The organism is Streptomyces pyxinae (assembly GCF_024756275.1).
GTDB classification, from domain to species: domain Bacteria; phylum Actinomycetota; class Actinomycetes; order Streptomycetales; family Streptomycetaceae; genus Streptomyces; species Streptomyces pyxinae.
In genome coordinates, this window is sequence record NZ_JANUGQ010000003.1 from 230,343 (window position 1) to 288,013 (window position 57,671).

Genomic DNA, 57,671 nt, shown 5'->3' on the forward strand with positions numbered 1-57,671 from the left:
CTCCTTGCGCAGCCCCGAGTCGATCGCGGCCTGCCGGACCTTGTCGATGCCGATGTCCATGCCGAGCTGCACGAAGGGCGAGTTGGCGGAGTGGATCATCGCCTCGCGGAGGCTGATGTTCTTGTAGTCCTCCTGGCCGTCATTGGTCTGGAGCCACTCGTTGCCGTTCTCGTCCTTCCAGACACTGCCGTCGTACCGGCGGATCTTCAGCTTGTTCTGGCCGTTGTAGAAGGCCCGGTCCGGGTCGACGATACGGCGTTCCGACGGCCCCTGCTCCGAGCCGAGGGCCGGGTTGCGCACTCCGTCCCGCATCGCCGCGGCCAGCACGAAGGGCTTGAAGGTCGAGCCCACCTGGGCACCGGTCTGGTCCGCGTTGTTGGTGAAGTGCTTGGTGGCGTCCGCGCCGCCGTAGATGGCGGTGATGGCGCCGTTCTCGGGGTTGACCGAGGCGCCGCCGAACTGGACGTGGGTGTCGGTCTTCGGACGCTTCTGCGGATCGATGTTGGCGTCGTAGACCTTCTTGACCGCCGCCTGCAGCTGTTCGACGTTCTTCTTGTCGAACGTCGTGTGGATCTCGTAGCCGCCCTGGGCGAGCTGCTTGGCGGTGATGCCCTGCTCGTTGTTGTTGATGAAGTACGCCTTGGCCAGGTCGACCAGGTAACCGGTCTGACCGCTGAGCTGGGCGCCCTTCTTCGGCGGCACCACCTTCGGGAAGGCCGTGAATCCGGCGCGCTTGGCCGCGTCCAGGTGGCCGTCCTTGACCATCTCGTCGAGGATCCACTTCCACCGCTTGGTGGCCCGGTCCGCGTTGGCCTGCGGGGTCGCGGTGGGGTCGATCTCGGTGGCGCCGGCCGGGTCGTAGTAGGTCGCGCCCTTCAGCAGCGACGCGAGGAAGGCGCACTCGCTGGCGTTCAGGTCCTTGGCGTCCTTGTTGAAGTACGTGCGCGCCGCCGCCTGGAGCCCGTACGCGCCCCGGCCGTAGTACGAGGTGTTGAGGTACCCCGCCATGGTCTTTTCCTTGGACCCCTTCGTGCCCACCTTCAGGGCGATGAAGAGTTCCTTGGCCTTGCGGCTGAGCGTCTGGCTCTGGTCGTCCAGCATCGCGTTCTTCACGTACTGCTGGGTGATGGTCGAACCACCCTGGGTCTGGCCGCCCATGGCCATGTTGACCACCGCCCGGCCGATGCCCGACGGGTCGACGCCCCAGTCCGTCTCGAACGACTTGTTCTCGGCGGACATGACGGCGTACCGCATCTCCGCCGGGATGGCGTCATAGGCCAGGATCTGCCGGTTGATCTCGCCGCCGGTGGCGGCCATCTGGGAGCCGTCGGCCCAGTAGTAGACGTTGTTCTGCGCCTTGGCGATCTTCGCGGGATCGGGGATTTCCACCCAGGCGTACGCCACCGTCGCCGCCCCCATGAGCAGCGCGGCGAAGCCGAGGAAGACCCCGGTCACCAGCTTCCAGGAGGGCGTCCAGCGGCGCCAGCCGTGCTTCCCGGATCTCGGGTAGTCGATGATCCGCTTCTTGCCGGGTCCGTCACCGGGCCCGCCGCCGTGCCCCGCGCCACCGCGCCGGCCGCCTCCGTGCCCGCCCGCACCACCGGCCGCTCCGGCGCGCCGCCCACCGCCCCGCTGGGCGGCGCGCCGGGCCTCGGCGCGGCCCCCGTAGGGGCGCTCCTCGCCGTAAGGTCCTGCGGGGGACCCCGAATTGACTCCCCGCGCCTGCTCCGCCCGGTGCCCCGGGGACTGCTGGGCGGCGCGCCTGGCCGCGGCTCGTCCGCCGCCCTGGGGCTGCGGCGGTTTGCGACGGTGCTCGCTCATCGAACGACTACTCCTCGGGCAGGCGAGTACGCCTGGAAGCGGCAGCTGGGTTCCGGTCCCCCGAACTTCGGTACGGACGCGCCCCCCGGAGAGCTCATCCGCCATGCACACACGGCATCCAGAACAAGGACGCCCCCCGGCGCCGCGCGGTTCCCACTGGTGTACATGCCGCACAGACTACGCACGCACAAAACCCGCTCCGCACCCAAGTTCACCCCAAATCAGGCAAGTCGGTGTGGCGAATTACCGATGTGACCCCGTTCACCCCGGCCTCACTTGTCGCGACCGGAGTGCCGCCCTATCGTGCTGATGTATCGGACCGATACATCAGCACGGCATACGTCGTGGCGGCGAAGGCGGAGGCATATGAGCAGGCGCTCGGGCATCCTCGAATTCGCCGTACTCGGTCTGCTCCGTGAGGCCCCCATGCACGGGTACGAGCTCCGCAAGCGGCTCAACACCTCGCTGGGAATCTTCCGGGCCTTCAGCTACGGGACCCTCTACCCCTGCCTCAAGACACTGGTCGCGAACGGCTGGCTGGCCGAGGAACCAGGCAGCGCCCCGGAAGACGCCCTCGCCGCCTCCCTCTCCGGGCGACGCGCCAAGATCGTCTACCGGCTGACCCCGGCGGGGAAGGAGCACTTCGAGGAACTCCTCTCCCACACCGGCCCCGACACCTGGGAGGACGAGCACTTCGCGGCACGTTTCGCCTTCTTCGGACAGACGGAGCGCGAGGTGCGGATGCGGGTGCTGGAGGGCCGGCGGAGCCGTCTGGAGGAGCGTCTGGAGAAGATGCGCGCTTCCCTGGCACGGACCCGGGAGCGTCTGGACGACTACACGCTTGAGCTGCAGCGGCACGGCATGGAGTCCGTGGAGCGCGAGGTGCGCTGGCTGAACGAGCTCATCGAGAGCGAACGCGCGGGACGGGACCGCCTGCGGTCCGGCCCCGAGAGTTCCGCTCAGCAGGACCACACCACGGGAGAAGCGGGCGGCCTGCCCCGGCACGGGGGCAGTACCCGGCCGGATCCGTCCGACGACACCACCAAGTGAGGCCCCGCCCGTGCGGGGCCTCGTCGAGAACACACAGGGAGCAACCGGAATGGGTTCGGTTCGCGTAGCCATCGTCGGCGTGGGCAACTGCGCCGCCTCGCTCGTGCAGGGCGTCGAGTACTACAAGGACGCCGACCCGGCGAGCAAGGTGCCGGGTCTGATGCATGTCCAGTTCGGCGACTACCACGTCCGGGACGTCGAGTTCGTGGCCGCCTTCGACGTGGACGCGAAGAAGGTGGGCCTGGACCTCGCGGACGCCATCGGCGCCAGCGAGAACAACACCATCAAGATCTGCGACGTGCCGAACACCGGGGTGACCGTTCAGCGCGGTCACACCCTCGACGGTCTCGGCAAGTACTACCGCCAGACCATCGAGGAGTCGGCCGAGGCCCCGGTCGACATCGTCCATGTCCTCAAGGACAAGCAGGTGGACGTGCTGGTCTGCTACCTGCCGGTGGGTTCCGAGGACGCCGCCAAGTACTACGCACAGTGCGCCATCGACGCCAAGGTCGGCTTCGTCAACGCCCTCCCGGTCTTCATCGCCGGCACCAAGGAGTGGGCCGACAAGTTCACCGAGGCCGGTGTCCCGATCGTCGGTGACGACATCAAGTCCCAGGTCGGTGCCACCATCACCCACCGCGTCATGGCGAAGCTGTTCGAGGACCGGGGCGTCATCCTGGACCGCACCATGCAGCTGAACGTCGGCGGCAACATGGACTTCAAGAACATGCTGGAGCGGGAGCGGCTGGAGTCCAAGAAGATCTCCAAGACGCAGGCCGTCACCTCCCAGATCCCCGACCGGGATCTGGGTGAGAACAACGTCCACATCGGCCCGTCCGACTATGTGGCCTGGCTGGACGACCGCAAGTGGGCCTATGTCCGCCTGGAGGGCCGTGCCTTCGGCGACGTCCCGCTGAACCTGGAGTACAAGCTCGAGGTCTGGGACTCCCCGAACTCCGCGGGCGTCATCATCGACGCGCTGCGCGCCGCGAAGATCGCCAAGGACCGGGGCATCGGCGGCCCGATCCTCTCCGCCTCCTCGTACTTCATGAAGTCGCCGCCGGTGCAGTACTTCGACGACGAGGCTCGCCAGAACGTCGAGAAGTTCATCAACGGCGAGGTCGAGCGCTGACCGCTCACCCCCCGGTCCGATCGGACCCGATGAGTCCCCGCGGCACCCGCCGCGGGGACTCATCGCGTGTGTGACCCTTGCTGCCATGCCCGTCGTACGTGATCCGCGCGTACTCCTGCGCCTGAGGGACTTCCGCCGGCTGCTCGCCGTCCGGCTGCTCTCCCAGTGCGCGGACGGCGTCTACCAGGTGGCGCTGGCCGCGCATGTGGTCTTCTCGCCCGAGCGGCAGGCGTCCCCGGGCGCGATCGCCTCCGCGATGGCGGTGCTCCTGCTGCCGTACTCCCTCGTCGGCCCGTTCGCCGGGGTGCTGCTGGACCGCTGGCCCCGGCGCCAGGTGCTCCTGCTCGGCAATCTGCTGCGCGCCCTGCTCGCCGGTGTCACCGCTGTACTGCTCGTCGCCACGGTGCCGGAGTGGCTCTTCTACGTCTCCGCGCTCTGCGTCACGGCCGTCAACCGGTTCGTACTGGCCGGTCTTTCGGCGGCGCTGCCCCGGGTGGTGGACGAGGACCGGCTCGTCGTGGCCAATTCCCTCACCCCCACCGCCGGGACGCTCGCCGCCGCCGCGGGCGGCGGACTGGCCTTCCTGGTCCGCCTGACCTCGGTCGGCTCCGATGCCGCCGTCGTGCTGCTGGGTGCCGCCCTCTACCTCGGCGCGGCACTGGCCTCGCTGCGCCTGGGCCGCGCGCTGCTCGGGCCACCGCCGGAACTGATCCGGTCCCGGCCGTGGGCGGCGGTGCGGACGACCGCCCGGGGCCTGGCGGAAGGGGTACGGCACCTGGCCGAGCGGCGAGCGGCGGCCGGGGCACTGGCCGCGATGACGGTGACGCGCTTCTGCTACGGCGCCCTCACCGTGCTGGTACTGATGCTCTGCCGGTACGCCTGGTCGGCGACCGAGTCCGAGGGGCTGGCGCTGCTGGGGCTGGCGGTGGCCGCCTCGGGGGCGGGCTACTTCGCGGCCGCCCTGCTGTCGCCCTGGGCGGTCGGGCGGCTGGGGACGGCCCGCTGGATGACGGTCTGTGCCGCCGCGGCCGCGGTGCTGGCGGCAGGGCTGGGGCTCACCTTCGCGCCCGGACCGCTGCTGGCCGCCGCCTTTCTGCTGGGGCTGGTCACCCAGTCGATGAAGATCGCGACCGACACGGTGGTGCAGACCTCGGTGGAGGACGCGCACCGGGGCCGGGTGTTCTCGCTCTATGACGTGCTCTTCAACGCGGCCTTTGTCGCCGCCGCCGGACTGGCCGCTCTGCTGCTGCCACCGGACGGCCGGTCGGTGTCCCTGGTCGCCGTGGTGGCCGTCCTCTACGCGGCTGTCGCCGTGGCCCTGCGGCGGTGTTTCACGTGAAACACCGCGCGCCCCAGGGCGGTCTCCCGCACGGACCGCGTCGGCGGCCGCCGGGATCCGCCGCTGGTGGTGTTTCACGTGAAACACCACCAGCCCTCCCGGCTCACTCCTGGCCGGCCCACCACTCCTTGAGCGCGGCGACGGCCGCCCCGTGCTCCAGCGGCCCGTTCTCCAGCCGCAGGTCGAGCAGGAAGGCGTACGCCCGCCCCACGGCCGGGCCCGGGCGGATGCCCAGGGCCTCCTGGATCTGGTTGCCGTCGAGGTCGGGCCGGATGGCGTCCAGCTCCTCCTGCTGCTGGAGCTGGGCGATCCGCTCCTCCAGGCCGTCATAGGTCCGCGACAGCGCGGCGGCCTTCCGCTTGTTCCTGGTGGTGCAGTCGGAGCGGGTCAGCTTGTGCAGCCGGGAGAGCAGGGGACCGGCGTCCCGTACATAGCGACGGACCGCCGAGTCGGTCCACTCCCCGGCGCCGTAGCCGTGGAAGCGCAGATGCAGCTCCACCAGGCGCGAGACATCCTTGATCAGCTCATTGGAGTACTTGAGAGCGGTCATCCGCTTCTTGGTCATCTTCGCCCCCACCACCTCGTGGTGGTGGAAGGAGACCCGGCCGTCCGGCTCGAACCTGCGGGTCCGCGGCTTGCCGATGTCATGGAGCAGGGCGGCCAGCCGCAGCGTGAGGTCGGGACCGTCCTCCTCCAGGTCGATGGCCTGGTCCAGCACGGTCAGCGAGTGCTCGTAGACGTCCTTGTGCCGGTGGTGCTCGTCGCTCTCCAGCTTCAGGGCCGGCAGCTCCGGCAGCATCCGCTCGGCGAGACCGGTGCCGACCAGCAGCCCGAGCCCCTTGCGGGGGTGTGTGGACAGCAGCAGTTTGTTGAGCTCGTCCCGCACCCGCTCGGCGGAGACGATCTCGATCCGGTCGGCCATCCCCTTCATCGCGTCCAGGACCTCGGGCGCCACCTCGAAGTCGAGCTGAGCGGCGAACCGGGCGGCACGCATCATGCGTAGCGGATCGTCGGAGAAGGACTCCTCGGGCGTGCCCGGGGTGCGCAGGGTCCGCGCGGCCAGATCGTCCAGACCGCCGTACGGATCGATGAACTCCTTCTCGGGCAGGGCGACGGCCATCGCGTTGACCGTGAAGTCGCGCCGCACCAGATCCTGCTCGATGGAGTCGCCGTAGCTGACCTCGGGCTTGCGCGAGGTCCGGTCGTACGCCTCCGACCGGTAGGTGGTGATCTCCACCTGGAAGTTCTGCACGGCGTCCCCGACCCGGGCGCTCTTCTGCGATCCGACCGTGCCGAAGGCGATGCCCACGTCCCAGACCGAGTCCGCCCAGGGGCGGACGATCTTCAGTACATCCTCGGGCCGGGCGTCGGTGGTGAAGTCGAGGTCGTTGCCGAGTCTGCCGAGCAGTGCGTCCCGTACCGAGCCGCCGACCAGCGCCAGCCGGAATCCGGCATCCTGGAAACGGCGGGCGAGCTCGTCCGCGACGGGCGAGACACGCAGCAGTTCACTGACGGCGCGCTGCTGCGCCCGGCTCAGAGCGATCGGGTGTTCTTCGTTGGCGTTCGGCACAACAGAAAAGGGTACGTGCCGCCACCCGGCCGGACGTCCCCGTTTCCCCCCGTGCCCCGCCGATCCCCCGAAGCGGTCCCCGGCACTTCGCCACAGCGCCCATCGTTACCATGCGTGGACGCAGGAACCGACATCCACCAACGGCAACAGACGACGAGGGACGGGCGAGCGCGTGGCCGAGGCGGCAGACTTCCAGGGCATCCGCCCCTCCCCTGCCCGCCGCTGGCTGCGGCGTACGGCCGCCGTGCTGGCGGGGGTCCTGCTGCCGGCCGGACTGCTCCAGGGGCCGGCGCTCGCGGAACCCCAGGACGGCAAGGCCCGGGGCGCCTCCACCGTCCATGTGTCGCTCGACACAGTCACCCCCGCCGCCCCCGTCGAGGGCGACACCCTGACCCTCTCCGGCACCGTGACCAACGAGGGCAAGGAGACCGTCAGCAACGCGCAGATGGATGTCCGGGTCGGCGACGGGCCCACCGGCCGGGGCGCCATCGACCGGGCCGCGGGACGGACCGGTGGCTTCACCGAGAGCGGGGACGGCAAGCCGCTGGGCGGCCCCTACACGCTGAAGATCCCCCAGCTGCCCTCCGGGATCACCCGGGACTTCAGCCTCTCCGTCCCGGTCGACAAGCTGGAGCTCGACGGGGACGGCGTCCGGCAGCTCGCGGTCTCGCTCTCCGGGCGCACCCCGAGCGAACCGTACGACCAGGTGCTGGGCATCGGGCGCACCCTCCTGCCGTGGCAGCCCGAAACCACCGAGAAGAAGACCGGCCTCACCTATCTCTGGCCGCTCATCTCCTCGACCCATCTCTCCGCCGAGACCGGCCCGGACGACCAGCAGACCCCGGTCTTCGAGAACGACGACCTCGCCGCCGAGCTGGCCCCCGGCGGACGGCTCCAGCAGCTGGTCTCGCTCGGCGCCGGCCTGCCGGTCACCTGGGTCGTCGACCCCGACCTGCTCGCCACCGTCGAGGCGATGACCCGCGACTACCAGATCAAGGACGGCTCTACCCGGGTGCCGGGCACCCACCAGGCGGTGGCCAAGCAGTGGCTCAACGAGCTGGAGAAGGCGGTGAAGGACCGGGAGATCGTCGCTCTGCCGTACGGCGACCCGGACCTCGCCTCGCTCGCTCACCGCGGCCGGGACGTGTCCGGCTCGCTCAGCCATCTCCAGCCCGCGACCGAGGTGGCCGGAGCCACCGTCGAGACGATCCTCCACGTCAAGCCGTCCACCGACTTCGCCTGGCCGGTGGACGGGGCGATCGATCCGTCGATCGTGGACGTCGCCACCTCGGCCGGCGCCGACAAGGTGATCGCCCGCAGCGACAGCGTCCGGGACGATCTGCCGTACGCGCCCAACGCCGCCCGGCCCATCGGGGGCGGCACCACCGCTGTCGTCGCGGACGCGGCCCTCTCCACCGCCTTCACCGGTGATCTGACCCGGGCCTCCGACGCCACCCGGGCCGTCCAGCGGTTCCTCGCCCAGACGCTGGCCATCACCCAGCAGCAGCCGGGCAAGCAGCGCGACATCGTCGTCGCCCCGCAGCGCACCCCGACCACCAGCCAGGCCCAGGCGATGGCGAGCGCTCTGCGCACCCTCGAGGCCCAGCGCTGGACCCAGCCTCTCGACCTGAGCACGGCGGCCCTCGCCAAGCCCGACCCCGGCGCCACCACCGAGGTGCCGGGACCGGCCGACTACCCGCGCGAGCTGCGCCGGCAGGAACTGCCCGTCCAGGCGTTCCAGGACATGCGCGCCACCCAGGACGACCTGGACAACTTCACGGTCATCCTCACCTTCGCCTACCGGGTGACCACCCCGTTCGGCAACGCGATCAACCGGGAGATGTCAGCCTCCTGGCGCGGCCGGCCGGAGCCCGCGCGCGCCTACCGGGCGGAGGTCCTGCGGCACCTCCGGGGCCTCACCACCGAGGTGCAGCTGATCGAGAAGTCCGACCTCACGCTCTCCGGACGCAGCGCCACCATCCCGGTGACCGTGCAGAACAAGCTGCTCCAGGGCATCGACCATCTGGTGCTGAGGCTGGAGTCCAGCAAGCCGACCCGGCTCGGGCTCAACGGCGGCGCGCCCATGGCCGAGCAGCAGATCCAGGTCGACGGCGGACACAGCCAGTCGGTGAAGTTCACCGCGTCCGCCAACGCCAACGGGCCGGTGCGGATGAAGGCGCAGCTGTACACCCAGGACGGCAGGCCGTACGGCAAGCCCATGGAGTTCACCGTCAAGGTCTCCGAGATCACCCCGACCGTGATGCTGGTGATCGCCGGCGGTGTCTTGCTGCTCGTGCTCGCCGGCATCAGGATGTACACCCACCGCAAGCGTGCGGCCGCCCGCCGGCCCGCGGAGGCAGACGCACCGGAGCCGGGCTCCCCGGAAGCCGGTGCGGAGGCGGCGGACGAGCGGGCCGGCGGTACGGAGGCGACCGGGGTGACCGAGGGAGCCGGCGACGGATCGTCCGTGCGGCCCGACCCCTCGGGCCGCACGGACGACGGAAGCCCGGACAGCACCGGCGCCCCGGTGTCCGACGGCCCGGAGCAGCCGAGTGACCCGGCGGCAAACACCGGACGGGAAAACGCCGACCCGTCCGGCACGGGTGAGAAAGTGGACCGTTGAGCGATGTCGTGGCCGGTCGGCCGGGGACGATGAGGTGGGGCAGGAATGAACGCGCCGTACGACGGTGACCGCGGCCAGGACGCGGGCGGCGGCAGCGCGCCTTATGGCGGGCCGCCCCCCGGCGCGGGGCAGTCTTCGCCCCAGGAGCCGCCCGCTCCGGACCCCTATGTCCAGCACGCCTATGAGCAGGATCCCTACCGGCAGCAGGACCTCTCCACCCAGGACCCGGTGGGGGAGGCCCTCTACGACCGCGCCGCGCACCCGCCGCCCCCGCCGGGCACCTGGCCGGAGCCCCAGCCGCTCTACCAGCAGCCGGCCGCCCCGCAGTACGCCCCGGACCCCCGGGTCTGGGCGCAGACCCCGCCGCCCGAGCCCGAGGGCCCGTCCCGCCGTCTGCCGTACGGGGACGACGCCCGGACCGTGCAGTTCACGGGCGTCGACGAGCTGGTCACCCGGGCGAGCCAGCAGCGCCCGGAACCGGACGCCTTCGCTCATCTGTACCAGGACCAGCGCGGCCACCAGCCGGCCCCGGCGCCCTCCCCGGAGCCGGAGCCCGCACCCGCCGCCGCGCCCACGCCACCGAAGTCGGGCGGCCGGGTCTCGGGGCTGCTGAAGTCCAGCGCCGTGATGGCTGCGGGCACCCTGGTCTCCCGGCTCACCGGCTTCCTGCGCACGCTGGTCGTCACCGGCGCGCTAGGCGCCGCCTTGCTCGGTGACACCTACACCGTCGCCTACACCCTGCCCACGATGATCTACATCCTCACCGTGGGCGGTGGACTGAACTCGGTCTTCGTGCCGCAGCTGGTGCGCTCGATGAAGAGCGACGCGGACGGCGGCGAGGCCTACGCCAACCGGCTGCTCACCCTCGTCATGGTGGCGCTGGGTGTCATCGTGCTGCTCGCTGTCTTCGCCGCACCCCTGCTGATCAGTGCCTTGTCCCCGACGATCGCCGGGGACCCGGCGGCGAACGGCGTCGCCGTCACCTTCGCCCGCTACTGCCTGCCGACCATCTTCTTCATGGGCGTGCACGTGGTCATGGGGCAGATCCTCAATGCCCGCGGCAAGTTCGGCGCGATGATGTGGACCCCGGTCCTCAACAACATCGTGGTGATCGTCACCTTCGGCCTGTTCATCTGGGTCTACGGTTCCTCGGCCCAGTCCGGCATGAAGGTGACGACCATCCCCGACGAGGGTGTGCGGCTGCTCGGCGCCGGCACCCTGCTCGGCCTGGTCGTCCAGGCGCTGGCGATGATCCCCTACCTCCGTGAGGCGGGGTTCCGGTTCCGTCCGCGCTTCGACTGGAAGGGCCATGGACTCGGCAAGACGGTCAAGCTGGCCAAGTGGACCGTGCTCTTCGTCCTCGCCAACCAGGCGGGCGTGGTGGTCGTCACCCAGCTGGCCACGGCGGCGGGCAAGGCGTCCGGCAAGGACGGCGCGGGCTTCCTGGCCTACTCCAACGCCCAGCTCATCTGGGGCATGCCGCAGGCGATCATCACCGTCTCGGTGATGGCCGCGCTGCTGCCCCGGATCTCCCGCGCCGCGCACGACAACGACCCGGGTGCCGTCCGTGACGACATCTCGCAGGGCCTGCGGAACTCGGCCGTCGCCATCGTCCCCGTCTCCTTCGCCTTCCTGGCTCTCGGTGTGCCGATGTGCACCCTGCTCTACGCCTCGGCCGGCCAGGAGGCCGCGCGGGGCATGGGCTACATGCTGATGGCCTTCGGCCTGGGTCTGATCCCCTACTCGGTGCAGTACGTGGTGCTGCGCGGTTTCTACGCCTACGAGGACACCCGGACGCCCTTCTACAACACGGTCATCGTGGCGGCCGTCAACGCGGCGGCGTCCGCCCTCTGCTACGTCCTGCTGCCGGCCCAGTGGGCCGTCACCGGGATGGCCGCCTCCTACGGTCTGGCCTACGCGGTGGGGGTGGGCATCGCCTGGCGCCGGCTGCGCAACCGGCTCGGCGGCGACCTGGACGGCTCCCTCGTCGTACGCACCTACGCCCGGCTCTGCATGGCCTCGCTGCCCGCCGCGCTGCTGGGCGGCACCGCCGGGTTCGCCGTCCTGGCGGCGCTCGGCGAGGGCGCGGCTGGTTCACTGATCGCGCTGATCACCGGAGGGATCGTGCTCGTGGGTGTCTTCTACGGCGCGGCCCGGAAGATGCGGATCGAGGAGATCAACGCGATGGTCGGCATGGTCCGCGGCCGGCTCGGCCGCTGACCGGACGAGCCATCGCACAACCATCGCCGGTCGTCGTGTGTCGTGCATAGCACGGGACTGTGGGCACAATTGGCGTGGCTGTGGAACACGGCGCAATGGATGGGGAGGCAGGAACGACGGTGGCGGAACGTAGCACGGCTGCCGTCGACGTGGCCGACAACAGCGGTGACGAGCCGCTGTCCGCCAAGGCGGAGCAGGCCGCGAACGACGGGGTGGCGGAAACACAGGGAGCCGGTGAACGGTCCGAGCGGGCCGGTGGGTCCGACCGGGACCACGCCGATGCGTCCGGTTCGCGGGAACCCGCCGTGACCGCGTCGCCCGAGCTGCACAGCGGCCACAAGCTCGCCAGACGATACCGGCTGGAGGAGTGCCTCACCCGTCTGGACGGCTTCAGCAGCTGGCGCGCCGTCGACGAGAAGCTGCGCCGCGCGGTCGGAGTGCACGTCCTCCCCGCCGACCACCCGAGGGCCCGGTCGGTGCTCGCGGCGGCGCGCTCCTCGGCGCTCCTCGGCGACCCCCGGTTCGTGCAGGTGCTGGACGCCGTCGAGGACAACGACCTCGTCTACGTGGTGCACGAGTGGCTACCGGACGCCACCGAACTCACCGCCCTGCTCGCGGCCGGCCCGCTGGAACCGCACGACGCCTACCAACTCGTCAGCCAGGTCTCCCAGGCGATGGCGGCCGCCCACCGGGAGGGCCTGGCCCACCTGTGTCTGACCCCCGGGACCGTTCTGCGCAGTTCCACCGGCCAGTACCGGATCCGCGGCCTCGCCGTGAACGCCGCCCTGCGCGGGGTCACCGCCGAGCGTCCGCAGCAGGCCGACACCGAGGCCATCGGCGCCCTGCTGTACGCCGCGCTCACCCAGCGCTGGCCCTATGAGACCCATGCGCACGGCCTTTCCGGGCTGCCCAAGGGCGTCGGGCTCATTCCGCCGGACCAGGTGCGCGCGGGAGTGCACCGGGGTCTCTCGGAGCTGGCGATGCGCGCCCTGGTCAACGACGGGGCGACCGCCTCCCGCCAGGAACCGCCCTGCGCCACCCCTGACGAGCTCTCCAAGGCCGTGGCGGCGATGCCGCGCATCCGTCCGCCGGAGCCCGAGTTCCCGCCGCCGCCGGAGTACCCGCGCACCACCTTCCCGCAGGGCGGATACGGCCGGCCGCCCGGCCGTCCCGGTCCGGCGGCCCCGCAGCCCGTGCCGGTCCCGCCGCCACCGTTGCAGAGCCGTACCGGGCGGGCCCTGAAATGGGCCGTCTCGGCGCTCCTCATCGCGGCGCTGGGGCTGGGCAGCTGGCAGGTGGCCGACAAGCTGCTCTCCAAGGAGAAGTCGGCCGAGGAGCCGAAGAACACCGCGCCCTCGATCGTCGCGGGCGGCGGTGAGAAGCACAGTCCCGCGCCGCTCGCTCCACTGGCCGTCCAGGACGCCCGGGAGTACGCGCCGGACGGCTCCCCACAGGACGCCGAGGACGCGTCCAAGTCCCACGACGGTGACGCCTCCACCTACTGGCGCACCAACAGCTTCAACGACGGTCCGGAGTTCGCCCCCTCGGTGAAGTCGGGGGTGGGCATCGTCTACGACCTCGGCGCCGAGAAGGATGTCGCTGCCGCCTCGATAGCGCTGCGGCACGGTGGGCCCCACACGACGGCGGCGATCTACGCCACCGATGGGCTCTCCCCCTCGGGACCGGTGAGCTCCATGGAGAAGATCGCCGGTGGACGCACCGGGAGCTCGTCGCTGGTGCTCACCGCCAAGAAGCCGGTCAAGACCCGGTACGTCCTGCTGTGGCTGACCGCCCTGCCGTACTCCGCCCAGGACGGGTACAGCGGCGCGGGGTACAAGCAGGGCATCACCGACGTCAGGTTCACCGGCTGACCCGGATCGCCGCGGGAGGGGGGCTCACCGATGGACGACGGCACACGCGCCGGCAGTGGCGACCAGGAGCTCCTGGCCCGCCATGTCGCGGGTGACCCGGATGCCTTCGGTGAGCTCGTGCGACGCCACCGCGACCGTCTCTGGGCGGTGGCGCTGCGCACCCTCGGAGACCGTGAGGAGGCCGCCGACGCGGTCCAGGACGCCCTGGTCTCGGCGTTCCGGGCGGCCCATACCTTCCGCGGCCAGTCGGCCGTGACCACCTGGTTGCACCGGATCACCGTCAATGCCTGTCTGGACCGGGCGCGCAAGGCCGTCGTCCGCCGCACCTCCCCGGTCGACGACACGGAGCGGCTGGACCAGTTGCTCGAGCCCCATGAGTCGGCCGAGGCACCGGCCGAGCGCCAGGACCTGCACCGACAGCTGATCGCCGCCCTGGGCCGGCTCCCGGCGGAGCAGCGCGCCGCCCTGGTCCTGGTGGACATGCAGGGCTACCCGGTGGCCGAGGCGGCCCGGATGCTCGATGTGCCGCCGGGGACGGTCAAGAGCCGCTGTGCCCGGGGCCGGGCCCGGCTGCTGCCCATGCTCACTCATCTGCGCGGCGACTCCATGGGTAACGTCGGTGAGGACGGGGGAAGGAACCGGACGCCGGGGACAACCGTCCCACCGGTGTCGGGACCGAAGGAGGCAGGGCCGAGTGATCCTGCTGCTGCGAAGGGCGGAGGTGGGCGCGCGTGACATCCACGGCCGACACGGCACAGCACCCGGACGTCTCTGAGATCTCCGATCTCACCGAAGGGCTCCTTCCACCGGGCCGCACCGCCGATGTGCGCCGCCATCTCGGCGGCTGCGAGCTGTGCGCCGATGTCCGCACCTCGCTGGAGGAAATCCGCGGACTCCTGGGCACCCTGCCCGGCCCGAGCCGGATGCCGGCCGATGTCGCCGGCCGCATCGATGCCGCCCTGGCCGCCGAGGCACTGCTCGAATCCACCGCGCCGCCGGAGGGCCCTGGCGCCAATGTTTCACGTGAAACAACCGGGCCCACCGGCGAGCCGTCCCCGGCCGCCCGGTCCGCCGACCGTCCGGCCGGCCGGCCTCGCACCGACACCAACGGGCCGGGGCGTACCCGCCGCACCCGGGGCCGGCGCCGGGCGGCGATCCTGGGAACTGTCCTCGGTGTGGCCGCCGCCGGTGTGGGTGTGCTGCTGTTCCAGCCGAGCGACCCCGCCGGTGAGAAATCCACCGCGGCCCGGCCGAGCGAAGCCTCCACCGGTGCTCCAGCCGCCTTCTCCGGCGCCCCCCTCGACCGTCGCGTCCGGGAGTTGCTCACCGAGACGCCGGCACACGAGAACCGGGGGCTCAAGACGCCGCACCGAGCACCGTCGGAGCACAATGACACCGGCCCCCATGTCATGCGCACCGAGGAGGCGGGGCTCCCGTCCTGTGTCCGGGCGGGGACACACCGCGACACCGCACCGCTGGCCGCCGAGGCAGGCACCTACCAGGGACACGCGGCCTATCTGGTACTGCTTCCCCGCCCCGGGGACACCACCCGGGTCGATGCCCTGGTGCTGGACGCCTCCTGCACCGCTTCCCCGGACGGGGCCCCGGCCCGGGTACTGAGGACCGAGTCGTATCCCCGCCCGTAGGGCCGAACGAGCGCTCCGTGAGCCGGCGGCCACCGTGTCCGGCCGAGGTCGGACGAGTGCGTGCGCCACGGGCCACCGTACGACCGCGCATCCGGCCCGCCGCCGGTCTCGCTCCTCCGGCGGTCGCCCCTTGGCCGGAGCGGGGGGCCGGGAATGCCGACCCCGTAGGATCCGTTGGGTGGGGTAAGAGTCCCTGACCCCGCCCCATGGACAGTAGGCAGTCCGCAGAGACGAGGAAAACCCGTGAGCGACGTCCGTAACGTGATCATCATCGGTTCCGGGCCCGCCGGCTATACGGCTGCGCTCTACACCGCGCGTGCCTCCCTGAAGCCGCTGGTCTTCGAAGGCGCCGTCACCGCCGGTGGCGCCCTGATGAACACGACCGACGTGGAGAACTTCCCCGGTTTCCGCGACGGCATCATGGGACCCGACCTGATGGACAACATGCGGGCCCAGGCTGAGCGGTTCGGCGCCGAGCTCCTCCCGGACGACGTGGTCGCCGTCGACCTCACCGGCGACATCAAGACCGTGACCGACACCGCCGGTACGGTGCACCGTGCCAAGGCCGTCATCGTCACGACCGGCTCCCAGCACCGCAAGCTCGGCCTCCCGAACGAGGACGCCCTCTCCGGACGCGGCGTCTCCTGGTGCGCCACCTGTGACGGTTTCTTCTTCAAGGACCAGGACATCGCCGTGGTCGGCGGCGGTGACACCGCGATGGAGGAGGCCACTTTCCTCTCCCGGTTCGCCAAGTCGGTCACCATCGTGCACCGCCGTGACACCCTCCGTGCCTCCAAGGCCATGCAGGAGCGTGCCTTCGCCGACCCGAAGATCTCCTTCGCGTGGGACAGCGAGGTCGCCGAGATTCACGGCGAGCAGAAGCTCACTGGTCTCACCCTCCGCAACACCAAGTCGGGGGAGACCACCCCGCTCGCGGTGACCGGTCTCTTCATCGCCGTCGGCCATGACCCCCGCACCGAGCTGTTCAAGGGCCAGCTGGACCTGGACGACGAGGGCTATCTGAAGGTCGAGGCCCCGTCCACCCACACCAACCTCACCGGTGTCTTCGGCGCCGGCGATGTGGTGGACCACACCTACCGCCAGGCCATCACCGCGGCCGGTACCGGTTGCTCCGCCGCGCTGGACGCCGAGCGCTTCCTGGCGGCTCTCGGTGACACCGAGAAGGCCGCGGAGCCGGAGAAGACTCCTGCCGTCTGATTACCCCCCGCCCCACCCCCACCCCTCTCCCCGAGCAAATAAGGAGGCCGCCGTGGCCGGCGCCCTGCAGAACGTGACCGACGACTCCTTCGAGGAGGTCGTCCTCAACAGCAAGAAGCCCGTTCTGGTGGACTTCTGGGCTGCCTGGTGCGGTCCCTGCCGCCAGATCGCCCCGTCGCTGGAGGCCATCGCCGCTGAGCATGGCGATCAGATCGAGGTGGTCAAGCTCAACATCGACGAGAACCCCGCCACGGCGGCCAAGTACGGCGTCATGTCCATCCCGACGCTCAACGTCTACCAGGGCGGCGAGGTCGCCAAGACCATCGTCGGTGCCAAGCCGAAGGCCGCCATTGTCCGCGACCTGGAGCCCTTCCTCGGGGACCCGGCCGCCAAGGCCTGACAACGGCGTTTCGCCGGGCCGACTGCCCGGCGAAGTGGTGGAGATGTTTCACGTGAAACCGTGAAACCAAAAAGCCGGGAATTCGGAACGGCCCATCCCGCTCGGGGTGGGCCGTTCCGCATGCCGACGCGGGACCCCTCCCTCCTAGAGCGGCCGGAGCGCGGGCTCCTTCTGAACGGCGCCCAGCAACCGGTCCAGGGCCAGCTCGACGTCTTCCTTCCAGGAAAGGGTGGTGCGGAGCTCCAGCCGCAGCCGTGGATAGACGGGGTGCGGGCGGACCGTCTTGAACCCCACCGAGAGCAGATGGTCTGCGGGCAGCAGACATGCGGGCTCCTTCCAGCGGGCGTCCCCGAACGCCTCCACCGCTCTGAAGCCCCGGCGCAGCAGGTCCTTCGCCACCGTCTGCACCATCACCCGCCCCAGTCCCTGCCCCTGGTAGCCGGGCATGATCAGGGCGGTGATCAGCTGAACGGCGTCCGGGGAGACCGGGCTGGTCGGAAAGGCGGTGGAGCGGGGCACATAGGCGGGTGGAGCGTAGAGAACGAAGCCCACCGGTGTGTCGTCCACATAGACGACCCGGCCACAGGAGCCCCAGTCCAGGAGAACGGCCGAAATCCACGCCTCCTTCTCCAGCCCGGGTGTGCCCGCCTTTACCGCGGCTTCTCCGCTGACCGGGTCAAGCTCCCAGAAGACACAGGAGCGGCACCGCTGGGGGAGGTCCGGAAGGTTGTCCAGCGTGAGCGGTACGAGCCGACGCCCCATGAAGGCTGCTCCTCACTTCCCTCGCCCGCTGCCTCGCGAGCGGCCGCCAGTGTGCTCCTCTCGCGCAGCAGGCTTCCGACAAAGCCACCCAGGGCTCCGAGCCCCAGGCCCGCCGTGACCCATTGGCTGCGGCTCACCTCTCGCATGCCTGGCTCTCCCTCCGCGGTGATCAGGCGGATGCGCATACCGATACGCATCGTAGCGATCGGGCGATGACACGCATACGGGAAGACGCCACAGGGCGGACCACCGCCGGTGTGCACCGGACACGCGATCCGCCCTGAGACTTCCCCGGGCCGGGGCCTGCAAGCGCGAGCGGACCGACCGGTGGGTACGGGTGGTGCCGGAACCCGGCCGCCGGGGTACGGCGCTCGGCCTCACCCGTCCCCGTACGCCTCGTCCGCTCGTGCGTCACCCGCTCCGCGAGCCGGAGGTCGCCCGTTCTACGAGCCGTCCTGCCGGTCGGAGTCCGGCTCCAGCACCCGGCCCTCGCCGGGGGCCAGGGTGGTGAGAATCCGCTCCAGGTCCTCCATGGAGGCGAACTCGACCACGATCTTGCCCTTCTTCTGGCCCAGGTCGACCTTCACCCGGGTCTCGAAGCGGTCGGAGAGCCGGGAAGCCAGACCAGTCAGGGCCGGGGAGACCCGGGAACCGGCCCGGGGCCCCCGGGACTTGGCCGGGGCCTCCGGCTCCGAACCCATCAGGGTGACAAGCTCCTCCACCGAGCGGACCGACAGCCCCTCGGCAACGATCCGCTGTGCCAGCTGCTCCTGAGCCTCCGGGTCCGCCACTGGCAACAGGGCCCGGGCGTGGCCGGCGGAGAGGACTCCGGCGGCGACCCTGCGCCGGACCGGCAGCGGAAGCCGCAGCAACCGGAGGGTGTTGGAGACCTGGGAACGCGAGCGACCGATCCGATCGGCCAGCTCGTCATGGGTGCAGTGGAATTCCTCCAGGAGCTGCTGGTAGGCGGCGGCCTCCTCCAGCGGATTCAGCTGGGCCCGGTGCAGGTTTTCCAGCAGGGCGTCGAGGAGCAGCCGGTCGTCGTCCGTGGCCCGGACGATGGCCGGGATCCGCTCGAGTCCCGCCTCCCGGCAGGCCCGCCACCGCCGCTCGCCCATGATCAGCTCATACCGCTCGGGGGCGACCTGCCGGACGACGACCGGCTGGAGCAGGCCGACCTCCTGAATGGAGACGACCAGCTCGGCCAGCGCCTCCTCGGTGAAGACCTCACGCGGCTGGCGCGGGTTGGGGGTGATCGCGCCGAGCGGCAGCTCCGCGAAGTACGCCCCGGCCGGCGACCCGGCCTCCGCCTCCACCGGCTCCCGCTCCTCCTGCCGCTCCTGGGAGGGCAGGCTCGCTCTCGTGCCCCGCGGATTCGTCACCGTGGCGACCGGAGCTCCACGCCCCGTCAGCGCAGCGGCCGGACCGGGGGAGGCGCCCTTCGGCACCGATGCGACCGGTCGCTCCTGGGGCGCGTCGGGGATCAGCGCCCCCAAACCGCGGCCCAGTCCCCTACGTCGCTCGCTCACTGAATCCCCTCCGACATGCTGTGCTGGTTGTTCGGGTCACCGGGGCGGCCGCCCTGGTGACCGTGGTGGACGTCGTAGTGGATACCGGCGCCACGCAGGGCGATCTCACGCGCCGCCTCCAGATAGGAAAGGGCGCCACTGGATCCCGGATCGTAGGTCAATACCGTCTGCCCATAGCTCGGCGCCTCGGAGATCCGGACCGAGCGCGGGATGCTGGTACGCAGCACCTCGCCACCGAAGTGACTGCGCACCTCCTCGGCCACCTGTGAGGCCAGCCGGGTACGGCCGTCGTACATGGTGAGCAGGATCGTGGAGACATGGAGATGGGTGTTGAGGTGCCCCCGCACCAGCTCCACATTGCGCAGCAGCTGGCCGAGGCCCTCCAGCGCGTAGTACTCGCACTGGATCGGGATGAGTACCTCGGCGCCCGCCACCAGAGCGTTGACGGTCAGCAGCCCCAGCGACGGCGGGCAGTCGATGAGGATGTAGTCCAGCGGCTGCTCATACGCCTGGATGGCACGCTGGAGCCGACTCTCCCGCGCCACCAGCGACACCAGCTCGATCTCCGCACCGGCGAGATCAATGGTGGCCGGGGCGCAGAAGAGGCCCTCGACGTCCGGGACGGGCTGAACCACGTCGGAGAGCGGTTTGCCCTCCACCAGGACGTCATAGATCGAGGGGACCTCGGCATGGTGGTCGATACCGAGGGCGGTGGAGGCGTTGCCCTGCGGGTCGAGGTCGATGACCAGGACACGGGCGCCGTGCAGCGCCAGCGAGGCGGCGAGATTGACCGTGGTGGTCGTCTTGCCGACTCCGCCCTTCTGGTTGGCGACGACCATGATCCGGGTCTGTTCCGGCCGAGGAAGACCGGCGCCGGCCCGGCCCAGCGCCTCCACGGCCAGCTGGGCGGCCCGGCCGACGGGCGCGCCGACGGGATCGGCACCACCCGCGGGGCCGGCGCCGCCGTCGGTCAAGGGCGGTGTTTCACGTGAAACATCATCCCCGGGTGATTCGGTGCGGGGGCCGGGGACCGGGTCGGTCATCGGTCCCGCGATGTTGGCGTCGGACCGCAAGGATTCACTCTCCTCGGCTTCAGGCTCGCGATGGACAGAGCCTGCCATGCTTTTGGGGTCACGAACCAGCGAGGCCCGGGCTTCTGTGGATGAATCCCCCTCTGTGGACAATCCGGTGACCCGTGGGGGTTCCCGACGATCGCGCGATGACCCGGCCGGACGCCCCCGGCTGATGATTCCGTGGAGCAGTGAGCGATGTTTCACGTGAAACACGATGCCTGCGGCCCCTGGCCCATAGGGGGCGACACTCCGCGAGGCGCCCCCTCATGGAGGTGCGGCAGAGACGAGCCCTGCGCGGGCTCAGCTCCCGGAAGATCCCCCGGAGGGCCCGTGAAGCCCTCGGGCCCCACGGGATCAGCCATCCGTCAGCGGTGGCGGCGCGAGGGCCGTGCCGCCTTGGCCCGCTTGGCCGCGAAGCGCACCCCGCCGGGGCTCTCGCCCACCTCGGCCCGCACCACCGTGGACATCGGGTCGACCAGCCCCTCACCGACCTGGAGAACGGAGGTGTTCACCACACCCAGCCTGCCGAGCGCCGCCCGGGCGCCTCGCAGCTCCTCCTCGGCGGTGTCCCCCTTGAGCGCCAGCATTTCCCCGTACGGCCGGAGGAGAGGGACACCCCAGCCGGCCAGCCGGTCCAGCGGCGCCACGGCCCGCGCGGTCACCACATGCACCGGCGGCACCTTGCCGAGCATCTCCTCGGCGCGGCCTCGCACCACGGTCACATGGTCGAGGCCCAACAGCTCGACGACCTCCTGGAGAAAGTTGGTGCGGCGCAGCAGCGGTTCCAGCAGGGTGATCCGAAGATCCGGGCGGACCAGCGCCAGCGGGATGCCCGGCAGCCCCGCGCCGGAGCCGACATCGCAGACCGTGACGCCCTCCGGGACGACCTCCGAGAGCACCGCGCAGTTCAGCAAGTGGCGCTCCCAGAGCCGGGGAACTTCACGCGGTCCGATCAGACCGCGCTTGACCCCGGCGTCCGCCAGAAGCTCGGCATACCGGACGGCCTCCGGGAAGAACTCACCGAATACCGTCCGTGCTGCCTCGGGGGCCTGGGGAAGCTCTTCTGCCTCCGTCACGGGAACACGTCCTTCCGTACCGCTTTGCGGGACTGAGTGGCCGACCGGTCGAGGCCGGTCCTTCTCCGGTCGATCCTGCCGGGACCACGGCCTCCGTTCGACCGGAAAGAACGGAGGCATCCGATGAAACCCCTCGCCCGCCGATGTCGCCATGGACGACCGCCGGCCCGGCCCCGGTGGCGCCCGGAGGACCGGACACGCCCCTGGAGACCGGGAGCGGACCCGACCCCCGGCCTCGGACCTGGAGCCGGCCTCGCGACGGGTTCGGGGAGGCCCGGGTTCCCCAGGTGCACCGGACGACTCCGCAGTGGAGCCGCGGGAAGGGTTCGGCCGGCACCGCCGGGGACCGGGGGACCGACAGACGCCGGCCCCGTCTGCGCACAGACGGGGCCGGGCGGGGAACGCGATCAGGCAGGCAGCACAACGACGAAGCGCTGCGGCTCCTCGCCCTCGGACTCGCTGCGCAGGCCGGCGGCGGCGACCGCGTCGTGCACCACCTTGCGCTCGAACGGGGTCATCGGCTTCAGTCGCACCGGCTCCCCCGAGGACCTGACCTCGTCCACCGCCTTGGCGCCCAGCTCGGCGAGCTCGGCGCGCTTCCTGGCCCGGAATCCGGCGATGTCCAGCATCAGCCGGCTGCGCTCACCGGTCTCCCGGTGCACGGCCAGCCGGGTCAGCTCCTGGAGCGCCTCCAGCACCTCGCCGTCCCGGCCGACGAGCTTCTGAAGATCGCGGCCCGCCGCGTCGCTGACGATCGAGACGGCAGCCCGATCGGCCTCGACGTCCATGTCGATGTCGCCGTCGAGATCGGCGATGTCGAGGAGGCCCTCAAGGTAGTCGGCCGCGATCTCACCCTCCTGCTCCAGGCGGGTCAGGGTGTCGACACCCTCGGCGGCAGAGGTGGTGCCTTCCGTCACGGATGGACTCCTTCTTACTTCTTGGACGACGGGTGCTTGGGCCGCTGCGGGCCCTTGCGCTGTCCGGACTTGGCCTGGCGAGCGGAGCGGGGCGCGGAGTCGCCGCCGGAACCGGCCCCGGCGCGCTCCTCCGCGGCGGTGTCCCCGGCGTCTCCGTCCTTCTTCTCCAGCGACGTCCTGGCGGCCGTGGTGCCGCCGGTCTGCCGCTGAGCCTTGCTCTGCCGCCTTGGCTGCTGACGGCGGCCCGCTGCGGCGTCCTCCGCCTCGGCGGTGGCCGGGTCGGCCTTGGCGACGCTGCCGTCCGCCTGGGCCGAGAAGCCCGCCTTGGCGAGCCCGGTGATGAAGCGCCGCTCGTTCTCGTTGCGGTCCGGCCCCTTGGCGACGACGGCCTGGACGACATTGCGCCGACGCCGGCCGCGTACTTCCCCATGCGTGCTGACGCTCTTGAGCAGGCGCTGGAGGTAGTGGTCCTGGGCCTTGCTGCCCGGCGTCGGGTTCTGGTTGATCACGAACATCTGCTGGCCCATGGTCCAGACGTTGGTGGTCAGCCAGTAGACGAGGACACCGACCGGGAAGTTGATGCCCATCACAGCGAAGATCAGCGGGAAGATGTACATCAGCATCTTCTGCTGCTGCATGTACGGGGTCTTCACCGTCAGGTCGACGTTCTTCATCATCAGCTGGCGCTGCGTGTAGAACTGCGAGGCCGACATCATCACGATCATGACCGCCGTGACGATGCGCACGCTGTTCAGCGAGGCGTCGAGCGCCGCGACCTTCTCGGGGCTGTCCATGAACTTCGCGGCGAGCGGGGCCCCGAAGATGTGCGCCTGCCGGGCGCTGTCGAGCAGCGACTGGTTGATGACGCCGATGGTCTTGCCCGAAGCGATGCTGGAGAGCACGTGGTACAGGGCGAAGAAGAACGGCGACTGCGCCAGGATGGGAAGACACGAGGAGAGCGGGTTGGTGCCCGTCTCCTTGTAGAGCTTCATCATCTCTTCGGACTGACGCTGGCGGTCGTTCTTGTAGCGCTCCTGGATCGCCTTCATCTTGGGCTGGAGCGCCTGCATGTTCCGGGTCGACTTGATCTGCTTCACGAAGAGCGGGATCAGACAGACCCGGATCAGCACCACCAGGGACACGATCGACAGACCCCAGGCCCAGCCCGTGTCGGGTCCGAAGAGAGCTCCGTACAGCTTGTGGAACTGGACGATGACCCACGAGACGGGTGTGGTGATGAAGCTGAACAGACTGGCAATCGTGTCCACTAATCAGGCTCCTTGAGCATTGGGCGAGGTCTCTGCGGCCGGGCTCGTCTCGGCGGAGTGCCCGCCCTTGCCGCCGCGCAGCTTGGCGCGCAGCAGTTCGTGCCAGCGCGGACGCCTGCGGGGCGGGACGTGGTCCACACCGCCGGGCGACCACGGGTTGCACCGCAGGATGCGCCAGGCGGTGAGAGCGCTGCCCTTCACGGCGCCGTGCCGGTCGATGGCCGTAAATCCGTAGTGGGAACACGACGGGTAGTACCGGCAGACGGGCCCGAGCAGCGGGCTGATCGTCCACTGGTACAGCTTGATGAGAGCCAGCAGCGGGTACTTCATCGCGCGCCCCCTCCCAGCAACCGCTGCAGGGCGGCGTCCAGGTCTCGGGCCAGCTGTGCGGTTTCGGCGTCACCCGCTCCGGGCAGCGCCCGCACTACCACCAGGCTACCGGGGGGCAGCTCGGAGAGCCGGTCCCGCATCAGATGGCGCAGTCTGCGCTTCACCTGGTTGCGGACGACGGCACCACCGACGGCCTTGCTGACAACGAAACCCGCACGCGTCGGGGAAGCGCTCTCCCCAGGCGCGTGCGGGTCCGTTGCACCGCTTCGTAGGTGGACGACGAGGCGCGGGCGCCCGGCCCGGCGTCCTCGGCGTACCGCGGTCGCGAAGTCCTCGCGCCGCCTCAGCCGATTCTCGGAAGGCAGCACGTCACGACCTGTTCGCGATCAGGCGGACAGGCGTGCGCGACCCTTGCCACGGCGGGACGCGAGAATCGCGCGGCCGGCACGGGTACGCATGCGCAGGCGGAAACCGTGGGTCTTCGCGCGACGACGGTTGTTCGGCTGGAAGGTGCGCTTGCTCACTCGGGGGCTCCAGAAATGATTTCAGTGGTGGCGGGACATCGCCTGGCTGTCACCGTGCGCCCACGAGTAGCTCGCAATACGCCCGAGTGCACCGCTTCTACTCACGACACGGAAAACCGCTGGTCGTGACCTTTGCCCATCGGAGGCAGGCGGCAGCAGCCATCGACAACTCGACCTGGTTACGGTACGCGCGGCTACGCCATCCGGTCAAACCCGCTCCCCGCCGGGGCCCACTATGCACAGCCTGTGGACAACAACTTGAACCGTGCGCGGCGGCCCGACTACCGTGGCTGAACTCGGATTCCTTTCCTTCCCGCCTGCCGGATCCAACCCGTACCGTCCCAAGAAGCACACATTCGTGGGACCTGTGAGAGAGCGTGCCGCGTGGCTGACGTACCTGCCGATCTTGCCGCAGTGTGGCCACGAGTCCTGGACCAGCTCCTCGGGGAGGGCCAGCAGGGCATCGAGCCGAAGGACAAGCAGTGGATCGAGCGCTGCCAGCCGCTCGCCCTGGTCGCCGACACCGCGCTGCTCGCCGTCCCCAACGAATGGGGCAAGCGCGTGCTGGAGGGCCGGCTCGCTCCGCTGATCAGCGAGACTCTCAGCCGCGAGTGCGGCCGGCCCATCCGGATCGCGATCACCGTGGACGACTCGGCGGGTGAGCCGCCGGCCCCGCCCGCCCCGCCGTCCCGTCCGCAGCAGCCGCGCTACGACGACCCGCCACGCCCCTCCGACGGGGACGGCTACGGCTCGTACGACTCCTACGGGCACCGCTCCCTGCCGGACGACGGCCTGCCGGTGGCCCGCCCCGCCTACCCCGACTACCAGCAGCAGCGTCCCGATCCCGGCGTCTGGCCGCGCGTGCAGGAGGACCTCTCCTGGCAGCAGCCACGGCTCGGCGGGTTCCAGGAGCGCGAGCCCTACGGCTCCTCCCGCCAGGAGCAGCCGCACCGCGACTACCGCGGTCCGGGCTCCGGCTCAGGGGAGCACCTGCCCTCCTACGAACCGCACGCGCCGCGCGAGCAGCACGACCCGCACGACCGCGGCCGCGCCGAGCGCCGCGAGCTGCCCGAACCCGGCGCGCACCGGCCGGGCGGCCCGGGGCACGGCACCGGGCCGGGCTCCGGCGGAGGCGCGCCGGGGACGCCGGGCGCACCGGGCGAACAGCACGCCCGGCTCAACCCGAAGTACCTCTTCGACACCTTCGTCATCGGCTCGTCGAACCGGTTCGCCCACGCGGCCGCCGTCGCCGTCGCCGAGGCACCGGCCAAGGCGTACAACCCGCTCTTCATCTATGGGGAGTCCGGGCTCGGCAAGACCCATCTGCTGCACGCGATCGGTCATTACGCGCGCAGCCTCTATCCGGGCACCCGGGTGCGGTACGTGAGCTCCGAGGAGTTCACCAACGAGTTCATCAACTCGATCCGCGACGGCAAGGGCGACACCTTCCGCAAGCGCTACCGGGACGTGGACATCCTGCTCGTCGACGACATCCAGTTCCTGGCGAGCAAGGAGTCGACGCAGGAGGAGTTCTTCCACACCTTCAACACCCTGCACAACGCCAACAAGCAGATCGTCCTCTCCTCCGACCGGCCGCCCAAGCAGCTGATGACCCTGGAGGACCGGCTGCGCAACCGGTTCGAGTGGGGGCTCACCACCGATGTGCAGCCGCCGGAGCTGGAGACGCGTATCGCGATCCTGCGGAAGAAGGCGGTGCAGGAGCAGCTCAACGCCCCGCCGGAGGTGCTGGAGTTCATCGCCTCGCGGATCTCGCGGAACATCCGGGAACTGGAGGGCGCGCTGATCCGGGTGACGGCCTTCGCCTCGCTCAACCGGCAGCCGGTGGACCTGGGACTGACCGAGATCGTGCTGAAGGACCTGATCCCGGGCGGCGAGGACGCGGCCCCGGAGATCACGGCCGGCGCCATCATGGCGGCGACCGCGGACTACTTCGGGCTGACCGTCGAGGACCTGTGCGGATCGTCGCGCAGCCGGGTGCTGGTGACGGCCCGGCAGATCGCGATGTACCTCTGCCGGGAGCTGACCGACCTCTCGCTGCCGAAGATCGGCGCCCAGTTCGGCGGCCGGGACCATACGACGGTGATGCACGCCGACCGCAAGATCCGGGCGCTCATGGCGGAACGGCGCTCCATCTACAACCAGGTCACCGAGCTGACCAACCGCATCAAGAACGGCTGAGCGGCCCCGGGCGGGCCGTCCGGCACCGAAGGGCGTTTCCGGAGTACGGCTCCGGGGGCGCCCTTCGCCGTACCGCCGGGGTCCTGCGGCGTCCTGGCGGCTTCCTTCGTACGGCCGCGGGGCCTCGCGCGGCTCCGGCGGTCCCGTAGGGCCTCTGGCGCGGACCCGGACCGGCCGCTCCGGCGGCTCCGAGCAGCCCTGAACGGTCCCGCCACGGGGCTTTCCGGCGGGCTCCGGAGCCGTGCACAGCCCTGTGCACGGTCGCCGCTGTTCGAATGAGGGACCGCTGACTACCGCCGACTGCGGTTCTCCACAGTTCGGCAGCAGAACGATCATCCACAGGCTGGGGACCGTCGAGTTGTCCAGACGCCGTCCACAAGCCGACCGGGGCACGGATGATCATCGCAGGTCAGCTGGTTGGGGATTCGTGGACGACGGGCTTCCACAGACTGTGGACAACGAATTCATCCACAGGCCGTGCTCGGAGTTGTCCACTGTCCGCCCACAGGCCCCGGCCTCCGGTCCACAGCTTCTCCACACCGCTGTCCACTGTTCGGCAAGGCGACACCGCGTCTCACTGGCGGGAGTGAAAGCCGTCACACCAACGTGGTCGGTTGGGCTGTGGGGAACCGGGGTAAAGCTGGGGACAGCACTGGGGAGAAGTGGCGTCCACCTGTGCATCGAGTGTGCAGAACTTTCCCGTGTCCACAGCGGCAGGCACTTGTCCACGGCCGCCGCCCACAGGTGCGGTGGACAAAAAACGGGCTCTGACCTGCGTGGACGACGTTATCCACGGTTTCCACAAGCCCTACTACTACTCCCACACAGAGTTAGCGCTGAATTCGTTGGGAAGCGGGGCCTGTGCACAACTCGAGCCGGGAGCTCCGTCCGCCCCTCGTCATGACTTGACCCCGAGCCGCACCGAGTGCCGACGGTGTGCGTCAGACTGGTTCCCGGCATCCGCTCCCCCCGGCGGGGACCTGATGCCGGACGAGGAAGGCCAGCAGGGCGAGCCAGCAACAGCAGGAGGCGGTTCCGGTGAAGATCCGGGTGGAGCGCGATGTACTCGCGGAGGCGGTGGCGTGGGTGGCCCGCAGCCTCCCGGCACGGCCGCCCGCTCCCGTACTCGCTGGCCTGCTGCTGAGGGCCGAGAGCGGACAGCTCAGTTTCTCCAGCTTCGACTACGAGGTGTCCGCGCGCGTCTCGGTGGAGGCCGAGGTGGAGGAGGAGGGCACCGTTCTCGTCTCCGGCCGGCTGCTCGCCGACATCTGCCGCGCCCTCCCCAACCGCCCGGTGGAGATCTCCACAGACGGTGTACGGGCGACCGTGGTCTGCGGCTCCTCCCGCTTCACCCTCCACACCCTCCCGGTGGAGGAGTACCCGTCGCTGCCCCAGATGCCCACCGCCACCGGCACCGTGCCCGGCGAGGTCTTCGCCTCCGCCGCCGCCCAGGTCGCCATCGCCGCGGGCCGGGACGACACGCTGCCCGTCCTCACCGGTGTCCGGATCGAGATCGAGGGCGACACCGTCACCCTGGCCTCCACCGACCGCTACCGCTTCGCCGTCCGCGAGTTCCTGTGGAAGCCGGAGTCCCCGGACGCCTCGGCCGTCGCCCTGGTGCCCGCCAAGACGCTGCTGGACACCGCCAAGTCTCTGACCAGCGGTGACACCGTCACCCTGGCGCTCTCCGGCTCGGGCGCCGGCGAGGGGCTGATCGGTTTCGAGGGCGCCGGCCGCCGCACCACCACCCGGCTGCTCGAGGGCGACCTGCCGAAGTACCGCACGCTCTTCCCGACCGAGTTCAACTCCGTCGCGGTGATTGAGACCGCCCCGTTCGTCGAGGCCGTCAAGCGCGTGGCCCTGGTGGCCGAGCGGAACACCCCGGTCCGGCTCACCTTCGAGCAGGGCGTGCTGATCCTGGAGGCGGGCTCCAGCGACGACGCACAGGCTGTGGAAAGGGTGGACGCGCAGCTGGAGGGCGACGACATCTCGATCGCCTTCAACCCGACCTTCCTGCTGGACGGACTCAGCGCGATCGACTCCCCGGTCGCCCAGCTCTCCTTCACCACGTCCACCAAGCCCGCGCTGCTGAGCGGCCGGCCGGCCCTCGACGCCGAGGCGGACGAGGCCTACAAGTACCTGATCATGCCGGTGCGGCTGAGCGGCTGATCAGCGCCTTTGAGCGGCTGACCCCACAGGTGTGCGACCGCGTCCGGGCGTAGGCTCGGACGCGGGCAGAACACGGCACACAACGATTTGAGGATGCACTGATGGAGCTCGGTCTCGTCGGCCTCGGCAAGATGGGCGGCAACATGCGCGAGCGCATTCGCCGCGCGGGGCACACCGTCATCGGCTACGACCGCAACCCGGACGTCTCGGACGTCGACAGCCTCGAAGAGCTGGTGTCCAAGCTCAAGGGACCCCGGGTGGTCTGGGTCATGGTCCCGGCCGGCGCGGCCACCCAGGCGACCATCGACGAACTCGCCGGCCTGCTGTCGCCCGGCGACGTGGTCGTGGACGGCGGCAACTCCCGCTGGACCGACGACGAGAAGCACGCCGTCGAGCTGGGCCTCAAGGAGATCGGCTTCGTCGACTGCGGGGTCTCCGGCGGTGTCTGGGGCCTGGAGAACGGCTACGCCCTGATGTACGGCGGTACCGAGGAGAACGTGGCGAAGGTCCAGCCGGTCTTCGACGCGCTCAAGCCCGAGGGTGAGTTCGGCTCGGTCCACGCGGGCAAGGTCGGCGCCGGCCACTTCGCCAAGATGGTCCACAACGGCATCGAGTACGCCATGATGCAGGCGTACGCCGAGGGCTGGGAACTGCTGGAGAAGGTCGACTCGGTCACCGACGTCCGTGAGGTCTTCCGCTCCTGGCAGGAGGGCACGGTCATCCGCTCCTGGCTGCTCGACCTCGCGGTCGACGCGCTGGACGAGGACGAGCACCTGGAGAAACTGCGCGGCTTCGCGCAGGACTCCGGCGAGGGCCGGTGGACGGTCGAGGCGGCCATCGACCACGCGGTGCCGCTGCCCGCCATCACCGCCTCGCTCTTCGCCCGGTTCGCGTCCCGCCAGGACGACTCCCCGCAGATGAAGATGATCGCCGCGCTCCGCAACCAGTTCGGCGGCCACGCGGTCGAGGCCAGCAAGAAGTAGGTCCAGGGGGCCGCGCGCCGGTGCGCGCGGCCGCCGTTCGTGCCGGAAGGTCCCCCGCGCAGCCATGCATGTCACGCATTTGTCGCTGGCCGACTTCCGGTCGTACGCCCGGGTCGAGGTACCCCTCGATCCGGGCGTCACCGCGTTCGTGGGCGCCAACGGGCAGGGCAAGACCAATCTGGTCGAGGCGATCGGCTATCTCGCCACCCTCGGCAGCCACCGGGTCTCCTCGGACGCGCCGCTCGTCCGGATGGGCGCCGAGCGGGCGATCGTCCGCGCCGCCGTCACCCAGGGCGAGCGCTCCCAACTGGTCGAGCTGGAGCTCAACCCGGGCCGCGCCAACCGGGCCAGGATCAACCGGTCATCGCAGGTCAGGCCGCGTGATGTGCTGGGCATCGTGCGCACCGTGCTGTTCGCGCCGGAGGATCTGGCGCTGGTCAAGGGCGACCCCGGCGAGCGGCGCCGGTTCCTGGACGAGCTGGTCACCGCCCGTTCTCCGCGCATGGCGGGCGTCCGCTCCGACTACGAGCGGGTGCTCAGACAGCGGAACACCCTGCTGAAGTCCGCCGCCCTGGCCCGTCGCCACGGCGGGCGCTCCATGGACATGTCCACCCTGGACGTCTGGGACCAGCATCTGGCCCGGGCCGGCGCCGAGCTGCTCGCCCACCGGCTGGACCTGGTCACCACCCTCCAGCCGCTGGCCGACAAGGCGTACGAGCAGCTCGCCCCGAGTGGCGGCCCGGTCGCCCTCACCTACAAGGGCGCGGTGGAGGGCGCCCGGACGCGCGAGGAGCTGTACGAGGGACTGCTCGGCGCGCTGGCCGAGGTGCGCAAGCAGGAGCTGGAGCGGGGCGTCACCCTGGTGGGCCCGCACCGCGACGACCTGGTGCTCGGGCTGGGCGAGCTGCCCGCCAAGGGGTACGCCAGCCATGGCGAGTCCTGGTCGTACGCGTTGGCACTGCGCCTCGCCTCGTACGACCTGCTGCGCGGCGAGGGCAACGAGCCCGTACTGGTGCTGGACGACGTCTTCGCGGAGCTGGACGCCCGCCGCCGGGAGCGGCTGGCCGAACTGGTGGCCCCGGCCGAGCAGGTGCTGGTCACGGCCGCGGTGGACGAGGACGTGCCGGACGCGCTGGCGGGCGTGCGGTACCTGGTGGCGGAAGGGACGGTGGAGCGGCGGTGACCTTCGGCATCTCCCCGGGCGGTACGGGCCCGGGCGGTACGGACCCCGTGGGCGGCCGGCCGGAAGCCGGTGCGGCCCCGCTCCCCGCCGCGCCCCAGGGCCCCGACGCGGCTCCGGTGCCCGCTCCGTCGGGTGTGGACCTGGCGCGGGTGGCGCTGCGGGCCGCCAAGGAGCAGGCGAAGGCCCGGGGCGCTGCCGCCCAGCAGAAGAAGCAGGCCCGGCGGGGCGGCGGGCTGCGCTCGGGTGCCCGGGCCGACGGCCGGGACCCGCTGCCGCTGGGAGCCGCCATCAACCGGCTGATCACCGAACGTGGCTGGGAGGCCCCGGCGGCGGTCGGCGGGGTCATGGGGCGCTGGCCGCAGATCGTGGGCGAGGACCTGGCGAAGCACTGCGTCCCGCTCCGGTACGACGAGGATCCCGAGGAGCGGGTGCTCACCGTGCAGTGCGACTCCACCGTCTGGGCCACCCAACTGCGGCTGCTCGCCCCCCGGCTGGTGGCCCGGCTCAACGAGGACCTGGGCCATGGCACGGTACAGATGATCAAGGTGCTGGGGCCGGGCGGTCCCCGGCGCGGCTACGGCCCGCTGCGGGCCCCGGGCAGTACGGGGCCGGGCGACACCTACGGGTGAGGCGGGCGGGCACCGGGGCGGGACCTCCGCACCGGCGCCCCGCGCGCGCCGCGCCTCTCCGCGCCGGGCGGGGTGCCGGGTGCGAACTCTTCGGGGGTAAGGGCCCGGGCCGCCCGCGCCGCGAGGGCTTGGGCCGGTTGCGGGGCGGGGACCGGGAGGCGCGGCGACGGGTGGTCCACCGGGCGGGCCCGGGCCGGGGCGGGCGGCCGATCGGCGGAGTCGTACCGCTGTCGGATCCTCCACTCTGCCCACCGGGCGGTGTTCAGGCGCTCTGTTTCACGTGAAACAGAGTGGCGTCAACGGGGCTGTTTCACGTGAAACGGGGGTTTCACGTGAAACAGGGCGGGGCCTACGGCTTCGGAGGTCCGTCCCGCTGCGTGAACGGCCGGCCGCCGCGTGCCGTCTGCCCGGTGGGAGTCGCGGGCGGGTGGCTCTGTCGCCGTCTCCCCGGTGCTGTGCCCCGGCGGCGCCGGTGCGGGCAGGTGGCGGGGCCCGGGGGCGCGCGGACCGGCCGGTCGGTGAGGCGGCCGTCACCGTAGCGGCAGGTTGACATCCCGAAGCGCTGAGTGCCCGCGTGAGCCTCTCGGGCCCCCACCCCGCATATGGGGAGTCGGTTCCCGCCGGTTCAGGGCGGCACATGCGGACTCAGGCACCGCCAAACCCCCATGAGTGTCAGCGCTACCGGTAGACTGGTAGGTAATCCCGCCCACTGCGGAACATGTCGATCGACGCAGCCGCTCCCGCACGCCCGGAGAGACGGCCTGTGCTGTGCCAGAAAGGGCGCTTCGTGGCCGATTCCGGCAACCCCAACGAGAACACTCCGTCCACCGCCGCCGGCGAAGCCGCCGGGGCAGCCGCCCCCACCGACGGCCCGCAGGCTCCCGCCAACGGCGAGGTCACCGCCTCGTACGACGCCAGCGCGATCACCGTCCTCGAAGGGCTGGACGCGGTCCGGAAGCGGCCGGGCATGTACATCGGCTCGACCGGTGAGCGCGGCTTGCACCACATGGTCCAGGAGGTCGTGGACAACTCCGTCGACGAGGCGCTGGCCGGTCACGCGGACACCATCGACGTCACGATCCTCGCCGACGGCGGAGTCCGGGTGATCGACAACGGGCGAGGCATCCCCGTCGACATCCACCCCGTCGAGAAGAAGCCCGCCGTCGAGGTCGTGCTCACCGTGCTGCACGCGGGCGGCAAGTTCGGCGGCGGCGGGTACGCCGTCTCCGGCGGTCTGCACGGCGTCGGTGTCTCCGTGGTCAACGCGCTCTCCACCAAGGTGTCGGTCGACATCAAGCGCGACGGCCACCGCTGGACGCAGGAGTACAAGCTCGGCGTCCCCACCGCGCCGCTCGCCAAGCACGAGGCGGTCGAGGACTCCGGCACCACGGTGACCTTCTGGGCCGACCCGGACGTCTTCGAGACCACCGAGTACAGCTTCGAGACCCTCTCCCGGCGCTTCCAGGAGATGGCGTTCCTCAACAAGGGCCTGACCATCACGCTCACCGACGAGCGCGAGTCGGCCAAGGCGACGATGAACGCCGACGACCCGGACGCCTCGGCCGAGACGGCCGAGGAGCCGCCGGCCCGTACGGTGACCTACTTCTACGAGGGCGGCATCGTCGACTTCGTGAAGTACCTCAACAGCCGCAAGGGCGAGCTGATCCACCCCACGGTCATCGACGTCGAGGCCGAGGACCGGGACCGGCTGCTCTCGGTCGAGATCGCGATGCAGTGGAACTCGCAGTACACCGAGGGCGTGTACTCCTTCGCGAACACGATCCACACCCATGAGGGCGGTACGCACGAGGAGGGCTTCCGAGCCGCGCTGACCGGCCTGGTCAACCGGTACGCCCGCGACCGCAAGCTGCTCCGTGAGAAGGACGACAACCTCACCGGCGAGGACATCCGCGAGGGCCTCACCGCGATCATCTCGGTCAAGCTGGGCGAGCCGCAGTTCGAGGGCCAGACCAAGACCAAGCTGGGCAACACCGAGGCGAAGACCTTCGTCCAGAAGGTGGTGCACGAGCACCTCACCGACTGGTTCGACCGCAATCCCAACGAGGCCGCGGACATCATCCGCAAGGGCATCGCGGCGGCCACCGCCCGGGTGGCGGCCCGCAAGGCCCGCGATCTGACCCGGCGCAAGGGTCTGCTGGAGTCGGCCTCGCTGCCCGGCAAGCTCTCCGACTGCCAGTCGAACGACCCCATCAAGTGCGAGATCTTCATCGTCGAGGGTGACTCCGCCGGCGGCTCGGCCAAGTCCGGCCGGAACCCGATGTACCAGGCGATCCTGCCGATCCGCGGCAAGATCCTGAACGTCGAGAAGGCCCGGGTCGACAAGATCCTCCAGAACACCGAGGTCCAGGCGCTGATCTCGGCCTTCGGTACCGGGGTCCACGAGGACTTCGACATCGAGAAGCTCCGCTACCACAAGATCATTCTCATGGCGGACGCCGACGTCGACGGCCAGCACATCAACACCCTGCTGCTGACCTTCCTCTTCCGCTTCATGCGCCCGCTGGTCGAGGCGGGCCACGTCTATCTCTCCCGTCCGCCGCTCTACAAGATCAAGTGGGGCCGGGACGACTTCGAGTACGCCTACTCGGACCGGGAGCGCGACGCTCTGGTGGAGCTGGGCAAGCAGAACGGCAAGCGGATCCGGGAGGACTCGATCCAGCGGTTCAAGGGTCTCGGTGAGATGAACGCCGAGGAACTGCGCGTCACCACCATGGACATCGACCACCGGGTGCTCGGCAAGGTCACCCTGGACGACGCCGCGCAGGCCGACGACCTGTTCTCGGTGCTGATGGGCGAGGACGTGGAGGCGCGGCGCTCGTTCATCCAGCGCAATGCCAAGGACGTCCGCTTCCTCGACATCTGAGTCGGTCTCAGCTGACCGCACGAAAGGAACTGAAGACCAGCAATGGCCGACGAGAACACTCCTGAGAACCCCGGAACCCCTGAGTCCCCCGAGAACCCGGCGACCCCTGCGGCCTCCGGGGATGCGCGGAACGCCGGCGAGGCCGCCGGCGGCGGTGAGGACGGCACGGTCGCGGCCGGCGGCGCCGGTGGCCCGGAGGCCCCGGCGGGCGCCCCCGCCCCGGTGATCACCGCGGATGACGAGGCGTCCGCGATGCGGATCGAGCCCGTGGGGCTCGAGACCGAGATGCAGCGCTCGTACCTCGACTACGCGATGTCCGTCATCGTCTCGCGCGCGCTGCCGGACGTCCGGGACGGCCTCAAGCCGGTCCACCGCCGGGTGCTGTACGCGATGTACGACGGCGGATACCGGCCCGAGAAGGGCTTCTACAAGTGCGCCCGCGTCGTCGGTGACGTCATGGGTACGTACCACCCGCACGGCGACACCTCGATCTACGACGCCCTGGTCCGGCTGGCCCAGCCGTGGTCGATGCGGATGCCGCTGGTCGACTCCAACGGCAACTTCGGCTCCCCGGGCAACGACCCGGCGGCGGCCATGCGCTACACCGAGTGCAAGATGGCGCCGCTGTCGATGGAGATGCTCCGGGACATCGACGAGGAGACCGTCGACTTCCAGGACAACTACGACGGCCGCAACCAGGAGCCGACGGTTCTGCCGTCCCGGTTCCCGAACCTGCTGGTCAACGGCTCCGCCGGCATCGCGGTCGGCATGGCGACCAACATCCCCCCGCACAATCTGCGCGAGGTCGCGGAGGGCGCCCAGTGGGCTCTCCAGCACCCGGACGCCGGCCATGAGGAGCTGCTCGACGCCCTGATCGAGCGGATCAAGGGCCCGGACTTCCCGACCGGCGCCCTGGTGGTCGGCCGCAAGGGCATCGAGGAGGCGTACCGCACCGGGCGCGGCTCCATCACCATGCGCGCGGTGGTCGAGGTCGAGGAGATCCAGAACCGCCAGTGCCTGGTCGTCACCGAGCTGCCCTACCAGGTCAACCCGGACAACCTCGCGCAGAAGATCGCCGACCTGGTGAAGGACGGCAAGGTCGGCGGCATCGCGGACGTACGCGACGAGACCTCCTCGCGCACCGGCCAGCGTCTGGTCATCGTGCTCAAGCGGGACGCGGTCGCCAAGGTCGTCCTCAACAACCTCTACAAGCACACCGACCTCCAGACCAACTTCGGCGCCAACATGCTGGCGCTGGTCGACGGTGTGCCGCGCACCCTCTCACTGGACGCGTTCATCCGGCACTGGGTGACGCACCAGATCGAGGTCATCGTCCGGCGTACCCGGTACCGGCTGCGCAAGGCGGAGGAGCGGGCGCACATCCTGCGCGGTCTGCTCAAGGCGCTGGACGCCATCGACGAGGTCATCGCGCTCATCCGGCGCAGCGACACGGTCGAGGTGGCGCGCGAGGGCCTGATGGGTCTGCTGGAGATCGACGAGATCCAGGCCAACGCCATCCTGGAGATGCAGCTCCGCCGGCTGGCCGCCCTGGAGCGGCAGAAGATCGTCGCCGAGCACGACGAGCTCCAGGCGAAGATCAATGAGTACAACGCGATCCTGGCCTCCGAGTCCCGGCAGCGCCAGATCGTCAGCGAGGAGCTGGCGGCGCTGGTGGAGAAGTTCGGCGACGACCGGCGCTCCAAGCTGGTCCCGTTCGACGGCGACATGTCCATCGAGGACCTGATCGCCGAGGAAGACATCGTCGTCACCATCACCCGCGGCGGCTATGTGAAGCGGACGAAGACCGTCGACTACCGCTCGCAGAAGCGCGGCGGCAAGGGCGTGCGGGGCACCAAGCTTCGCGAGGACGACATCGTCGACCACTTCTTCGTCTCCACCACCCACCACTGGCTGCTGTTCTTCACCAACAAGGGCCGGGTCTACCGGGCCAAGGCGTACGAGCTGCCGGACGCCAGCCGGGAGGCCCGCGGTCAGCACGTCGCCAATCTGCTCGCCTTCCAGCCGGACGAGAAGATCGCGGAGATCCTCGCCATCCGCGACTACGAGGCGGTGCCCTACCTGGTGCTCGCCACCAAGGCGGGTCTGGTGAAGAAGACCTCGCTCAAGGACTACGACTCCTCGCGCTCCGGCGGTGTCATCGCCATCAACCTCCGGGAGACCGAGGACGGCCGGGACGACGAGCTGATCGGCGCGGAGCTGGTGTCGGCGGAGGACGATCTGCTGCTCATCAGCAAGAAGGCCCAGTCGATCAGGTTCACCGCGACGGACGAGGCGCTTCGCCCGATGGGACGCGCCACCTCGGGTGTCAAGGGAATGAGTTTCCGCGAGGGCGACGAACTGCTGTCGATGAATGTGGTGCGGCCCGGTACGTTCGTCTTCACCGCGACGGACGGCGGCTACGCCAAGCGAACCGCCGTGGACGAATATCGCGTCCAGGGACGTGGTGGCCTCGGTATCAAGGCCGCCAAGATCGTTGAGGACCGCGGCTCGCTCGTCGGCGCGCTGGTGGTCGAGGAGACCGACGAGATCCTCGCCATCACGCTGTCCGGTGGTGTGATTCGTACGCGAGTCAACGAAGTCAGGGAGACGGGCCGTGACACCATGGGCGTCCAACTGATCAACCTGGGCAAGCGCGACGCGGTGGTCGGCATCGCGCGCAACGCCGAGGCGGGTGCCGAGGCCGAAGAGGTCGAAGGCGCCGACGGTACAGAGGGCACAGAAGGTACGGGCGGCACCGAGGGTGTCGCGGTGACTGGGGCCGCCGAGGCGGCCGGGTCCGCCGGGGACACGGAGTCTTCGGCCGGGGAGCACGAGGAGTAAGAGCGTGAGTGGAGCCACGGGCGCCGGATCGGCTGCTTCCAAAACGAAAGGTGCCCGTGGCTCCGCCGCGGACTCCCAGGGGGTGTCGGTGACCACGTACGACGAGGGGCCGCTGCCCGGCGATCGCCCCGCCGCCAAGAAGTCCTCCGGTCCGTACCACCCGCCGCAGGCGTACGGCGCCGGGGACGGCGGCCAGGGCGGCGCGGCCGCCCGGCTGGCGCGTACCGGCGCCAAGACCACCCCGCGCACCCGCAAGGCCCGGCTGCGGGTGGCCAAGGCCGATCCCTGGTCGGTGATGAAGGTGAGCTTCCTGCTCTCCATCGCGCTCGGCATCTGCACGGTGGTCGCCGCCGCGGTGCTCTGGATGGTCATGGACGCGATGGGCGTCTTCACCACGGTCGGCGGCACGATCAGCGAGGCCACCGGCTCCAATGAGAGCAACGGCTTCGACCTCCAGTCCTTCCTGTCGCTGCCGCGGGTGCTGCTCTTCACCTCGGTGATCGCGGTGATCGACGTCGTCCTCGCGACGGCGCTGGCCACCCTCGGTGCCTTCGTCTACAACCTGTCGGCGGGCTTCGTCGGCGGGGTCGAGCTCACGCTCGCCGAGGACGAGTAGCCCCGGGCAGCGGATTTGGGGAGTTCCGGCTCTGTGCGCTAATCTTCAGAGGTCAGCGCGCAGCGCGGCGGGGCTATAGCTCAGTTGGTTAGAGCGCATCCCTGATAAGGATGAGGCCACAGGTTCAAATCCTGTTAGCCCCACAGTCGAAGAAGCCCGGCAGGTCATCATTGACCGGCCGGGCTTCTTCGTGTGCACCCGCCCTGTTCTGTCGTGAAGCACCCTGTTCCGCCGTGGAGCCGCCGTTCTTCCCCGCCGTCCCCGGGCCGGTGCGGGGGGCCGGAGGCAGGTCACCGATTGGTATCGGCCGGTGTGTATAGTCGGGCGCCAGAAGGTCTCCTACGTCAAGAAAGACGAGGTCGCGCGGTGAAGAAGCTTCTCCTGGTCGCCCTGGCCGCCATCGGCGGACTCCTCGTGTACCGCCAGATCCAGGCGGACCGCGCCGAGCAGGACCTGTGGACGGAGGCGACCGACTCCGTGCCCGCTGGTTCCGGTGTGTGAGCCGAGGCAGTCGACAGACGAACTGCGTACGGGCCCCGGTCGCTGAGTCAGCGACCGGGGCCTTGTGCTGTCCGGGCCTCGCCAGGCGTTCCGGACGCCGGGGCCCGGTTGCGGGACGGCCCCGCCGGGATTCGCCACCGCAACGATTTCCTTCGCGGCAGCGAATGCGCCCGGATGCCGCCGGTCTTCCGGCCGGGCGCAGACAGCGGCGCCGCGGCCGGGGCAGGATGGTCCGGCACCACGGGCCCGGAGCCCGGCGGGGTGCGGACCACAGGCCCTGGGGGGAGCAGCCGGTGATGAGGCGGTGGGGGACGAAACGGCGAGCGAAGAGACGGTGCGCCGGGGCCGGGCGGCCGGCCGGGATCGCGCTGCGGTGCGCCGCGGCGGCCGGCGCCGCGCTGCTGGGGACGGCGGTGGCCCGGCCGGCCTCGGCGGCGGAGGCGCCCGGCTCGTACGCCTTCGCCGACGGCGCCCGGACGGTGCGCGGCGCGGCGGGCAGCAGCGACGCCCCGGTGATCGAGGCGGGCGCCGTGTACCGGGACGCGGTCGAGGCGGACGGGAAGCTGTTCTACCGGGTCGAGCTGGACGCCCGGAGCAACGCCTATGTCTCCGCCGTCGCCGTCCCCCCGGCGGACGGCCGGGTCACCTATGAGGACAGGCTCAAGGTGACGCTCCAGGACCGGGACGGCCGCGACTGCGGCCATGACGACGCCCCGATCGGCTCGGCCGCCTACCCCCGGCCGCTGGCCACCTCTGCCGGCCGCACCGTCGAGGCCGGCGGTTCCACCTGCCAGGAGGCCGGCCCGTACTACCTCGTCGTCGAGCGGGCCACCGGCAAGGGCTCCTCGCGCGAGCCCTGGCAGCTGGAGCTCCGCCCCGTGCTGGAACCCGGTCCCCGGGACGCCGGCCCCACCGCCGCGCCCTCCGTATGGCCGAGCGCCTCCCCGCCGCCCCCGGGCGGTCTCCGGGACCGGACCGGAGGTGGCGGGTTCGCCGACGCTCCCGGGCTGACCCAGGGGGAGTGGAAGGACCGGATCGAGCCGGGCCGGAGCCGGTTCTACCGGGTGCCGGTCGACTGGGGTCAGCAGCTCTTCGCCGACGCCGAACTGGGCAGTTCCGCCGGGACCGGCGGCGGTTCGGTGGGCAGCGCGCTGGCCGTCGACCTCTACAACCCGGCGCTCGGCCTGGTGACGAGCGGGAACGGTGTCTCCTACGACGGCAGACAGAAGTCGGTGGCGCTCGACGCGCTGCCGCCGGTCGCCTACGAGAACCGTTTCTCCTCCGACTCCACCGTGCGGGCCGTGCGGTTCGCCGGCTGGTACTACCTGCGGGTCACGCTCAGCCCCGAGGTCGGCGGGAGCTTCGGCCGGAAGCCGTACGGGCTGTCCCTGCGGGTCACCGTGCGGGGCACCCCGAAGCCCTTCGCCTACGACGGGTTCCCCGGGATTTTCGCGGTGACGGCCGGCGACCGGGAGGACGCTGCCGCTGGGCGGAGCGTGCCGGGGGCGGCGGCCAGGAGCGCCACCCTGCGGACCGTCGCGGTGGCGGGGATCGGCACCGGGACGGCCCTGGTGCTCGGGCTCGGTGCCTGGGCCCTGTCAGCCCGCAGGACCGCGGCCCGCTGAGGTCCGTACTCCCCGGGGCAGCCGTGGGGTGGCCGCGACCGGGCCGCCGGAGGGTCAACCCCTGGCGAGCGCCCAGAAACCGACGGCGTAACAGATCAGGGCCAGCAGCAGCACCGGTACGGCCACCTTCGGCGGCGGTCCGGGGCGCCGGCGCGCGGCGGCCGTGCGGGCCGGCGCCCCGGACGGGCCGGGCGCCCCGGACGGGCCGGATGGGTCAGGTACGCCGGACAGGCCGGGTCCGGTGGCCGGCCGGCCCAGGTGCGCCGGCGCGGTGTACGGGCGAGTGGGCGCCGGTTCCGGCCGGGCGCTCAGCAGGTCCGGGGCGGCGACGCCCTGGACGGCGATCCCTGGAACGGCGTCTCCCGTGACGGCGGCGCCCGGGGCGGCGGGCGCCGGGACAGGGGCCCCCGGGGCGGCGGCCTCCGGGGCGGTAGTGGCTCCCGGGGCGGCGGGCGCCGCGGGCCCGGGCCGTAGCCAGGCCCCCGGCACGGGTCCGGGCGGTGGGCCCTGCGGGCGCTCGGGTGGCGGGGCGAGCCGGGAGGTGCCGGTGCCGGACGAAACCGACCACGGCCGGCCGGACGCGGGAGCGGCACCGGCTCCCGGACCGGTGACGGGCCCGCCGGTCGGGCAACCGACGGGCCCGGGCCCGCCGGGCGCCGGGCCACCCGCCGCGCCGCCGGTGCCGGCGGCCGGGGCGGCCGCAGCAACCGGGTCGGCCGGTGCGCCCGTGGCCGGGCCCTCCGGCGGGACGGCCGCTCCGTTGCCAGCTCCACCGCCGTACCCGGTGCCGTACCCGGTGACCTTCCTGGTGCCCTCGACGGGAGCGCGGGGCGCGGGGCTGTCCGGGCCCTCAGGGCCGTACCCGGCGGGCAGCGGGCCGAGCTGGTCGAAGACCTCGACCGGCTCCTCATCCCGCCCCGGCTCCGGGAGCAGCTCGACGGCGGCCGCCAGAGCCTTCCGGGCGCCGGTGGCGGTACGGAACCGGGCCGCCGGGTCCGGCTGGAGCAGACCGGCGACGACCTGCCACAGCGGCTCGGGCACGCCCTGCGGGGCACCCGGGGTGCCGTACGCCGTGAAGTGGTCGACCAGGGCCCTGGTGTCCGGCTTGCGGCCCTCCAGCAGATGGAGGGCGACCAGGCCCACCGCGAACAGATCGGCGGCGAAGTCCGGTTCGGCGCCCAGCAATTGTTCGGGCGCGAAGTAGCCCGGGGTGCCCACCACATAGTCGGTCTCGGTGAGCCGGGGCTCGCCCTTGCGCATGGCGATGCCGAAGTCGGAGAGGCGGAGGTGCGGCCGCCCGGCGCCGGTCGCCTCCAGCAGGATGTTGGCCGGCTTGATGTCCCGGTGCACGACCCCCTCGGCGTGCACCGCCGCCAGACCGGCGAGCAACTGGTCGAGCAGGACGCAGACGAACCGGGCCGGCAGCGGTCCGTAGTCCCCGATGACATGGGCCAGCGAGCCGCCGCCCACCAGGTCCATGGTGAACAGCACCTTGTCGTCGTCGGCCGCCCAGCTGGCGGGGGCGAGGACGTGCGGGTGGTCGATCCGCAGGGCCTGCTCGCGCACGAAGCGCAGCAGGGCGTGGGCATCGCTCTGCTGAAGGACCTTGGCGGCCACATAGCGGCGGCGGCGATGGTCCCAGGCGCGCCAGACGGCGCCCACCCCGCCCCGGCCGATCGGGTCGATCAGCTCGTACCGAGCAGCGAAGACCTCACCCATGCGCCGCGTCCGCTCCCCCACCCCCGCCTGTCCGGACTTTCTCTCAGTTCTGATGCGCCTCGTAGTGGGCGACCGCGTCGGCGGTGCGTCCGGCGCCGTACACCCGCAGGAACTCGGCGAGTTCGGGGTGGGTGGCGGCGAGGGAGTCGGCGGCGTCGATGATGTCCCCGGCGGCGGAGACCGAGCGCAGCAGTGACTGGATCTCGCGGACCACCCGGCGGACCGTCGGCGCGCCCGAGCTGGTGGTGGTCTGGCTGGTCGCGGTGAGCACCGAACCGCCCTGGGACTTCTTGATCTCGTCCATCCGGTCGGTGGCCTCGGCCGCGCTGACACTGCCGTCGGCGACCTGGCCGGCCAGCTCCTGGAGGGCCTGGACCCGCTGGACCACGGCGGGGTTGCCGATCTTCGCGCGTTGGCCGCTCATCAGCTGGGACAGCATCGGCGCCGAGAGCCCCAGTACCGCGGCGAGCCGGGCCTGGTTGAGCCCCAGGTCGTCGATGAGCCGGCGGAAGAGCGCCCCCAGCGGCTCTCCATACCAGCTGCGCTGCAGCTCTCTGGCCCTCGCCGTGGTGTCCTGCTGCGTGGCTTCCATCGCGCCTCCCCATCGCCTCGGTTCGCTGCTGCGAACCTGCCCAGCATCCTACGGAGAGCGGTGTACGACCGGGAGTCCCAATCCCTTTGCCGGGCACCCCCGTCCACCCGGTACTCTGGTCTCCGGCGGCCGCCGCGACGCGAGGACGTGTCCGGTGACCACCACCCGTCCAGGGGCCTTAGCTCAGTTGGTAGAGCGCTGTCTTTGCATGGCAGATGTCAGGGGTTCGACTCCCCTAGGCTCCACCTCACGAGAGCCCTCCTGATCTGTGGAAACGCTGATCAGGAGGGCTCTTCGCACATCTCACGTCGGCACCGAGCCGACACGGTCGCCGGCGTCGGCATCCGGGACCGGACAGGCCCGGACCGGATGCGCGCCGTTCCGGGGCGTCGGGTCCTTCGCCACGTCCGGTGGCGGAAGAGGCGCCACCCCCGCCAGGGCGCCGCCCCGCCATGGCCCCGGCGCCGCCCTGCCGCGATCCTCAGGACCGGCCCGGCCGGGTGTTTCAAGGGTCCGGGCGTCGGGGCGCACGGGGCTGGGAGCGGCGGGGAAGGGCCTCAGCGGGGCGTTGTCCACTCTGATACGGCCGTACGGGTGGTGTTCATCTGAAGATCGGCGCGAGAACGGCGTCGGTCCGAGCAATCCCGAGATGCGTACACATCATGAGAAAGGTATGTAGATCGCCCAACCCGAAAGTGAGGGGTCATGGCCGCTGCCGTCAAGGTGAAGCAGTTCTGGACCGCCTTCATCACCGCTCTCTACGCCCTGCTCTCCGTCGCCGGTCTCACCCGGACCGCTTCCGCAGCCTCCACCACTCCGGCCGCCGCGCCGGCCGCCCCCACCCCTGCCTCCGCACCGGCGGCCGAGCGCACCGCGGCGGGGGTGATCGATCCGCCGGGACGGGGCTCCGGGCCGGCGTCCGCTCAGGAGCCGCTGCCCGTCCGCGTACCGGCCCAGCAGGGGCACGGGAAGCGGTCGGCACACACGCCGGCGCACAGGTCGGCACCGTGGTCCGGCGCCGGGACCACGCACACGGACCCGGTGGATTCGTCGTACGGGACGTACACGCCGTACGGAACGGGTCCGCTGGACCGCTCGCTGCCGCCCACCATCAAGCAGCGCATCCGGGCCGAGGCGCACGGCTCCTCGCCCTCGGTGCGCCGGGTGCCCGCCGCCACCACGCCGCTCGGCGCCGACCTGGCTCTCGCCGATGCGTAGAACGCCGGGGGCCCGTACGCGCCGAAACGCTGGACTCCCGGCGCCCCACCGGTACGGCTCCGCTCAGCGACGGTCGTCGCCGTCGGTCTCCGCGTCCGCCTGCTTCGCCTCCACCTCCGGGTCGAGCACCGCACCGCTGCCGTCGACCGAGGTCAGCGGCGTCCGCTCGGAGACCTCCGTGGCCGCCGGCGGCTCGACCAGCCAGTCGGGGTTGGCCTGCTTGTCCCACCACTTCCAGGCCGCGAAGACCCCGCCCGCCACGACGCCCGCGATCGCGAGGCCCTTGACGAACCGCCCCGTCCGGGCCCGGCGCTCGTGCTTCCTGACAAGCTTCCGGACCTCCTTCGCCGTCACCTGCCCACGCAGCGCGGCCAGCGCGGCGGCGGACCTGGCCGCGGCCTCGGCTCCCACGGGCTGCGCGGCGGCGACCGCCTGCTCCACCCGTGGAACCGTGTAGTCGGCGGCCTGACGCGCGGCCTTACGGGTCTGGTCCACGGCACGCTGAGCGGCCTTGTCGATGTTCGGCGGAACATGCGGGGCGACACGCGTGGCGTACTGGAGACGGGCCTGGGCGCGCGCCTGGTGCGCGGCCGCCGAGACCTTGGGCGCGAGCTTCACACGGGCCTCGTTCGTATAGTGGGCGGCCTGCTCCTTGGCTGTGCCGGCGTAAGGCGCCACCACTTCCGCGGCGTGCAGCACGCTGTCCTTCGCCGAGCCGGTCGCGGCGCGCACGCTGTCCATGCGGGTCACGGGGATCCTCCTCCTCGGTGGCGGGGTCGCTAATTCGGCTTTCCGCCCTTTTCAAAATCATGCCTGCGGGTTGCGCCGTCGGCATGCGGTACCGGGCATCCGGGGCAGCGTGGCGGGGCGGGATGAGCCCGTTCGGCCCCCTGGACCGCGAGGCATCGCGGTGCGCCGACGCAGGGGCACGATCGGCCCTGTCCGACGGACGGTCCGGTTGTTTTCCGCTCTTGCTCGTTCTTTTGTACGTTCCTTTGCTCATTTTCTTGCTTGTTTTTGCTTTTGAGTGACATTGGGTGGACTTCGTGGTCCCGACCCCGGGCAGGTCACGCCGTTCGGCATTGGCCCCGGGGCACTGCCGTGTGTGCCGTCCGGCGTGCCTCCATCCGCCGGGCGGGGTGAATCCACCGGGCCGGCGAATCCACCGCCGTGCGCCGTGCGCGTGCCCTGTGCGTGCCGCCTTCGCGCTGCCGCGCGCCGGGGCGCTTCCGTGCGAGGATCGGAAGAGGCACAGAGGACTCGGCGTCCGGGGCCCGACCTCCTCGAACGCCGGAGCAGAGGCAAGGAAGGCACGTCGTGGCCGAGCAGCTATACGCCACCCTGAGGACCAACCGGGGCGACATCGAGATTCGGCTGCTGCCGAACCACGCCCCGAAGACGGTCCGCAACTTCGTCGAGCTCGCGAACGGCGAGCGGGAGTGGACGCACCCGGCGACCGGGGCCAAGACCACCGACCGGCTGTACGACGGCACGGTTTTCCACCGGGTGATCGACGGGTTCATGATCCAGGGCGGCGATCCGCTGGGCAACGGCACCGGCGGCCCCGGTTACGAGTTCGCCGACGAGTTCCACCCCGAGCTGTCGTTCAACCGCCCCTATCTGCTGGCCATGGCCAATGCCGGCCCCAGCACCAACGGCTCCCAGTTCTTCATCACGGTCGCCCCGACCACCTGGCTGACCCGGAAGCACACCATCTTCGGCGAGGTCACCGAGGCCGGCCAGGAGGTCGTGGACGCCATCGCCGCCACTCCGGTCAACCCGCGCACCGACCGTCCGGTCGAGGACGTGGTGATCGAGTCGGTCGAGATCGAGTCGCGGAAGAGCTGAGGAGCTGAAGGGCTGAGGAGCTGAAGGGCTGAAGAGCCGAACAGCTGACAGGCGGAAGGGCTGACGGGCGGAAGGGCTGGACACGGGAGGGGCCGGCTCCGGAAGGAGTGACCCCGGAAGACCCCACCGGGGCCGAGTGCGAGGGCGCTCGGCTCCGGCCCTGCCGCGCTCGGCGCCGCAACCGCCAAGAGGGTGGTGCCCGGGGAACCTTTGCGGCCCGTCCGTCCGTAAGGATGGTCGGGGCCTCGCGCGGTAGGTGCGCGACGCCGCCACCGGGGTCGACGAGGGGAAGCACATGGGGCAGGAGGAGCAGCCGCCGAGCTGCTATCGCCATCCGGGGACGCCCACCGGAATCCGCTGCGCCCGCTGCGAGCGGCCGATCTGCCCGGAGTGCATGATCGGGGCGTCCGTCGGGTTCCAGTGCCCGGAGTGCGTCCGGGGTGGTTCCGGCACCGGGCGAGCCGGGTCGGCCGACCCGCGCACCCTGGCGGGCGGCCGGGTCGCGGCGGGCGATCCACAGCTGGTCACCAAGATCCTCATCGGGATCAACGCGCTGGTCTTCCTGGCCGGGTTGATCGTGCCCGGCCTCCTCGACCGTCTCGATCTGATCGGGCTCGCCTGGAGCCCGTCACTGGGCGAGGCCGTCGGTGTCGCGGACGGCGAGTGGTACCGGCTGGTGACCGCGGTCTTCCTGCACCAGGAGATCTGGCACTTCGCCCTCAACATGCTGGGGCTCTGGTGGCTCGGCGGTCCGCTGGAGGCGGCGCTCGGCAGGGTGCGGTACCTGGCCCTCTATCTGCTCTCCGGCCTCGCGGGCAGTGCGTTCTTCTTCCTGGAGGCGGCGCCCAACGAGCCCTCGCTGGGGGCATCGGGCGCGATTTTCGGGCTGCTCGGTGCCACGGTGGTGCTGCTGCGCCGGCTCGCCCAGGACATGCGGCCGGTCCTCACCCTGCTGGTGCTCAACCTGGTGCTCACCTTCTTCTGGGAAGGCATCGCCTGGCAGGCCCATGTGGGCGGTCTGGTGGCCGGCGCGCTCATCGGGTACGGGATGGTGAACGGGCCGCGTCGGCTGCGTGGCGCCTTCCAGTGGGGAGCCTGTGGGCTGGTGGCCGCCGCCGTTCTGGTGACGGTGCTGCTGAGGACATTCGCGCTCAGCTGAGCGGAAGCTTTCCCCATGGTTGTCCACAGTACGTGGCGGAACCTGTGCCCAGGGTGCGGAAAGTTACCGCCCCTCGCCTCTGACCTGGTTCTTTACCCGATCGGACGAGGGGCGGATCGTATCTTCTGAGAGGCCGGAGACTGTCAGATGGGCGCCAATCCGACGCAGGTTATCCACAGATCGTCTGACCTTTTCCACCTCTGTGTACAACGCTGTGGATAACCGGGGGACACGGCCTGGAGGGCGTTCGTCCGTCATCCGGCGGTCACTTTTCCCCACGGCACGCGCGAGCGGATCATCCCGGGCTGCCCGGGACGCCCGGACACCCTGGATGGCACGGGACGCCGGGATGGCCGGGGGCGCGCCTGGACGTCGGGGCGGCCCGGGGACGCCTGATGGCTCTCCCCACGGCGAGGCCCGGGGCCCCGGCCCCCCGGCGCCGGCCCGCCCGGGGGAGATCACTTCCCCGGGGAGCGCGAGGAGCTCACTTCCACTGGGTGGAGACGCCGAATCCGGCGGCGATGAAGCCGAAGCCGACCACGATGTTCCAGTTGCGCAGCGACTCCAGCGGCAGCGAGCCGTCGGTGACGTAGAAGACCACGATCCAGGCCAGCCCGATGGCGAACAGCGCCAGCATCACCGGGGCGACCCAGCTGCGGCTGGAGAGCTTGATGCTGGTCGCCTGCTTCGACACCGGCGGCGGGGTGAAGTCGGCCTTCTTGCGGATACGTGACTTCGGCACGAGGGACTCTCCTGTCGATGCGCTGCGTGACCGCGCAGGTAACTGTGGCTGGTCCGGGGCGGAAGGGCGATGGACCACTGCCTCGCCCGGGCGTCCGTTAGCGTAGTGCTTCCGTGGCAGTGAAGGAGATAAGGGTACGTTGAGCAATTCCGCCGACTCTCCCCGAGAGCCGGTCCGGCGCGGACGCCTGAGGCCGGTCCGGCTGCTGACCGGTGCCGTGTTCGCGCTCGCCGGGCTCATCTTCGTCACCAGTTTCAACACCGCCAAGGGCACCAACCTCCGTACGGACGACTCCCTGTTGAAGCTCTCCGACCTCATCGAGACGCGCAGCGACAAGAACGCGGGACTCGACGAGGCGACCGCCGCCATGCGTGAGCAGGTGGACGCCCTGGCCCGGCGGGACAACGGCTCCACGGAGGCGGAGGACGCCCGGCTCGGCGCCCTGGAGAAGGCCGCGGGCACGACAAAGGTGTCGGGCGAGGGCGTCACCGTGACGCTCAACGACGCCCCTCCCGGGGCCACCGCCGCACCCGGCTACCCGGAGCCCCAGGCCAATGACCTGGTCATCCACCAGCAGGATCTCCAGGCCGTGGTCAACGCCCTGTGGAAGGGCGGCGCCAAGGGCATCCGAGTCATGGACCAGCGGCTGATCTCCACCAGCGCGGTGCGCTGCGTCGGCAACACGCTCATCCTCCAGGGGCGGGTCTACTCACCGCCCTACAAGATCACGGCGGTGGGGGACGCCGGGCGACTGCGCCGGGCCCTCGACGGCTCGGTGGCGGTCCAGAACTACCTGCTCTATGTGAAGGCGTACGGCCTCGGCTGGAAGGTCGACGAGCACGGCGCGACGACGCTGCCCGCGTACTCGGGCACGATCGACCTCCACCAGGCCCGCCCGGTCGCCCCCTAGCCCCGGTCGCTCCCCGGCCCCGGTCGCTCCCCGGCCCCGGCCGGTGGCCGGCCCCTGGTCGGCAGCTCCCGGTCGCTCCCCGGCCCGGTACCGGTCGTTCCCCGGCGCCCGGTCGCTCCCCGGCCCCCGGCCGGTGGCTCCGCGGGGCCCGGGCCGGGGGTCCACCGGCCCCCGGCCCGGGCCGGGGCACGAGCGCGACCAGGGGCTCGAACGCGTGCCGGGGCCGGGGTGAGGGGTTTTCCACAGGCGCCCCGCCCCGGTTGAGTCTCCCCGTACTCTGGTGCCGTAGAGACGGATGGACACATCGGACGGGAAGGACCGGCGTCGTCATGTACGGCTGGATCTGGCGGCATCTGCCGGGCAACGCGTGGGCGCGGGCGGGTATTTCGCTCGTGCTGATCCTCGCGGTCGTCTATGTGCTCTTCCAGTATGTGTTCCCCTGGGCGGAGCCGCTGCTTCCGTTCAACGATGTGACGGTGGACGGCCAGTGAGCGCACGCATCCTCGTCGTGGACAACTACGACAGCTTCGTCTTCAACCTCGTCCAGTATCTGTACCAGCTCGGCGCCGAGTGCGAGGTCCGGCGGAACGACGAGGTGGAGCCGGCCCACGCGCGGGACGGCTTCGACGGCGTTCTGCTCTCGCCCGGTCCCGGCACCCCTGAGCAGGCGGGCGTCTGCGTGGACATGGTGCGGCACTGTGCCGCCACCGGGGTGCCGGTCTTCGGCGTCTGTCTCGGCATGCAGTCGATGGCGGTGGCGTACGGCGGGGTGGTCGACCGCGCGCCCCAGCTGCTGCACGGCAAGACCTCGCCGGTGGTCCACGAGGGCCGGGGGGTCTTCGCCGGGCTGCCGTCGCCGTTCACCGCCACTCGGTACCACTCGCTGGCCGCCGAGCCCGATCGGCTGCCGGAGGCGCTGGAGGTCACCGCTCGTACCGAGGACGGCATCATCATGGGGTTGCGCCATCGCGAACTGGACGTGGAAGGCGTGCAGTTCCACCCCGAGTCGGTGCTGACCGAGCACGGCCACCTGATGCTCGCCAACTGGCTGGAGCGGTGCGGTGACACCGGAGCGGTCGCCCGGTCGGCAGGGCTCGCGCCGGTGGTGGGCAAGGCCGTCGCGTGACCTCCGGGCGCCCGCCCGGGCCCGGCGCGTACGACGCGGAGGGGCCGGCCGGGCAGCACGGCTCACCCTGGTTCCGGGCGCCGGACCGGTCCGGCGCGACCGGCGGGCCCGGCACCGGACCCTCGGCCGCGGGGGCAGGAGCGGACGGATACGGGGCCGACCCGGACGGATACGCAGTCGGCCCGGACGGGTACGGCGGGGCGGATCCGGGGCCGTACGGCGGTTCCGGCTCGCCGGGGGCAGGGCCGTACGGCCGTACGGTGGGCGGCGGTGAGGCACCCGGCGGCTCCCGGGGCCGCCACGGGGCCCCGCCCCCGGGCGCGTACGGGCGCGGCCCGGCCCCGGGCCCGTACGGCGGGAGCCCCGGGGCCCCCGGCGGCCCGGCCGGAGCCTGGCCCACCGGGGCCGGCGGAGGGTACGAGGACCCCGGAGCGGCCGGCTGGTACGCGCCGCCCGGGAGCGCTCCCGGGGGGCCCGGCCCGGGTGCCGCGCAGCCGCTGCCTCCGGAGCAGGTCCCGCACGCCGTGCGCCCGCTGCCCCGGGATCAGGTGCCGGTGCCCCGGGGGCCGAGGCACGGCCGCCCACCCGGCCCGGAGCCGTACCGGGATCGCGGTGGCCCCGGCGGCTCGGGTGGTTCCGGTGCGGAGGCGCCGTACCCGGGGCCGGTCCGGCAGGACGAGACGATGGCGCTCCGGGCGGCCAGGCCCGGCCACTCGGGCGCCGACGCGGGCGTGCCGCCGGCTCCCGGGCGCACCGCGGCCGCCGGAGGCCCGGCCGTGCCGCCCGCCGGGGGCCGGGCCGAGCGCCGGCGGGCCGCCCGGGCCCGCGGCCGGCGGCACGGTGCCGCGCCGGCCGCTCCGGCCCCGGTGGAGAGCGGGCGGCCGCTCACCCGGGTCGAGGCCCGGCGGGCGGCCCGGGCGCGCAAGGACAGCGCCGGGGTGATCGCCAGCCGGGTCGCCGGCGAGCTGTTCATCACCCTCGGGCTGGTGATGCTGCTCTTCGTCACCTATCAGCTCTGGTGGACCAATGTGCGCGCCGGGCAGCAGGCCGACCGGGCCAGGAGCCGGATCGAGGACTCCTGGGCGGCGGGCCGGCGGCCGGACGCCTTCGAGCCCGGCCAGGGCTTCGCCATCATGTACATCCCCAAGCTGGATGTCGTCGTCCCGGTCGCGGAGGGCACCGACAAGGAACAGGTGCTGGACCGGGGGATGGTGGGGCACTACGGCTCCGGCGGGCTGAGGACCGCGCTCCCCTCGGCGAAGCAGGGCAACTTCGCGGTCGCCGGCCACCGCAACACCCATGGCGAGCCGTTCCGCTACATCAACCGGCTCGTCCCGGGTGACCCGATCGTGGTGGAGACCCAGGACGCCTACTACACCTATGAGATGACCCGGACGCTCCCTCAGACCCCGCCGTCGAACGTCTCGGTGATCCAGCCGGTCCCGCCGGGATCGGGGTTCGACGGCCCGGGCCGGTACATCACGCTCACCACGTGCACCCCCGAGTTCACCAGTACCTACCGCATGATCGTGTGGGGCAAGATGGTCGAGGAACGGCCGCGCAGCAAGGGCAAACCGGACGCGCTCGTCGGCTGAGACTTCGAGACGGGACAGATCTAGTGGTACGTGCGCGCAGCCGGATCGCAGGCGCGATCAGCGTCTTCGGCGAACTCCTGATCACCGGCGGGGTGCTGATGGGTCTGTTCGTCGTCTACTCGCTCTGGTGGACCAATGTCCTGGCCGACCGGGAGGCCGACAAGCAGAGCCACTCCGTGCGCGACCGCTGGGCGGCCACCGGGCCCGGCGCGCTGGACACCCGGGACGGCATCGGCTTTCTGCACGTACCCGCGATGAAGAACGGCGAGGTGCTGGTCAAGCGGGGCACCGGGCCGAAGGTGCTCAACGACGGTGTGGCCGGTTACTACACCGATCCGGTCGCGGCGGCCCTCCCGGCCGCCGCACGCGGCAATTTCGCGCTCGCCGCCCACCGGGACGGGCACGGCGCCAAGTTCCACAACATCCACAAGCTGAAGAACGGTGACTCGATCGTCTTCGAGACCCGGGACCTCTGGTACGTCTACAAGGTCTACAGGACGCTCCCGGAGACGTCGAAGTTCAATGTGGACGTGCTGGACCCGGTGCCCAGGGAGTCGGGGAAGGCCAAGCCGGGCCGCTACATCACGCTGACCACCTGTACGCCGGTCTACACCTCGGACTACCGGTACATCGTCTGGGGCGAGCTGGAGCGCACCGAGAAGGTGGACGCCGCCCGTACCCCGCCGGCCGAGCTGCGCTGACCGGTCACCGGGCCCGCGCCCGGAGACGGGGCAGGCCGTGTGATGCGGCGGCGGCAGACGGTACGAGGCGGGAAACGGTACGAGGCGGGAGACGGCACGCGAACGGCCGAGGGCCGGCCCCCGGGTGGGAGCCGGCCCTCGGCCGTAGCGGGCGTCCCGTCAGGACCTCTCAGGATCCGCCGGGGTCCGCCGGGATCCCTCAGGAACCGGCGGATTCACCGCGGGCCCCCCGGAGGTGGCTCAGCCGCCGAAGTTGCCGAAGTTGCCGAGGATCGTACTGCCCTGCTGGTCGTTGCCGCCCTGGTCGTTGCCGTCGCCACCGCCCACCGTGAGCAGGGTGACGGTGTCGCCCTTCTTGACGTTGGAGCCGGGCGCCGGATTGCTGCCGAGCACCTTGGCGTCGTCCTTGTCGGGCGATCCCGGGGACAGGGCGACGGTGAGGCCGAGCCCCTCCAGCTGGCCCTTCACCTCCCCGTAGCTCTTCCCCACGATATCGCCGGGCACCTGGACCTGCTCCGGCTGCTGCGGGCCCTTGGAGACCTGGAGCGTCACCGTGGCGTTCTTGTCCGTACGGGAGTTGGCGGCCGGGTCCTGGCCGACGACCTCGCCCGCGGGCTTGTCGGAGTCGACGTCGGCGCGGGCGACCGTGAAGCCGAGCGTCTCCAGCTGCGCCTTGGCCGCGTCGTACTGCGTTCCGACCACGGCCGGCACGGTCTGCTGGCTCTTCCGGGCGACCGTGATGGTCACCTCGGTGCCCTTCTCGGCCTGCGAGTTGCCGCTCGGGTCCTGCTCGACGACGGTGCCCGGGGTCTTGTCGGACTCCACCTTCTTGATCTTGACGTCGAAGCCCTTCTCGCGAAGCAGCTTCTCGGCGTTCTCCGCGGACTTCTCCGTGACGTCCGGGACCTCGACCTTGGGCGCGCCCTCCGACACGACCACCTGGATGGTCTCGCCCTTGCCCATGGTGGCGTCGGCGGTCGGCGACTGCGTGCAGATCGAGCCCTTCGGCTGGTCGCAGCGGTCGGTGCCGCTCTGCTGGAGCTTCACCTCGGCGTTCTCGGCCGACTGCTGCGCCTCCGCCAGCGGCTTGCCGACCAGCTGCGGCACCGTCACCGTGTCCGCGGCGCCGTCGTTGCCCTTGACGAGCGTCCAGCCGATGAGCACCGCGCCGACCAGCACCAGGACGCCCGCGAGCACCAGCAGCACGGTGGAGAGGCTGGACTTCCGCTGGTTCTTCTGGCGCCGGTGGGGCGACCGGTCGTCGTAGCCGTAGCCCCCGTCGTCCGGGTTCATCGGCGGCAGCATCGACGTCTGGTCGGCCGGTCCGGTCTGCCGGAACGCGGTGGTCGCCTGCTCGTCGTGGGGGTAGCCGTAGCCGGCGCCGGAGAGCGCCGCGGTGGCGGCCACCGGCTGGCCCTCCAGGCACGCCTCGATGTCGGCACGCATCTCGTCGGCCGACTGATAGCGGTAGTCCGGGTCCTTGACCAGCGCCTTGAGGACGATGGCGTCCATCTCGGGCGTGATCTCGGGGTCGAAGGTGCTGGGCGGCTGCGGTTCCTCGCGTACGTGCTGGTACGCCACGGCCACGGGCGAGTCGCCGACGAACGGCGGCCGGACGGTCAGCAGCTCGTACAGCAGGCAGCCGGTGGAGTAGAGGTCCGAGCGGGCGTCGACCTGCTCGCCCTTGGCCTGCTCGGGCGAGAGGTACTGGGCGGTGCCGATGACGGCGGCCGTCTGGGTCATGGTCATGCCCGCGTCGCCCATGGCCCGGGCGATGCCGAAGTCCATGACCTTGACCTGGCCGGTGCGGGTCAGCATGACGTTGGCGGGCTTGATGTCCCGGTGGACGATGCCGGCCCGGTGCGAGTACTCCAGGGCCTGGAGGATGCCGACCGTCATCTCCAGCGTGCGCTCGGGAAGCAGCTTGCGGCCCGAGTGCAGCAGCTCACGGAGGGTGGACCCGTCGACGTACTCCATCACGATGTACGGGATGGAGATGTTGTCGACGTAGTCCTCGCCCGTGTCGTACACGGCGACGATCGCCGGGTGGTTGAGCGAGGCGGCCGACTGGGCCTCACGGCGGAACCGGGCCTGGAAGGACGGGTCACGGGCGAGGTCGGCCCGCAGCGTCTTCACGGCGACGGTGCGGCCGAGCCGGGTGTCGTGGGCGAGATAGACCTCCGCCATGCCACCGCGGCCGAGCACCGAGCCCAGCTCGTACCGGCCGCCGAGGCGACGCGGCTCTTCCATAACTGTTCCAGCCCTCTCCGTCAGTCCCGACCGCACCTCTGTGTGTGGTCCGCCGGTGTGCTGTTCGCGCATACGCTACCGGCCGCGACAAGCCGTGCGGACCGCGACCGCCGGTCGCCCCCGAGCCGATACCCGACCGGTATACGGCGGGCCCGGGACCGGTTTCCCGGGCGCCGCCGCCGTCCGGAGGCGCCGGAACCCGCCCGCGGGCGCCGGGAACCCGTCCGGAGGCGTCCGAAGGTGTCCGGAGCCACTACTTCTTCTCCAGGACGGCCTTCATCACCGCCTTGGCGATCGGTGCCGCCAGGCCGCCACCGGTGATGTCGTCGCGGCTGGCGTCGCTGTCCTCGACCACGACGGCCACGGCGACCGGGGAGCCGGCGTCGGTCTTCGCGTACGAGATGAACCAGGCGTAGGGGCGCTTGGCGTTGTTCTCGCCGTGCTGGGCGGTACCGGTCTTGCCGCCGACCTTCACCCCGTCCATGTCCAGCTTGGCGCTGCCGCCGGTGCCCCGCTCGACGACGCTCTCCATCATCTGCTGGATGAGCTGCGCGTTCTCCTGGGAGACCGGGCGGCTGAGCTCCCGCGGCTCGGTCTTCTCGATGACGTCCAGGTTGGGTGCGCGCAGCTGGTCGATCATGTACGGCTGCATCAGCTTGCCGTCGTTGGCGATCGCCGCCGTGACCATGGCCATCTGGAGCGGGGTGGCGGCGGTGTTGAACTGGCCGATGGACGAGAGCGCGTTGCCGCCCCGGTCCATGTTCTTGTCGTACACCGAGGCGTTGGCGCGGACCGGGACGAACTGCTCCTTGTTGAAGCCGAACTTCTCCGCCGTCTCCAGCATCTTGTCGCGGGTGACGTCGTCGCCGAGCTTGGCGAAGACCGAGTTGCAGGAGACCTCCAGCGCCTTGATGAGACTGGCGTGCTCACAGCCGGACGCGTGGTTGACCATCGGCTGGGTGGAGAGCGGGAGGATGTACGGCTCCGGGGTGTCCGTCGGCGCCTTGATGTCCTGGATCTTGCCGTGCTCCAGGGCGGCCGCGGCGGTGACGACCTTGAAGGTCGAGCCGGGCGGGTACGTCTCGCGCAGCGCCCGGTTGAGCATCGGCTTGTCCTTGTCCTTGTCCAGCGACTGCCAAGCCTTGGCGTCCTTGTCGCTGTAGCCGGCGAAGGCGGAAGGGTCGTACGAAGGAGTCGAGGCGAGCGCGAGGATCTTGCCCGTCTGGGGGTCGATCGCCGCGACGGCCCCCTTCTTCTTGCCGAGCCCCTCGAAGGCGGCCCGCTGGGCGGCACTGTTGAGGGTGGTGACGACGTCGCCGCCCTTCCGCTTCTCCCCGGTGAACATCGCCAGGGTGCGGTCGAAGAAGAGCTGGTCGCTGTTGCCGGTGAGAATGCCGTCCTGAAGCTTCTCGATCTGGTTGGCGTCGAACGCCTGCGAGGCGTACCCGGTCACCGGTGCCCACATGCGGCCGTCGACATAGGTGCGCTTGTAGCGGTAGAGCGGGTCCTTGGAGTCGACGGAACCAGTGATCGGCTTGCCGTCCACGATGATGTTGCCGCGCGGTGCCGCGTACCGGGCGATCGTCACACGCTGGTTTTTCGCGTGAGTGCTGAGTTCCTCCGCCTGGACGTACTGGAGCCAGTTACTGCGCAGCAGCAGCGCGAGAACGAGGAGGCCGCAGAAGACAGCGATCCGGCGCAGCGGCTTGTTCATGGTCGGACCACCTGGGTCAACTCAGCGTCGGGGGACGGGGCGGGGGCGGGGGCGGGACGCCGGGCGGTGTCACTGATGCGGATCAGAATGCCGATCAGGGCCCAGTTGGCAAGCACGGAGGAGCCACCGTAGGCGACGAACGGCATCGTCATACCGGTCAGCGGGATGAGGCCCATGACACCGCCTGCCACGACGAAGACCTGAATCGCGAAGGCGCCGGAGAGACCGATGGCCAGCAGCTTGCCGAAGGGGTCCCGGGCGGCCAGGGCGGTGCGTACGCCGCGCTCCACGATCAGCCCGTAGACGATCAGGAAGGCCATCATTCCGGCCAGGCCGAACTCCTCACCGACCGTGGACAGGATGAAGTCGGAGTTGGCCGCGAAGCCGATCAGGTCCGAATTGCCCTGACCGAGTCCGGTGCCGAGAACGCCGCCGGAGCCGAAGGACATCAGCGCCTGGGCGGCCTGATCGCTCTGCTGGAGGGTCGCCTCCGCGAAAGGGTCGAGCCAGAATTCGACGCGCTGCTGGACGTGTGGCTCGAAGGAGGCCACACCCACCGCGCCCGCCGCCGACATCAGCAGGCCGAACACGATCCAGCTGGTCCGCTCGGTGGCGACGTAGAGCATGACCACGAAGAGGCCGAAGAACAGCAGCGAGGTACCGAGGTCGGTCTCGAAGACGAGCACCAGGATCGACATGACCCAAACGGCCAGGATCGGGCCGAGGTCACGGCCTCGTGGCAAGTACAGGCCCATGAAACGACGGCTGGCGAGCGCCAGGGCGTCCCGCTTCACCATCAGATAGCCGGAGAAGAAGACCGCGATGATGATTTTTGCGAACTCGCCCGGCTGCACGGTGAAAGGGCCGAGCTTGATCCAGATCTTGGCGCCGTTCACCGCTGGAAAGAACATCGGCAAGATCAGCAGGATCAGCGCCAGAACCATGGAGATGTACGTGTAACGCTGAAGGACACGGTGGTCCTTGAGCACGATCAGCACGGCTACGAAGAGCGCGATGCCGATCGCGGAGAACATGAGCTGCTTGGGGGCGTCCGCACTGTGTGAGTGGAAGAGCCGCTCGGCTCGCTGGATCAGCCGCGGCGACTGGTCGAGGCGCCAGATCAGCACCAGGCCGAGGCCGTTGAGCAGGGTGGCCAGGGGCAGCAGCAGGGGGTCCGCGTACTTGGCGAACTTGCGCACCACGAGGTGGGCCACGCCGGCCATCAGGCCGAGGCCGAGCCCGTATCCGAGCATGCCGGACGGGACCTTGCCGTCCAGGGCGAGGCCGACATTGAGGTACGCGAACACCGGGATCGCGACGGCGAAGGCGAGCAGCGCCAGCTCGGTGTTGCGGCGGCTCGGTGCGTCGATCGCGCCGATGGTGGTCGTGTTGGTGACAACGCTCATGGTGGTGAAAGGCCCCCCTACGGGTCCTTACTGCTTACCGCAGTTCGAGGCCACCTTCTGCTCCTCGTCCGAGAGGCTGGGGCCGGGGGAAGGTGTGGGCTTCTTGCTGGTGGAGCCGGCGGGCGGGCTCGCCTGTCCGGTGGCCGCGAACGCGTCCGCCTGCTTCTTGCAGGCGGACGCCTGGGTGGCCAGCTCGCGGACCTTGGTCTCCGCCTTGCCGAGACTGCCGCCCGCGATGGTCTCCTCGACCTGCTTGCGCTGGTAGTCCGGGAGGTACTTGAGTTCGATCTCGGGGTGGTCCTTCTCGACCTTCGAGAGCGACACCCACGCCAGGTCCTGGCTGATACCCCGGTAGAGCGCCACGTGCTCGTCGTTGGCGCCGACGTAGTACTGCGTCTGCGTCCAGCGGTAGCCGGCGTACAGCCCGCCGCCGGCCACGGCCAGCACCAGGAGCGTGTACAGCGATCTCTTCAGCCACCTGCGGCCGGCGCGGGGCTTGGTGAAGTCGCCGTCGGCGTACGTCCCGTAGCCGTCGTCGGACGGCATCCCGTCGTACTCCAGCGGCTCGCCGCTGCCGGGCGGACCGAACCCGCCGGCCGGGGGCGCGGCATGCCGGCCGAGGCCGGAGGCACGGCCCGCGGGGGTCTCCATGGCACCGCCGGTGAGCGCCTGGTTCTGGTTCTCGGCGACGG

General features: G+C 70.9%; 47 protein-coding genes and 2 tRNA genes (2 of these 49 cut by a window edge). 30 read left to right on the plus strand and 19 right to left on the minus strand.

Annotation, left to right across the window (positions count from 1 at the left end; genetic code table 11):
• Positions 1-1,821 carry the 5' portion of a transglycosylase domain-containing protein gene (locus NX801_RS05860; protein WP_258785927.1) on the minus strand. 981 nt of this gene lie to the left of the window's left edge, so only the first 1,821 of its 2,802 coding nucleotides appear in the window; it begins with the start codon at positions 1,819-1,821; its stop codon lies beyond the left edge, outside the window.
• 366 nt (positions 1,822-2,187) lie between these two features.
• Between NX801_RS05860 and NX801_RS05865 the strand changes: the two genes are divergently transcribed.
• The 3 genes from NX801_RS05865 to NX801_RS05875 all read left to right on the plus strand — a co-directional run bounded on the left by NX801_RS05865 (position 2,188) and on the right by NX801_RS05875 (position 5,342).
• Complete coding sequence (locus NX801_RS05865) at positions 2,188-2,871, plus strand: PadR family transcriptional regulator (RefSeq protein ID WP_258785928.1); 684 nt, start codon at positions 2,188-2,190, stop codon at positions 2,869-2,871.
• A 49-nt stretch (positions 2,872-2,920) separates the two neighbouring features.
• Positions 2,921-4,003 (plus strand): inositol-3-phosphate synthase, encoded by a 1,083-nt coding sequence (locus tag NX801_RS05870; RefSeq protein ID WP_258785929.1) that lies wholly within the window; start codon positions 2,921-2,923, stop codon positions 4,001-4,003.
• An 85-nt stretch (positions 4,004-4,088) separates the two neighbouring features.
• A complete protein-coding gene (locus tag NX801_RS05875; RefSeq protein ID WP_258785930.1) occupies positions 4,089-5,342 on the plus strand; it encodes an MFS transporter in 1,254 nt (417 codons plus the stop codon).
• Between the two features lie 103 nt (positions 5,343-5,445).
• Here NX801_RS05875 and NX801_RS05880 read toward each other — a convergent pair whose 3' ends face one another.
• Positions 5,446-6,912, minus strand: a complete 1,467-nt coding sequence (locus NX801_RS05880; protein ID WP_258785931.1) for a CCA tRNA nucleotidyltransferase — start codon at positions 6,910-6,912, stop codon at positions 5,446-5,448.
• A gap of 172 nt (positions 6,913-7,084) precedes the next feature.
• On the opposite strand from NX801_RS05880, the gene NX801_RS05885 reads away from it, so the two are divergent.
• The 7 genes from NX801_RS05885 (at position 7,085) to trxA (ending at position 16,890) form a co-directional block, all read left to right on the plus strand.
• A complete protein-coding gene (locus tag NX801_RS05885; protein ID WP_258785932.1) occupies positions 7,085-9,535 on the plus strand; it encodes a DUF6049 family protein in 2,451 nt (816 codons plus the stop codon).
• Positions 9,536-9,580: 45 nt separating this feature from the next.
• Entirely contained in the window at positions 9,581-11,755 is a 2,175-nt protein-coding gene (gene murJ, locus NX801_RS05890; RefSeq protein ID WP_258785933.1) for a murein biosynthesis integral membrane protein MurJ, read from the plus strand.
• Between the two features lie 119 nt (positions 11,756-11,874).
• Entirely contained in the window at positions 11,875-13,626 is a 1,752-nt protein-coding gene (locus NX801_RS05895; protein WP_258785934.1) for a protein kinase family protein, read from the plus strand.
• Between the two features lie 30 nt (positions 13,627-13,656).
• A complete protein-coding gene (gene sigM, locus NX801_RS05900; protein ID WP_258785936.1) occupies positions 13,657-14,361 on the plus strand; it encodes an RNA polymerase sigma factor SigM in 705 nt (234 codons plus the stop codon).
• The gene (locus NX801_RS05905) at positions 14,358-15,272 is read left to right on the plus strand and encodes a hypothetical protein (RefSeq protein WP_258785937.1); all 915 of its coding nucleotides are present in this window, start codon (positions 14,358-14,360) and stop codon (positions 15,270-15,272) included. The genes sigM and NX801_RS05905 overlap by 4 nt, the downstream gene beginning before the upstream one ends.
• Positions 15,273-15,515: 243 nt before the next feature.
• Entirely contained in the window at positions 15,516-16,490 is a 975-nt protein-coding gene (trxB, locus tag NX801_RS05910; RefSeq protein WP_258785938.1) for a thioredoxin-disulfide reductase, read from the plus strand.
• Positions 16,491-16,542: 52 nt separating this feature from the next.
• Positions 16,543-16,890 (plus strand): thioredoxin, encoded by a 348-nt coding sequence (gene trxA, locus NX801_RS05915; protein WP_258785939.1) that lies wholly within the window; start codon positions 16,543-16,545, stop codon positions 16,888-16,890.
• 144 nt (positions 16,891-17,034) lie between these two features.
• Here trxA and NX801_RS05920 read toward each other — a convergent pair whose 3' ends face one another.
• The 9 genes from NX801_RS05920 to rpmH form a co-directional block, all read right to left on the minus strand.
• On the minus strand, positions 17,035-17,652 hold the full coding sequence (locus NX801_RS05920) for a GNAT family N-acetyltransferase (protein WP_258785940.1): 618 nt from the start codon (positions 17,650-17,652) through the stop codon (positions 17,035-17,037).
• 443 nt (positions 17,653-18,095) lie between these two features.
• Positions 18,096-19,181 carry a ParB/RepB/Spo0J family partition protein gene (locus NX801_RS05925; RefSeq protein ID WP_258785941.1) on the minus strand — a complete coding sequence of 362 codons (1,086 nt, stop codon included), beginning with the start codon at positions 19,179-19,181 and terminating at the stop codon, positions 18,096-18,098.
• Positions 19,178-20,302: a ParA family protein gene (locus tag NX801_RS05930; RefSeq protein ID WP_258785942.1), complete on the minus strand. Its 1,125-nt coding sequence runs from the start codon at positions 20,300-20,302 to the stop codon at positions 19,178-19,180. The genes NX801_RS05925 and NX801_RS05930 overlap by 4 nt, the downstream gene beginning before the upstream one ends.
• A 317-nt stretch (positions 20,303-20,619) precedes the next feature.
• A complete protein-coding gene (rsmG, locus tag NX801_RS05935) occupies positions 20,620-21,330 on the minus strand; it encodes a 16S rRNA (guanine(527)-N(7))-methyltransferase RsmG (protein WP_258785948.1) in 711 nt (236 codons plus the stop codon).
• Between the two features lie 407 nt (positions 21,331-21,737).
• Positions 21,738-22,247, minus strand: a complete 510-nt coding sequence (locus NX801_RS05940) for a Jag family protein (protein ID WP_258785949.1) — start codon at positions 22,245-22,247, stop codon at positions 21,738-21,740.
• A gap of 14 nt (positions 22,248-22,261) precedes the next feature.
• Positions 22,262-23,515, minus strand: coding sequence for a membrane protein insertase YidC (yidC, locus tag NX801_RS05945; RefSeq protein ID WP_258785950.1), 1,254 nt, complete (start codon positions 23,513-23,515; stop codon positions 22,262-22,264).
• A gap of 3 nt (positions 23,516-23,518) precedes the next feature.
• Positions 23,519-23,845 (minus strand): membrane protein insertion efficiency factor YidD, encoded by a 327-nt coding sequence (yidD, locus tag NX801_RS05950; protein WP_258785951.1) that lies wholly within the window; start codon positions 23,843-23,845, stop codon positions 23,519-23,521.
• On the minus strand, positions 23,842-24,213 hold the full coding sequence (gene rnpA / locus NX801_RS05955) for a ribonuclease P protein component (protein ID WP_258785952.1): 372 nt from the start codon (positions 24,211-24,213) through the stop codon (positions 23,842-23,844). The genes yidD and rnpA overlap by 4 nt, the downstream gene beginning before the upstream one ends.
• A gap of 18 nt (positions 24,214-24,231) precedes the next feature.
• Positions 24,232-24,369, minus strand: a complete 138-nt coding sequence (rpmH, locus tag NX801_RS05960; protein WP_003949374.1) for a 50S ribosomal protein L34 — start codon at positions 24,367-24,369, stop codon at positions 24,232-24,234.
• Between the two features lie 384 nt (positions 24,370-24,753).
• Between rpmH and dnaA the strand changes: the two genes are divergently transcribed.
• The 11 genes from dnaA (at position 24,754) to NX801_RS06015 (ending at position 39,999) form a co-directional block, all read left to right on the plus strand.
• A complete protein-coding gene (gene dnaA / locus NX801_RS05965; protein ID WP_258785953.1) occupies positions 24,754-26,568 on the plus strand; it encodes a chromosomal replication initiator protein DnaA in 1,815 nt (604 codons plus the stop codon).
• Positions 26,569-27,606: 1,038 nt separating this feature from the next.
• Positions 27,607-28,737 (plus strand): DNA polymerase III subunit beta, encoded by a 1,131-nt coding sequence (gene dnaN / locus NX801_RS05970; RefSeq protein ID WP_258785954.1) that lies wholly within the window; start codon positions 27,607-27,609, stop codon positions 28,735-28,737.
• 101 nt (positions 28,738-28,838) lie between these two features.
• Positions 28,839-29,720 (plus strand): phosphogluconate dehydrogenase (NAD(+)-dependent, decarboxylating), encoded by an 882-nt coding sequence (gene gnd / locus NX801_RS05975; RefSeq protein ID WP_258785955.1) that lies wholly within the window; start codon positions 28,839-28,841, stop codon positions 29,718-29,720.
• A 64-nt stretch (positions 29,721-29,784) separates the two neighbouring features.
• A complete protein-coding gene (recF, locus tag NX801_RS05980; protein ID WP_258785957.1) occupies positions 29,785-30,903 on the plus strand; it encodes a DNA replication/repair protein RecF in 1,119 nt (372 codons plus the stop codon).
• Between the two features lie 47 nt (positions 30,904-30,950).
• On the plus strand, positions 30,951-31,532 hold the full coding sequence (locus NX801_RS05985; RefSeq protein WP_428986074.1) for a DciA family protein: 582 nt from the start codon (positions 30,951-30,953) through the stop codon (positions 31,530-31,532).
• A gap of 763 nt (positions 31,533-32,295) precedes the next feature.
• Positions 32,296-34,416 (plus strand): DNA topoisomerase (ATP-hydrolyzing) subunit B, encoded by a 2,121-nt coding sequence (gene gyrB / locus NX801_RS05990; RefSeq protein WP_258785961.1) that lies wholly within the window; start codon positions 32,296-32,298, stop codon positions 34,414-34,416.
• 42 nt (positions 34,417-34,458) lie between these two features.
• On the plus strand, positions 34,459-37,257 hold the full coding sequence (gene gyrA / locus NX801_RS05995; protein WP_428986067.1) for a DNA gyrase subunit A: 2,799 nt from the start codon (positions 34,459-34,461) through the stop codon (positions 37,255-37,257).
• A 4-nt stretch (positions 37,258-37,261) separates the two neighbouring features.
• A complete protein-coding gene (locus tag NX801_RS06000) occupies positions 37,262-37,873 on the plus strand; it encodes a DUF3566 domain-containing protein (RefSeq protein WP_428986068.1) in 612 nt (203 codons plus the stop codon).
• A gap of 69 nt (positions 37,874-37,942) precedes the next feature.
• Positions 37,943-38,016: transfer RNA gene (locus NX801_RS06005), tRNA-Ile, on the plus strand.
• 223 nt (positions 38,017-38,239) lie between these two features.
• Entirely contained in the window at positions 38,240-38,374 is a 135-nt protein-coding gene (locus tag NX801_RS06010) for a DLW-39 family protein (protein ID WP_003958712.1), read from the plus strand.
• Positions 38,375-38,670: 296 nt separating this feature from the next.
• Positions 38,671-39,999, plus strand: a complete 1,329-nt coding sequence (locus NX801_RS06015; RefSeq protein ID WP_258785962.1) for a hypothetical protein — start codon at positions 38,671-38,673, stop codon at positions 39,997-39,999.
• A gap of 54 nt (positions 40,000-40,053) precedes the next feature.
• Here NX801_RS06015 and NX801_RS06020 read toward each other — a convergent pair whose 3' ends face one another.
• Together NX801_RS06020 and NX801_RS06025 are read right to left on the minus strand one after the other, a co-directional pair.
• Entirely contained in the window at positions 40,054-41,718 is a 1,665-nt protein-coding gene (locus NX801_RS06020) for a serine/threonine-protein kinase (RefSeq protein WP_258785963.1), read from the minus strand.
• A gap of 43 nt (positions 41,719-41,761) precedes the next feature.
• Entirely contained in the window at positions 41,762-42,310 is a 549-nt protein-coding gene (locus tag NX801_RS06025) for a helix-turn-helix domain-containing protein (RefSeq protein ID WP_258785964.1), read from the minus strand.
• 172 nt (positions 42,311-42,482) lie between these two features.
• Between NX801_RS06025 and NX801_RS06030 the strand changes: the two genes are divergently transcribed.
• A tRNA-Ala gene (locus tag NX801_RS06030) sits at positions 42,483-42,555 on the plus strand.
• Positions 42,556-43,015: 460 nt separating this feature from the next.
• The gene (locus NX801_RS06035) at positions 43,016-43,528 is read left to right on the plus strand and encodes a DUF6344 domain-containing protein (protein WP_258785965.1); all 513 of its coding nucleotides are present in this window, start codon (positions 43,016-43,018) and stop codon (positions 43,526-43,528) included.
• Positions 43,529-43,591: 63 nt separating this feature from the next.
• On the opposite strand, the gene NX801_RS06040 is transcribed toward NX801_RS06035, so the two are convergent.
• Positions 43,592-44,278, minus strand: a complete 687-nt coding sequence (locus tag NX801_RS06040; RefSeq protein WP_258785966.1) for a DUF5324 family protein — start codon at positions 44,276-44,278, stop codon at positions 43,592-43,594.
• A gap of 567 nt (positions 44,279-44,845) precedes the next feature.
• Here NX801_RS06040 and NX801_RS06045 point away from each other — a divergent pair.
• Entirely contained in the window at positions 44,846-45,376 is a 531-nt protein-coding gene (locus NX801_RS06045) for a peptidylprolyl isomerase (protein ID WP_258785967.1), read from the plus strand.
• 295 nt (positions 45,377-45,671) lie between these two features.
• Positions 45,672-46,535, plus strand: coding sequence for a rhomboid family intramembrane serine protease (locus tag NX801_RS06050; RefSeq protein ID WP_258786118.1), 864 nt, complete (start codon positions 45,672-45,674; stop codon positions 46,533-46,535).
• A gap of 484 nt (positions 46,536-47,019) precedes the next feature.
• Here the strand turns inward: NX801_RS06050 and crgA are convergent, their stop codons facing one another.
• The gene (gene crgA / locus NX801_RS06055; RefSeq protein ID WP_258785968.1) at positions 47,020-47,277 is read right to left on the minus strand and encodes a cell division protein CrgA; all 258 of its coding nucleotides are present in this window, start codon (positions 47,275-47,277) and stop codon (positions 47,020-47,022) included.
• A 139-nt stretch (positions 47,278-47,416) separates the two neighbouring features.
• Here crgA and NX801_RS06060 point away from each other — a divergent pair, with 139 nt between their 5' ends.
• The 5 genes from NX801_RS06060 (at position 47,417) to NX801_RS06080 (ending at position 51,609) form a co-directional block, all read left to right on the plus strand.
• Entirely contained in the window at positions 47,417-48,187 is a 771-nt protein-coding gene (locus NX801_RS06060; RefSeq protein ID WP_258785969.1) for a DUF881 domain-containing protein, read from the plus strand.
• Between the two features lie 329 nt (positions 48,188-48,516).
• Positions 48,517-48,678: a hypothetical protein gene (locus NX801_RS06065; RefSeq protein WP_258785971.1), complete on the plus strand. Its 162-nt coding sequence runs from the start codon at positions 48,517-48,519 to the stop codon at positions 48,676-48,678.
• Positions 48,675-49,313, plus strand: coding sequence for an aminodeoxychorismate/anthranilate synthase component II (locus tag NX801_RS06070; protein WP_258785972.1), 639 nt, complete (start codon positions 48,675-48,677; stop codon positions 49,311-49,313). Before NX801_RS06065 ends, NX801_RS06070 begins: the two co-directional genes overlap by 4 nt.
• Positions 49,314-49,573: 260 nt before the next feature.
• Positions 49,574-50,908 carry a class E sortase gene (locus NX801_RS06075; RefSeq protein WP_258785973.1) on the plus strand — a complete coding sequence of 445 codons (1,335 nt, stop codon included), beginning with the start codon at positions 49,574-49,576 and terminating at the stop codon, positions 50,906-50,908.
• A gap of 23 nt (positions 50,909-50,931) precedes the next feature.
• Positions 50,932-51,609 carry a class E sortase gene (locus NX801_RS06080; protein WP_258785974.1) on the plus strand — a complete coding sequence of 226 codons (678 nt, stop codon included), beginning with the start codon at positions 50,932-50,934 and terminating at the stop codon, positions 51,607-51,609.
• 240 nt (positions 51,610-51,849) lie between these two features.
• Here the strand turns inward: NX801_RS06080 and pknB are convergent, their stop codons facing one another.
• The 4 genes from pknB to NX801_RS06100 all read right to left on the minus strand — a co-directional run.
• Positions 51,850-53,859 carry a Stk1 family PASTA domain-containing Ser/Thr kinase gene (pknB, locus tag NX801_RS06085; protein WP_258785975.1) on the minus strand — a complete coding sequence of 670 codons (2,010 nt, stop codon included), beginning with the start codon at positions 53,857-53,859 and terminating at the stop codon, positions 51,850-51,852.
• A 253-nt stretch (positions 53,860-54,112) separates the two neighbouring features.
• On the minus strand, positions 54,113-55,573 hold the full coding sequence (locus NX801_RS06090) for a peptidoglycan D,D-transpeptidase FtsI family protein (protein ID WP_258785980.1): 1,461 nt from the start codon (positions 55,571-55,573) through the stop codon (positions 54,113-54,115).
• Entirely contained in the window at positions 55,570-56,979 is a 1,410-nt protein-coding gene (locus tag NX801_RS06095) for an FtsW/RodA/SpoVE family cell cycle protein (protein WP_258785983.1), read from the minus strand. The genes NX801_RS06090 and NX801_RS06095 overlap by 4 nt, the downstream gene beginning before the upstream one ends.
• 27 nt (positions 56,980-57,006) lie before the next feature.
• Positions 57,007-57,671: the end of a Stp1/IreP family PP2C-type Ser/Thr phosphatase gene (locus NX801_RS06100; protein ID WP_258785984.1), read on the minus strand. The gene runs 775 nt beyond the window's last position; the window shows 665 of its 1,440 coding nt (coding positions 776-1,440); the start codon falls outside the window, past its right edge; it ends in the stop codon at positions 57,007-57,009.

What these genes read in the sequence shown, in the direction of transcription:
- NX801_RS05865 (WP_258785928.1), top strand. Translation starts at nt 2,188, where the DNA reads ATGAGCAGGCGCTCGGGCATCCTCGAATTCGCCGTACTCGGTCTGCTC.
- NX801_RS05870 (WP_258785929.1), top strand. Translation starts at nt 2,921, where the DNA reads ATGGGTTCGGTTCGCGTAGCCATCGTCGGCGTGGGCAACTGCGCCGCC.
- NX801_RS05875 (WP_258785930.1), top strand. Translation starts at nt 4,089, where the DNA reads ATGCCCGTCGTACGTGATCCGCGCGTACTCCTGCGCCTGAGGGACTTC.
- murJ (WP_258785933.1), top strand. Translation starts at nt 9,581, where the DNA reads ATGAACGCGCCGTACGACGGTGACCGCGGCCAGGACGCGGGCGGCGGC.
- sigM (WP_258785936.1), top strand. Translation starts at nt 13,657, where the DNA reads ATGGACGACGGCACACGCGCCGGCAGTGGCGACCAGGAGCTCCTGGCC.
- NX801_RS05920 (WP_258785940.1), bottom strand. Translation starts at nt 17,652, where the DNA reads ATGGGGCGTCGGCTCGTACCGCTCACGCTGGACAACCTTCCGGACCTC.
- NX801_RS05930 (WP_258785942.1), bottom strand. Translation starts at nt 20,302, where the DNA reads ATGGCAGGCTCTGTCCATCGCGAGCCTGAAGCCGAGGAGAGTGAATCC.
- yidD (WP_258785951.1), bottom strand. Translation starts at nt 23,845, where the DNA reads ATGAAGTACCCGCTGCTGGCTCTCATCAAGCTGTACCAGTGGACGATC.
- gnd (WP_258785955.1), top strand. Translation starts at nt 28,839, where the DNA reads ATGGAGCTCGGTCTCGTCGGCCTCGGCAAGATGGGCGGCAACATGCGC.
- recF (WP_258785957.1), top strand. Translation starts at nt 29,785, where the DNA reads ATGCATGTCACGCATTTGTCGCTGGCCGACTTCCGGTCGTACGCCCGG.
- gyrA (WP_428986067.1), top strand. Translation starts at nt 34,459, where the DNA reads ATGGCCGACGAGAACACTCCTGAGAACCCCGGAACCCCTGAGTCCCCC.
- NX801_RS06015 (WP_258785962.1), top strand. Translation starts at nt 38,671, where the DNA reads ATGAGGCGGTGGGGGACGAAACGGCGAGCGAAGAGACGGTGCGCCGGG.
- NX801_RS06020 (WP_258785963.1), bottom strand. Translation starts at nt 41,718, where the DNA reads ATGGGTGAGGTCTTCGCTGCTCGGTACGAGCTGATCGACCCGATCGGC.
- NX801_RS06025 (WP_258785964.1), bottom strand. Translation starts at nt 42,310, where the DNA reads ATGGAAGCCACGCAGCAGGACACCACGGCGAGGGCCAGAGAGCTGCAG.
- NX801_RS06035 (WP_258785965.1), top strand. Translation starts at nt 43,016, where the DNA reads ATGGCCGCTGCCGTCAAGGTGAAGCAGTTCTGGACCGCCTTCATCACC.
- NX801_RS06050 (WP_258786118.1), top strand. Translation starts at nt 45,672, where the DNA reads ATGGGGCAGGAGGAGCAGCCGCCGAGCTGCTATCGCCATCCGGGGACG.
- NX801_RS06065 (WP_258785971.1), top strand. Translation starts at nt 48,517, where the DNA reads ATGTACGGCTGGATCTGGCGGCATCTGCCGGGCAACGCGTGGGCGCGG.
- pknB (WP_258785975.1), bottom strand. Translation starts at nt 53,859, where the DNA reads ATGGAAGAGCCGCGTCGCCTCGGCGGCCGGTACGAGCTGGGCTCGGTG.
- NX801_RS06090 (WP_258785980.1), bottom strand. Translation starts at nt 55,573, where the DNA reads ATGAACAAGCCGCTGCGCCGGATCGCTGTCTTCTGCGGCCTCCTCGTT.
- NX801_RS06095 (WP_258785983.1), bottom strand. Translation starts at nt 56,979, where the DNA reads ATGAGCGTTGTCACCAACACGACCACCATCGGCGCGATCGACGCACCG.